Raw genomic sequence first — 56292 nt, forward strand, 5'->3', positions numbered from 1 at the left:
AACCTCGGCATGGAAACGCGCTACGCGCTCGAAACGCCACTGATGTGGCTCGATAAGGCCGACACCTGGCGACTCGCCGAGCACCTCGGCGGCGAAACGCTCGTCGAATTGATTCGCGTCGAAACGCATACGTGCTACGTCGGCGAGCGCGCCGAACTGCACGAATGGGGCTTTGGCTGCGGCCAGTGCCCGGCGTGCAAGCTGCGCAAGCGCGGCTTCGAGGCGTATCGCGCGGGCGAGCAGGTCACGACCGAACCGGTTTGAATTTTTTGGGAACGACAGACTAGTCATGACGTACGCGGTAAAGGAAATTTTCTACACGTTGCAAGGCGAGGGCGCCAACGCCGGACGCCCGGCCGTGTTTTGCCGGTTCGCCGGCTGCAACCTGTGGTCGGGTCGCGAGGACGATCGCGCGGACGCCGTCTGCCAGTTCTGCGATACCGATTTCGTCGGCATCGACGGCGAGAACGGCGGCAAATTCCGCACGCCGGCCGATCTCGTCGCGATGATCGCGTCGCTCTGGCCCGAGGGCGAGGCGCACAAGTTCGTCGTATGCACCGGCGGCGAACCGATGCTGCAGATCGACCAGCCGTTCGTCGATGCGCTGCACGAAGCCGGCTTCGAGATCGCGATCGAGACGAACGGCTCGCTGCCGGTGCTCGAGACGATCGACTGGATCTGCGTGAGTCCAAAAGCCGATGCGCCGCTCGTCGTGACGAAGGGCAACGAGCTGAAAGTGGTCGTGCCGCAGGACAACCAGCGTCTCGCCGACTACGCGCAACTCGACTTCGAGTATTTCCTCGTCCAGCCGATGGACGGCCCGTCGCGCGACATCAACACGAAGCTCGCGATCGACTGGTGCAAGCGCCATCCGAAGTGGCGCCTTTCGATGCAGACCCACAAGTACCTGAACATCCCCTGATACAGAACGATTGAGCCGACGTGCAGACGATTACCCGAAAACTCGAATTCGACGCGGGCCACCGCATCCCCGATCACCGCAGCCAGTGCCGTAACCTGCACGGGCATCGCTACGTGCTCGAAATCACGCTGCAAGGCGATCTCGTCGATACGGAAGGCGCGCCGGATCGCGGCATGGTGATGGATTTCGCCGACGTCAAATCGCTCGCGATGGAACATCTGGTGAACAAGTGGGACCACGCGTTCCTCGTCTACGAAGGCGACACGCAGGTGCGCGAATTCCTCGATTCGATGGCGGGCCACAAGACCGTCGTGCTCGACCGCATTCCGACGGTGGAAAACATGGCGGCCGTCGCTTTCGGGATCCTCGCCGACGTCTACGACGCCCACTACGGCGTGAACCTCAAGCTGAAGCGCGTGCGCCTGTACGAAACGCCGAATTGCTGGGCCGACGTCGAACGTGCCTGAGCCTCCGGGCACGGTCGGACGCTCCATTATTCTCACGGTATGATCGCTCGATAAGCCGCTTCTGATCCGAGCGGCGCACACGGAGCGAGACCATGCCGTCATCCTTCTTCTGCCCGCCACGCATCGCGGCTCCCCGGGGAGCCGCGCGATGAGCACCTTCACCAATCCCCTGAAACAAAGGCTTGCCGAATCCGGCACGCTGTACGGCCTGTGGCTGTCGCTCGGCAGCGCCGATGCCGCCGAAGCGCTCGCGCACGCTGGTTTCGATTGGCTCTGCATCGACATGGAGCATTCGGCGAACGACAGCCGCGATGTCACCGACCAGTTGCGCGCGATCGCCGCCGCGCATCTGCCGAGCGAGCCGATCGTGCGCGTGCCCGCCGCCGAGGGCTGGCTCGTCAAGCGTGTGCTCGATGCCGGCGCGCGCACGCTGATGTTTCCGAACGTCGAATCGGCAAAGGAGGCGGCACGCATCGTGCAACTCACGCAATATCCGACAACGGAAGCGCGCGACGGTCTGCGCGGCGCTGCCGGCGCGGTGCGCGCGGCGGCCTACGGCATGCGCCGTGACTACATGACGAGCGCCAACGCCCAGATCGCGACGATCGTGCAGATCGAATCGGCGGCGGCGCTCGACGCGGTCGATGAGATCGCCGCGACGCCGGGCATCGATTGCCTCTTCATCGGCCCGGCCGATCTTGCGGCGAGCCTCGGCCACCTCGGCGACGCGAAGCATCCCGACGTGCAATCGGCGATCGACAAAATCGTCGATGCCGCGAAGCGCGCGGGCATTGCGAGCGGCATCTTCGCGCTCGATACCGCGAGCGCGCGGCAGTACGCGCAGGCGGGTGTCCGGGTGATCGCGCTGGCATCGGATGCGATGTGGCTGTTGAAGGCGACGCGTCAGGCGTTGCAGGAGGCTCGAACATGACTACGGGATTCCGGTCGAGCGCCGTGGCGGCGTCGATGGCGCTCTTCGTCGCGTTCAGCGGCGAGCCGCACGCGCAGACTCAACTCAAATCCACCGATCTCACGACGCAAAACGCGGTCGCCAACTACAACGCGGGCAATCTGAATGCGGCGCGCTCGGAGTTCAAGCGCGCGGCGCAGAAGGGCAGTCGTCTCGCCGAATTCAACTACGCGATGATGCTGCTCAACGGTGAAGGCGGCCCCGCCGACGTAGACGAGGGCAAGGTATGGCTACGCCGCGCCGCCGATGCCGACATGACGCACGCGCAGTACGTCTACGGAAAGATGTACGACGACGGGCAGTTCGTCGACAAGGACCCGGCGGAGGCGCATCGCTGGTTCCTGCGCGCGGCGAACCAGGGGCACGTCCAGGCGGAATTGGCGCTAGCAAACCAGTTCCTCGACGGCCGCGGCACCGCGCGCGACAACACGCAGGCGTTCGCCTGGTACAAGAAAGCGGCGCAGGGCGGCGACATGACTGCGCAATACGTCGCGGGCTCGTTCTACGAGCGGGGCGGCGATGGCGTCGAGCGCAATCTGAATGTCGCGCGCGCTTATTACGCGGCGGCCGCGGCGCAGGGCGATCCGGCCGCGAAGCTGAAATATCTGCAGCTCAGCGCGGAACTGGAGCGCAGCAAGCCGCAATAGCAAAAGGCCGTTCGGAGCGATCCGGACGGCCTTTTGTCATCGAGAGCAGAGCGCGGTCAGCTCTGCATCAACCGCTTCTGTCGCGCGACGCTCATGATCAGCCCCGTCGCGACCCCGAGCGTCGTCAGCGCCGTTCCGCCGTAGCTCATGAACGGCAGCGGCACGCCGACCACCGGCAATATCCCGCTCACCATCCCGATATTGACGAACGCGTAGGTGAAGAACGCGAGCGTCAGCGATCCCGCGAGCAGCCGCCCGAACATCGTCGCGCCGTTCGCGGCGATGTACAGCCCACGCGCGATCAGCGCCATGTAGAGAAAGAGCAGGACGAGCCCGCCCGCGAGCCCGAATTCCTCCGAAAACACCGCGAAAATGAAGTCGGTATGCTTTTCCGGGATGAATTCGAGGTGAGCCTGCGTGCCTTTCAGCCAGCCTTTCCCGAGCGTGCCGCCGGAACCGATCGCGATGACCGCCTGAATCGTGTGGAAGCCCTTGCCGAGCGGATCGGAGGTCGGATCAAGCAGCGTGCAGATGCGGTGCTTCTGATAGTCGTGCATCAGCGGCCAGTTCACGTCGGGCTGGCAGATGCGGTTCTGGAACACGGCGACGCACGCGATCACGACGACACCCGCCGCCAGCACCGGCACCAGCAGCTTGAAACTCAGTCCCGCGAAGTAGATGACGAAAAAGCCCGCCGCGAACACCAGCACCGCGGTGCCGAGATCGGGCTGCTTCGCGATAAGGCCGACCGGCACCATCAGGATCGCGAAGCCGGCGATGTAATCCCACCAGCGAATCTGCCCTTCGCGCCGCTGGTAGTACCACGCGAGCATCAGCGGCATTGCGATCTTCATCAGCTCGGACGGCTGGATCACGACGCCGACGTTCAGCCACCGCTTCGCGCCCTTGCGCGTAAGCCCGAACATCGCGACCGCGATCAGCAACGCGACGCCGAACGTGTAGAGCGGCACGGCGAAGCGCATCAGCGTCGGTGGCGGAATGTTGGCGAGGATCCACATCAGGCCGAACGTCAGCATGATGTTGCGCAGTTGGTCTTCCACGCGGCCGGGCATGTCGAGGCTCGCGCTGTAGAGCGTCACGATCCCGACGCACAGCAGCAAGAACACGATCAGCGCGAGCGGGCGGTCGAAGCCCGCGAACATGCGTTTTGCCCGGTCGATCCAGGCGCGCTTGTCGAGTTGCATCCTGTCTCCCTTATTCGTCGATGCCGCCCGTAGGCGTCAAGGTTTGGACGGTGTCGCGGCTGTCGTTGCGCGGGATGGCGGGCGTCGATGCCGCCGCCGGGCCTTTCGGCGCGCGCTTCCTATTCGGCGCACCGGCGTTCGCCGGGGTGGCAGGCGCAGCCGATGCCGACGCTGCGGCCGGAGCGGAGGCACCGCGCGCGGCGCCTGTGGCGGCACGCGAAGCCGCCTGTGCGGGCGCCGCCGCTGGCGCCCCGCCCGCGACGACCCGCGAAGCCGCCTTCGCAACCGCAGGATTCGACGCCGCCGCCGGCGAAAACGCCGCCGACTTGTTCGCCACCGATGCCGGCAGTGCCGCATCGACCGCCGTTTGCGGGCCGCCGATCACGGGCATGCCGGTATCTTCCGTCGCCGATGCCGCCGCTGCCACGGCCGCTGCCTGCGCGCCGGGCTTCAACCGATCGACGAGGTAATAGTCGAGCACCTTGCGCGCGATCGGGCCGGCCGATTCCGCTCCCCAGCCGCCGTTCTCGACGATCAACGCCACCGCGATCTTCGGCTGTTCGGCCGGCGCGAACGCGATGAAGAGCGCATGATCGCGCAAATGCTCGGCGACCGCGTGGCCCTTGTAGTTCGCGCCCTGCAGCGAATAGACCTGCGCCGTGCCGGTCTTGCCAGCCGCGAGATACGGCGCGCCGATGAACACCTTCGACGCCGTGCCGTTCGTCACCACGCCTTCCATTGCGCGCTTGATCACGTCGATGTCCTGCTGGCGGACGGCGATCTTGTCGGTCGGGCCGCGGACCGTCGCGCGCATTGCCTTCGTAATCGGATTTTCGATGTCGCGCACGAGGTGCGGCTTCATCACGACGCCGTTGTTCGCGAGCGTCGCGGTCGCGTGCGCGAGTTGGAGGATCGTGAACGAGTTGTAACCCTGCCCGATGCCGAGACTGATCGTCTCGCCTTCGTACCAGCGCTGCTGCTCGGGCTTGCGATACGCCTTCTTCTTCCATTCCGTCGACGGAAGAATGCCGCGCGCCTCACCCGAAATATCGATGCCGGTAATCTGGCCGAAACCCCACGGTTTCATGAAGCCGGCCATCGCGTTCACGCCGAGATCACGGGCAAGTATGTAGAAATACGTGTCATTCGAGACGACGATCGCGCGGTTCATGTCGACCCAGCCCTGGCCCGAACGCACGTCGTTGCGGAACGTGTGGCCGCCGAACGTGAAGTAGCCAGGGTCCTGGAAGCCCCAGCCGGGCGTGCGCTTCTTGAGCGTGAGCGCGGCCAGCGCCATGAACGGCTTGTACGTCGAGCCCGGTGGATACGTGCCGTGCAGCGGACGATTGAGCAGCGGATGATCGGGCGAGTTGTTGAGCGTGTCCCAGGTCTGTTGGTCGATGCCGTCGACGAACGAATTCGGATCAAAGCTCGGCGCGGAGACGAACGCGAGGATGTCGCCGGTGGAAGGCTCGATCGCGACGAGCGCGCCTTTTTTGCCCGCGAACGTCTGCTCGGCGACCTGCTGCAAGCCGATATCCAGCGACAGCACGAGGTTGTTGCCGGGCGTCGCCTGCGTGCGAGACATCGTGCGCACTGGCCGGCCGCCCGCCGTCACTTCCACCTCCTCGAAACCCGTCAGGCCGTGCAGTTCCGTCTCGTAACTCTGCTCGACGCCGATCTTGCCGGTGTAATCCGTGCCCTTGTAGTTGTTCGCGTCCAGACGGGCATCGTAGTGTTCCTGATCGGCGTCGTTCTGGTCGCTGGCGTTGTCGATGCGTTCCTGGTCGCGCTGCGAAATCCGCCCGATATAGCCGATCACGTGCGCCGCCGTCGGCCCGAGCGGATATTGGCGGAAGAGGCGCGCGCGCACTTCGACGCCCGGAAAGCGATAGCGCTGCGCCGTGAAGCGCGCGACTTCCTCGTCGGTCAAGCGGGTGCGGATCGGCAGGCTTTCGAAATTCTTCGAGTCTTCGAGCAGCTTCTTGAAGCGGCGGCGGTCGCGGGAGTCAATCGGGATGACTTGCGCGAGCGCGTCGATTTCTTCGTCGAGCGTTCCGCCGATCTTCGATGGCGTGATTTCGAGCGTGTAAGCCGAATAATTCTTCGCGAGCACGATGCCGTTGCGGTCGGTGATGATGCCGCGGTTCGGCACGATCGGCGCGACGGAGATGCGGTTTTCGTTCGCTTGCAGCGAGTATTTGCTGAAATGCCAGACTTGCAGATACAAAAAGCGCAGCCCGATCAGGCCGAAGCAGACGAACACGAACAGCCCCGCCGCCGCGACGCGCAGGCGGAATTTCGACAACAGTTGTTCGGCGTTCTTGATTTCGGTCATGCAAATTTCGCGCTAGTACGCGATTTATTTCAGTGTAGCCACGCCGCGCAAAACCGCCATGAGCGGCGCGCGGCCGTGTTCAGATCGGACGGGTGTCGTCGGGATCGGCTGCGCGCCGTTGCGGCATCAGCAGCAGGAAGCTCGCGACCGGCCAAAGCAGCGCTTCGACGAAACCGTCGATCAGATAGCCCCAGCCGGGGAACGCGGCGCCCGTCAGCAGACGGATCACGAACGGCACGATCTGCGCGCCGACCAGCAACGGCGCGACGACGAACGTCTGCACGGGCAGCGACATCCACAGCACGCGCCGGTGAATCGTGATCGCGCCGTACGACAGCAGCGTATACGCGAGCGCGTGTTCGCCGAGGAGGCTGGCATTGTGCACGTCCATCAGGAGGCCGAGCATGAACGCGATGCCCATCCCGACCTTGCGCGGCTGGTGGACGTTCCAGAACAGCAGCACGACCGCGACGAAATCGGGGACGCCGACCAGCCGGCCCCACGGCATCAGGTTCAGCAGGAAGGCCGCGGCCAGGCTGAACGTGATGAAGTACGGATTGACCGGTTGCAGGATGTATTGCGGACGATTCATTGCGCGGCTCCGGACGCGGCTCTCGGGAGATGCGCCTTCCTGCTCTTGTGCGGCGTCGTCGCTGAGGCGGGCTTGGGTGCGGCGGCCGCTCCGGACGCTGGCGCTGCCGGTTTTGCGGCGACGGGTGCCGCAGGCTTGGCGGCGGCGGCGCTGCTGGCCGGCCCTGCAGGCGCTGCGGCCGATGCCGCGCTGCCCACGGCCGGAATCGCCGCCTTCGATCCTTTACCCTTCTTGCCCTTGTTTTCCTTCGCCTCTTTCGCGGCGGCGGCGGCTTCGACTTCGATCGGATTCGGCGGCACGTTCACGTTGTAATGCAGCACGAGCAACTGGCGCGCGCCGCGCACCGGTGCGACCGGCAGGCAAACGACGCGCGCGAACGCAGTATCCGCCTGTTTGTCGACGCGCACGACCTTCGCCACGGCGAGCCCCGGCGGATAGATGCCGTCGAGACCGCTCGTCACGAGTTCGTCGCCGGCCTGGACGTCGGCGCTGATCGGCACGAAGCGCAGATCGAGCGTGTCACCCTTCGGCGTGCCGTAGATCACGCTGCGCAAACCCGTCCGCACGATCTGCACGGGCACGGCCTGGTCCTTGTCGGACAGCAGCGTGACTTCGGATTGCAGCGGAAAGACGCGCGTGACCTGACCGATCACGCCGTCCTCGTTGACGACCGGCGCGCCGTCCTGGATGCCCTGCTGCGCGCCCTTGCCGATCACGACCTTCTGCGTGAACGGATCGCGGGTGTCGTACTGCACTTCGGCGGGCGTGGTTTGCGTCGTTGCGCGCGATTGCAAGTTCAACAAGGCGCGTAAATGCGTGTTTTCGATGCTCAGTTGCGAGGCATCACCGGCCTTGATCGAAAGCTGGAGGTTTTTGTCGGCAAGTGCCTGGTTTTCGTTGCGCAGTGCGGCGCTGGTTATGGCCAGATCGGTCGCGCCCATGAAGATGTCGCGCGGCACGAGCGCGGCGCGCTGCAAAGGATAAAGGCCCGCGCCAAGCACGCCGCGAACGATTTCGAGCGTGTTGAAGCGGGCATCGGAGATGAGCAGCGCGATTGCGAGCACCACGAAGAAGATCAGCCGCGCGAGCGCAGACGGGCCTTGCTTGAAAAGTGGCGGCGGACTGTATTCCATGGTCGGCGCCGAGGGCGTGAGCGGTTGGACGAAGCTGCAGGCACGAGGCTCGTGGCCCGACCTGCCCTACGCTGTTTCGACAACGGCCCGGGATGAGCCGGGCCGTGCGGGCGTCGCGTGACGCGGGGTGCTGTTTCAGTGCGTCGGGGCCATCTGGAAAACGCGCCCCGGCGACTTTACTCGTAGGAGAAGATGCTGCCGAGCTTGTCCATGCGCTCGAGCGCCATGCCCGAACCGCGCACGACGCATGTCAGCGGATCTTCCGCGACGAGCACCGGCAGGCCGGTTTCTTCGGCAAGCAGGCGGTCGAGGTCGCGCAGCAGCGCGCCGCCGCCGGTCAACATCATGCCGCGTTCGGCGATGTCGGCGCCGAGTTCCGGCGGCGTCTGTTCCAGCGCGATCTTCACCGACGACACGATCTGGTTCAGAGGATCGGTCAAAGCTTCGAGAATTTCGTTGCTCGAAATGGTGAAGCTGCGCGGAATGCCTTCGGAGAGATTGCGGCCCTTCACTTCCATCTCCTTGACTTCGGAGCCCGGGAAAGCCGAACCGATTTCCTTCTTGATGGCTTCGGCGGTTTGCTCGCCGATCAGCATGCCGTAGTTGCGGCGGATGTAATTGACGATGGCTTCGTCGAATTTATCACCGCCGACGCGCACCGATCCCTTGTACACGATGCCGCCAAGCGAGATCACGCCGACTTCCGTCGTGCCGCCGCCGATGTCGACGACCATCGAGCCCGTGGCTTCCGATACCGGCAGGCCCGCACCGATCGCTGCGGCCATCGGCTCTTCGATCAGGTAGACCTGCGAGGCGCCGGCGCCGTGCGCGGCTTCCTTGATCGCGCGGCGTTCGACTTGCGTGGAACCGCACGGCACGCAGATGATGATGCGCGGCGAAGGCGAGAACATCCGCGATTCGTGCGCAGTCTTGATGAACTGCTTGATCATCTGCTCGGTGACGGTGAAGTCGGCGATCACGCCGTCCTTCATCGGGCGGATCGCCTCGATGTTGCCCGGCACCTTGCCGAGCATCTGTTTGGCTTCCTTGCCGACAGCCTGAATGGTCTTCTTGCCGTTCGGGCCGCCTTCCTGGCGGATGGAAACCACTGACGGCTCGTCGAGGACGATGCCCTTGCCGCGCATGTAGATCAGCGTGTTGGCGGTACCGAGATCAATCGCCAGGTCGTTGGAAAAGTAGCTGCGCAAAAAACCGAACATTCAAAAATCCTGTCTCGCTGGGAGCCGTGCCTCGCTTCGAGCGCCTGGGACGGCAGCGGAAAAAATAACAGTTTGCAGGAGGCGAGAGGTGTCGCCGCGGGATGCAAAACTGCGAAGAAATCTACCGGAGGATGCGAATCAACAAGCCAAACGTTTCTCGCAAAAAGTGAATCAGGGAGAAGGTCGCTGTTCAGTCGATCCGGATTTGGGTCGAACGCGTAATGATACCTTATAATTTTGGATGATCTATAGGAAATGGACGGTACTTTTTGCCGTCATCCGGCCCGTTTTCAAGACCGCCTTCCAGTGACGTAACTCTCTGTCGCAACGAATGTTTTCGCTTTCGTGACAGTTCCAGCTTTCTCCGGTGATCGAATGTCTTTGACTCTGACCGATGTAAAACGCATTGCGCACCTCGCGCGGCTCGAATTGCCCGAACAGGAGGCCGAACCGACGCTCGCGCGCCTGAACGATTTCTTCGGCCTCGTTGAACAGATGCAGGCCGTCGATACGACCGGCATCGAGCCGCTCGCGCATCCGATCGAGCAGATCGAAGAGGTGGCGCTGCGTCTGCGAAACGACGCAGTTACAGAGCAGGTAAATCGCGAAGAGTTCCAGCGATCGGCGCCCGCCGTGCAGGATGGCCTCTTTCTCGTGCCGAAGGTGATCGAATAAGCGGCGCAACGCCCGCGGCATCGCTTACCGGACTCAAAGCCCGGCGCGCGTCCCGATTGACGCCGCGCCCATCAGGAAACACGCAATGCATCAGAAAAGTCTGACCGAACTGCGCGCGGCGCTCGACGGGAAGGAAATCTCCGCAGTCGAACTCGCGCAGATCTACCTGCAGCGCATCGAAGCCGCGAGGGATTTGAACGCCTTCATCAGCGTCGATCGCGATCTCACGCTCGCGCAGGCGAAAGCCGCCGACGCGCTCATCGCGCAAGGGCACGCCGGTCCGCTCACCGGCCTGCCGATCGCGCACAAGGACGTGTTCGTCACGCGCGGCTGGGCATCGACGGCGGGGTCGAAAATGCTCGAAAACTACGCGAGCCCATTCGATGCGACCGTCGTCGAGCGTCTTGGCCGCGCCGGCATGGTGACGCTCGGCAAGACCAACATGGACGAATTCGCGATGGGTTCGTCGAACGAGAACTCGCATTTCGGCGCCGTGAAGAACCCGTGGGATCTGAAAGCCGTGCCGGGCGGGTCGTCGGGCGGCTCGGCGGCGGCCGTCGCCGCGCGCCTCGCGCCCGCCGCGACCGGCACCGACACCGGTGGCTCGATCCGTCAGCCGGCGTCGTTCACCGGCATCACCGGCATCAAGCCGACGTACGGCCGCGTGTCGCGCTACGGAATGATCGCGTTCGCGTCGTCGCTGGATCAGGGCGGGCCGATGGCGCAAACCGCCGCAGATTGCGCGACGCTCCTCAACGCGATGGCCTCGTTCGACGAACGCGATTCCACGAGCCTCCAGCGCGATGACGAAGACTACACGCGCTATCTCGGCCAGCGCTGGTCGGGCGACGATGCTGAGAAGCCGCTTGCCGGCCTGCGCATCGGCATGCCGAAGGAGTACTTCGGCCCGGGCCTCGCCGACGACGTGCGCGCCGCCATCGATGCTGCGCTCAAGCAATACGAAGCGCTCGGCGCAACGCTCGTCGAAGTGTCGCTGCCGAAAACGGAGCTCTCGATTCCCGTGTACTACATCATCGCGCCGGCGGAGGCGTCGTCGAATTTGTCGCGCTTCGATGGCGTTCGCTACGGCCATCGCGCGGCTAGTTACACCGACCTGCTCGACATGTACAAGAAGTCGCGCGCCGAAGGCTTCGGCCCGGAAGTGAAGCGCCGCATCCTGGTCGGGACGTACGTTTTGTCGCATGGCTACTACGACGCGTATTACCTTCAGGCGCAGAAAATCCGCCGCATCATCGCGCGCGATTTCCAGGAAGCGTTCAGCCACTGCGACGTCATCATGGGACCGGTCGCGCCGACCGTCGCGTGGAATCTCGGCGAAAAGGCCGACGATCCGGTCCAGATGTACCTCGCCGACATCTACACGCTCTCGACGAGCCTCGCGGGCCTGCCCGGCATGAGCGTGCCGTGCGGCTTCGGCGCGGGTGCCAATGCGAAGCGGCCGGTCGGCCTGCAGATCGTCGGCAACTATTTCAACGAAGCCCGGATGCTCCAGGTCGCCGACGCGTTCCAGCGCGCGACCGACTGGCATCAGAAATCACCATCGGCACCGGCGGGAGTATGAGCATGGAGTGGGAAGTCGTAATCGGTCTCGAGACGCACGCGCAGTTGTCGACGGTCTCCAAGATTTTCTCGGGCGCATCGACGCAATTCGGCGCGCCGGCGAACACCCAGGCGTGTCCCGTCGATCTCGCGTTGCCGGGCGTGCTGCCGGTGATGAACCGCGGCGCCGTCGAGCGGGCGATCCGCTTCGGTCTCGCGATCGGCGCGCATATCGCGCCGCGCAGCGTTTTCGCGCGCAAGAACTACTTTTATCCTGATCTGCCGAAGGGTTACCAGATCAGCCAGTACGAGATTCCGGTCGTGCAGGGCGGCACGCTGACGATTCAGGTCCCGGCCAATGAGAAAACCGGCAAGGACGCGTACGAGAAGATCGTCAACCTGACGCGCGCGCATCTCGAAGAGGACGCCGGCAAGTCGCTGCACGAAGACTTCGCAGGCATGACCGGCATCGACCTGAACCGCGCCGGCACGCCGCTGCTCGAAATCGTCACCGAGCCGGAAATGCGCAGCGCCGCCGAAGCCGTCGCCTATGCGAAGGCGTTGCACACGCTCGTCGTGTGGCTCGGCATCTGCGACGGCAACATGCAGGAAGGCTCGTTCCGCTGCGACGCGAACGTGTCGGTGCGGCCGGTCGGACAGGTGGAATTCGGCACGCGCGCCGAGATCAAGAACCTGAACTCGTTCCGCTTCCTCGAAGAAGCGATCCAGTACGAAGTGCGCCGCCAGGTCGAACTGATCGAGGACGGCGGCACCGTCGTGCAGGAAACGCGTCTCTACGATCCCGACAAGCGCGAAACGCGGTCGATGCGCAGCAAGGAAGACGCGCACGATTACCGCTATTTTCCCGATCCGGACCTGATGCCGCTCGTGATCGATCACGATTGGGTCGCGCGGGTGCGCGAAGGACTGTCGGAACTGCCCGAAGCGATGCAGACGCGCTTAGTCGAGCAATACGGCCTGACGCGTTACGACGCAGCGGGTCTGACCTCGTCGAAGGCGATGGCGGCGTATTACGAAGCGCTCGTCGGCAAGGCGGGCGCGGCGCAGGCGAAGGCCGCGGCAAACTGGCTGATGGGCGACGTCTCCGCGCAGTTGAACCGCGAATCGCTGGATATCGCGGCGTCGCCAGTGTCGAGCGAGCAGCTTGCGCTGATCCTCCAGCGCATCGGCGACGGCACGATTTCCAACAAGATCGCGAAGGACATCTTCCAGGCGATCTGGGACGAAAAAGCCACCGACGAAGCCGCCGCCGACCGCATCATCGAAGCGAAGGGGTTGAAACAGATATCGGACACCGGCGCGCTCGAAGCGATCATCGACGAAGTGCTCGCGGCGAACCAGAAATCGGTCGACGAATTCCGCGCGGGCAAGGAAAAGGCGTTCAACGCGCTGATCGGCCAGGCGATGAAGGCGACCAAGGGCCGTGCGAATCCGCAGCAGGTCAACGAGCTTTTGAAGAAGAAATTATCCTGATAGCCTTCAAGTCAGGAATCAACGGGCTGTTGCCGGTCTAGCTTGGCAGCGGCCCGTTTTCATTTGGAGCGCGACGTGGCAAAAAAACTCGAACTCGACGATTTTCGCGTGCCGTTCTTCGATGGCGGAAAGAAGCTCAAGACGTTCGATCTCACCTTGGTCGATTGCGCCGCGAAGCCGTTTTCACTGGGATCGAAGGAAGCGGACCGGGCGCGCGTGTCGGAGATCGGCGCGCAGCTCGACGAGTTGCAGGAGAAGCTGCACGCGCAGCGCAGCCAGCGCGTTTTGCTCGTGCTGCAAGGCATGGACACGAGCGGCAAGGACGGAACGATCCGCGCCGTGTTCCACGAAGTCGATCCGCTCGGCCTGCGCATCGTGCCGTTCAAGGCGCCGACCGAAACCGAGCTGGCGCACGACTTTCTGTGGCGCATCCATTCGCAGGCGCCGAAGGTGGGCGAATTGTGCGTGTTCAACCGCAGCCACTACGAGGACGTGCTCGTGCCGCGCGTGCTGAACGCCATCGACGATGACGAATGTGAGCGGCGTTATCGGCATATTCGCGAATTCGAGGCGCTGCAGGCCGACAGCGGAACGACGGTCATCAAATGCTTTTTGCACATTTCGAAGGACGAGCAGCGCCAGCGCCTGCAGGCGCGCATCGACGATCCGACCAAGCACTGGAAATTCGATACGTCCGATCTCGAAGCGCGCAAGCAATGGGACGATTATCAGAAGGCGTACGCGACGGCGCTCGGCGCGACATCGACGGAATTTGCGCCGTGGTACGTCGTTCCCGCCGATTCGAAGTCGCATCGCAATGTCATGATCGCGGAATTGCTGCTGCGCACGCTTCAGGGAATGAAGCTCGCGTTTCCGCCACCGAAGGAATCGCTGAAGGGCGTCGTCGTCGAGTAATTGCAAACCAAACACAACACGGAAGGAAAAGAACCATGTTTCGCGTCATCACCGCCAATCTGAACGGCATCCGCTCGGCGGCCAGGAAAGGCTTCTTCGACTGGTTCGGCGAGCAGAACGCCGACGTCGTCTGCGTGCAGGAAATCAAGTGCTCGCAGGACGATCTCACGCCGGAATTCCTCGCGCCGCACGGCTTCCAGGGCTATTTCCAGCACGCGGTGAAAAAAGGCTACAGCGGCGCCGGACTCTATACGCGGCATGAACCGGATGAAGTCGTCATCGGCTTCGGCAGCGAAGAGTTCGACCCCGAAGGACGCTACGTGGAAGCGCGCTTCGGGAAGCTTTCCGTGGTGTCGGTGTACGTGCCGTCGGGTTCGAGCGGCGACGAACGCCAGCAGGCCAAGTACCGCTTCATGGACGAATTCATGCCGCATCTGGCGGAGTTGTCGAAGGAACGCGAGGTGATTCTTTGCGGCGACGTGAACATCGTCCACAAGGAAATCGACATCAAGAACTGGAAGAGCAATCAGAAGAATTCAGGTTGCCTGCCGGAAGAGCGCGAATGGCTGACGAAACTGTTCGATGACGTCGGTTACGTCGATGTTTTCCGCACGCTCGATACGCGCCCCGAGCAGTACACGTGGTGGAGCAATCGCGGGCAGGCTTACGCGAAGAACGTCGGGTGGCGGATCGATTACCAGATCGCGACCGCGGAAGTCGCGGCGACTGCGAAAGGGACGTCGGTGTATCGCGAGGTGAAGTTCAGCGACCACGCGCCGCTGACGGTCGATTACGACTGGAAAGTGAAAAAGTGAGCTAGCGGCCGTTCTTCTTGAAGCGGCCCATTCCTGCATACACGGGCAACTGGTCGATCGTCTTGCCGATCGCCTTCGCGTAGAGCGGCATCATGTCCGGCATGCGCTTGAGCAGATCCTGCTTCCGCTCCGAGCCGTACGGATGCATCCAGATGAAGCCGTTGTCCGAGCGGCGCGTCGCCGTATCGATCTTGTTCCACAGCGTGATCGCCGCGCGCGGATCGTATCCCGCGCGCGAGGCGATCTCGCTGCCGATGACGTCGGCTTCGGTTTCGTCGGCGGGCGAGTAGCGCATCGCCAGCAATTGCTCGCCGATGCCCAGTTGCGTCGAACCCATGTCCACGTAGCCGAAAAGCTGCGGCACCGTGCCCGAGAACAGCTGCGCCGCCTGCTGCCGGCCGAGCCGCTCGCGCGCATGCTCGCGCAGCGCGTGCGCGATCTCATGGCCGGCCATCATGCCGATTTCGTTGTCGTTCAAATGCAGCTTGTCGATCAGCCCGCTGTAGATCACGATCTTGCCGCCCGGCAGGCAATACATGCGGATCTCGTTCGATTTGACGACGTTGATCTCCCACTTCCATTGCTTCGAGCGGTCGTTCCACTTCAGCGCGAACGGAATCTCGCGATTCACGATGTCGCGAGCACGTTTGACGAGCGCGTTGTCGTCGTTCAGCAGGGTCTTGTTGTGCTCGGCCTCGCGCAGGATTTGCGCGTATTCCTGCGCGGCCTGCGTTTCGAGCGTCGCCGAGGGAATCAGGTTGCGAAAGAGCGCAGCATTGCCGAAGCGGATCTGGTTGTTCGGCGCGGAATAAGGACGCTGAGGATCCTGCGCGCGGGACGGTGCGATCGGCGCCAACGCCAGCGCGGACAAGGCGAAAACGTTTAGGAAGGCGGCGCGGAACGGGACATACACCGTCATCGTTGGGCTCTCCAGGGCGCGATTTTCGGCAACAGTAACATGCCCGGAATGGAGAGCGCCGTGCAGATCATGAAGTACTCGAACCAGCCCGTCTGCGCGACGATGAACCCGCTCGACGCCGACGCCAGCGTCCGCGGCACCGAAGCCAGGCTCGTAAAAAGCGCGAACTGCGTCGCGGTGTAGCGCGGGTCCGTCGTGCTCGCGATGTAGGCGATGAACGCCGCCGTCGTCAGGCCGGTCGCGAAGGTCTCGAAGCCGTACAGCACGCCGAGCGCGAGCGGCGACGGCCCGATTTTCGCGAGCCACGCGAAGCCGAGCGTCGAGACGATTTGCAGAACGCCGAAAATCCACAGCCCGCGTGCCGTGCCGATCTTGACCAGCCACACCCCGCCGATGATCCCGCCCGCGATGCTCGCCCAGAACGCGACCGTCTTCGCGATCACGCCGATTTGCGTCATGTTGAAGCCGACATCGAGGAAGAACGAGGTCGATAGCGTGGTCGCCATGACGTCGCCGAGCTTGTACAGAAAGATGAAGCCGAGCACGAGCAGCGCCGTGCGCCAGCCGCCGCGCGTGATGAACTCGTGAAATGGCTCGACGATCGCTTCGCGCAGGTTCTTCGGCGGCTCGCCGTGCACTTCCGGTTCCTTGACGACGAGCGTTAGCACGATTCCCGGCAACATGAACGCCGCGGTGATGATGAACACGGTGGTCCACGGAAGATGGTCGGCGAGGATCAGCGCGAGCGAACCCGGAATCAGCGCCGCGATCTTGTACGCGTTCACGTGGACAGCATTGCCGAGGCCCTGTTCGGCGTCGTGCAGCAGTTCGCGGCGATAGGCGTCGATCGAGATATCTTGACTCGCGCCGAAGAACGCGACGAGCGCGGTGAGCGCGGCGACCGTCCAGATTTCCTTGGCCGGCGAGACGAAGCCGAGCGTGCCGATCGCGACCGCAACCAGCAATTGCGTGACGATCATCCAGCCGCGCCGGCGCCCTGGTCGCCAGCCGGGCAGGCGCGGTACATAGCGGTCCATCAGAGGCGCCCAGACGAATTTCCACGTATAGGGAAACTGGATCAGCGCAAAGAGACCGATTTCCTTGAGGTTGACGCCCTCGGTGCGCAACCATGCCTGCACGAGGTAGACGAGCGTGAAGAGCGGCAGGCCCGAAGTGAAGCCGAGAAAGACGCAAATCAGGATGCGCGTGTTGAGAAACGCGCGCCAGCCGGGATGTTCTTCGTGAGCAGTAAGAGCGGGCGCCTCGTGTGGCGAGTTGGACATATCGTTGGGGGCAATGCGGTTGTCGATGCGCCAAGCACTGCGGCAGCTAGCCGCGCTTCACGCGATAGACCGCAAGACTACCACGCCAGTTTGCGCCCCAACGGATCGACTGCCCGCCGTGCAGCACCACGCGATCGAGTATTTCGATGCCGACTTCAGGCGCCAGCGCCTCGAAATCCTTGATCGTCAAAACGCGCACGTTCGGCGTGTTGTGCCATTGATAAGGCAGCGATTTCGACACCGGCATGCGCCCTTGAATCACCGCCAGCCGATGCGGCCAGTATCCGAAATTCGGGAACGACACGATGCACTCGCGCCCCACACGCACCGTCTCGCGCAGGATCGCGGCGGTCTGGTGGATCGTCTGCAGCGTCTGCGAGAGGATCGCGAAGTCGAAGCTGTCGTCTTCGAAGAGGCGCAGGCCGTCTTCCAGGTTCTGCTGGATCACGTTCACGCCTTTTTGCGCGCAGGCGAGCACGCCGGCATCGTTGATTTCGATGCCGTAGCCGTTCACATCGAGTTCCTCGCCGAGCAGCGACAGGAGAGAACCGTCGCCGCAGCCGAGATCGAGGACGGTCGAGCGCGGTTCCACCCAGCGCGCGATCGCGCGGAAATCGGAGCGCAGCGAGAGGGAGTCGAGCGTGTTCTGGTTCATGCGCCCACCTCGGCGGCAATGCGTTCGTAATAGGCGCGCATCAGGTTGTGATAGCGCGCGTCGTCGAGCAGGAAGGCGTCGTGGCCGTGCGGCGCGTCGATTTCGGCGTAGCTCACGGTGCGCTTGTGGTCGAGCAGCGCCTTCACCAGTTCCCGCGAGCGCGCGGGGGCGAAACGCCAGTCGGTCGAGAAGCTCGCGATCAGGTATTTCGCGGTCGTGTGGGCGAGCGCTTTCGTCAGGTCGCCTTCGAACGCCTTCGCCGGGTCGAAGTAATCGAGCGCGCGCGTGATCAGCAGATACGTGTTGGCGTCGAAGTATTCGGCGAATTTGTCGGCCTGATAGCGCAGATACGACTCCACTTCGAACTCGACGTCGAAGTTGAAGTTGTACGCGTCGAGCGCGCCTTCCGCGCGGCGCAGCGCCCGGCCGAACTTGACGGCCATGTCGTCGTCGGACAGGTACGTGATGTGGCCGATCATCCGCGCGACGCGCAAGCCGCGGCGCGGCTTCACGTTGTGCGCGTAGTAATCGCCGCCGTGGAAATCGGGATCGGAGAGGATCGCCGAGCGCGCCGTCTCGTTGAACGCGATGTTCTGCGCGGAGAGCTTCGGCGTCGACGCGATCACGATGCAGTGGCCGAGCCGCTCCGGGTACATCATGCTCCACGCGAGCGCCTGCATGCCGCCGAGGCTCCCGCCCATGACGGCGGCGAAGCGCTCGATGCCGAAGGTATCCGCGACGCGCGCCTGCGCGTGCACCCAGTCCTCGACCGTCACGACGGGAAAGCTCGCGCCGTAAGGCTTGCCGGTCGATTGATCGACGCTCATCGGCCCGGTCGAACCGAAGCACGAGCCGAGATTGTTCACGCCGATCACGAAGAAGCGGTTGGTGTCGAGCGGCTTGCCGGGGCCGACCATGTTGTCCCACCAGCCGACGTCCTTCGGGTTATCGGCGTAGACGCCCGCGACGTGATGCGACGCGTTCAGCGCATGGCAGACGAGCACGGCGTTCGAGCGCGCGGCGTTCAGTTCGCCATAGGTCTCGACGACGAGATCGTAGTCGGCGAACAGGCTGCCGTTCTGCATACGCAACGGCTCGGAAAAATGCAGGGTTTGGGGCGTGACGATACCGATCGATTCCATTCATTCCGCCTTGAGTGACTTAGGCGGCTAAACGGTGTCGGCGATGCGCGAGGAGATGGGATGCGCGGCTGACGACCTCTTTAGCCGCATTTATAGTGAACCCGGCGAAGGGTTCGCGCGCCCGCAATCGAGTCAGCAAATCGGCGCGTCAGTGCAATTCGAGATAGCGAAGGAGTATAGCGGAAAATGCGAAAACGTCAGATGCGCGGCAGGAGCGAACGCAGCGACCTCACGCGCTGATCGACGTAGTGCGGCTTTCCTGTGCCGGGGCGTCGCAGTGAGACCTGACCGCTGGCGTCGCGCCGATTCGGCAGATGGCCGACGATCCACACCGTGCGGATGCCGAGCCGCTTGTAGCGCTTCAGATGCCCGTGCGTATCCTCGACGAGAATCGCATCGGACAGCCGCACGCCTGCGCTGCGCATCGCGCGGCGGAGCATCCCGGCGTCGGGTTTCGCGCGCCAGGTGCCGCGATGCTGCATGTCCTCGATCGCGATCACCCGCTCGAACAGCTTGCCGATGCCCAGTTCCGCGAGCACAGCGCGCGCGTAGAGCGTCGGGGCGTTAGTCAGCACGATCTTGCGTCCGGGCAGCGCGCGCACCATCCGAGCGAGGCCGCGCTCGGCGCGCAGCATCGATTTCAGGTCCGCGAAGGTGTGGACGACGCGCAGGAAATCGGCGGGATCGACGCCGTGATGGCGCACGAGACCCAGCAGCGTCGCGCCGTAGCGCACCGTGTAGCCGACCCGCAGCCGGTTCGCTTCATCGATATCGACGTTCAGCGTATCGATGATGTATCGCGTCATCGCCTTGTTGATCGCCGGAAAAATCTCGTGCGACGCGTGATGCAGCGTGTTGTCGAGGTCGAAGAGCCAGACGGGACCGCGCTCTTTGACGCGACGCCGCCGTTGAGTGCGGGTGGTTCTCATGCGCGGGGATAAAGGACGGCGCAGCGTGGGCCGCGCCGGTTATGCGAAGGAGGCTCAGTGCGAGCGGATCATCGTGCCGAACGGCTGCTCGGTCAGGATTTCGAGTAGCACCGAATGCTCGATCCGCCCGTCGATGATGTGCACCGAGCGCACGCCGCTCTTCGCGGCATCGAGCGCCGACGAGATTTTCGGCAACATGCCGCCGGAAATCGTGCCGTCGGCGAAAAGGGCGTCGATCTCGCGCGCCGAGAGATCGGTGAGCAGGTTGCCTTCCTTGTCCATCACGCCGGGGATGTTCGTCATCATGACGAGCTTCTCGGCGTTCAGCACGACCGCCAGCTTGCCCGCGACCAGATCGGCATTGATGTTGTACGAGAGGCCGTCCTCGCCGAAGCCGATCGGCGAGATCACCGGGATGAACGCGTCGTCCTGCAGCGCCTTCACGACGGCCGGATTGATCGAATCGACTTCGCCGACCTGGCCGATGTCGATGAACTGGCCCGGATTATCGCGATCCGGCATCTGCAGCTTGCGTGCGTGGATGAGGCCGCCGTCCTTGCCGGTCAGCCCGACCGCCTGTCCGCCGAAATGATTGATTAGCGTGACGATGTCCTGCTGTACTTCGCCGCCGAGCACCCATTCGACGACTTCCATCGTCTCTTCGTCGGTGACGCGCATGCCCTGGATGAACGTGCCCTGCTTGCCGATCTTCTTGAGCGCCTGGTCGATCTGCGGGCCGCCGCCGTGGACGATTACCGGATTGATGCCGACCAGTTTCAAAAGAATGACGTCGCGCGCGAAGCCCTGTTTCAAGCGCTCTTCGGTCATTGCGTTGCCGCCGTACTTGATCACGATCGTCTTGCCGTGGTACTGGCGGATATAGGGCAGCGCCTCGGCCAGGATTTCGGCTTTCAGGGTCGGCGCGATCTGCGTAAGGTCGGGAAGCTCGGACATGGCGGCAAATGAGGCGAGGGCGGTTTAAACACGCCGAATTGTACAGGACTGACGCAGCGCAGCAGGGCGTTTTGCCGCGCGGCTTGCATGGCGCCCCCAGCGTGGGATCATCGACTTATTTTCAGCGGGAAAGACGATGGCGACGGAACTGGAGCTCAAGGTCGATGCCGGCGCAGAAGCGTGTTCGCGATGCGGCGCGGCGTTTCACTGCGGGTCGCTCGCGGGCGATGCGCGGTGCTGGTGCGCGTCGCTGCCCGAATTGCCGATCGAGCGGCTGAAGGGCAGGATCGGTTGCCTGTGTCCGCCTTGTCTCGCCGAGGAAATCGAAAGCATGCGGCGCGGCGAATGAAACACGGCGACCGTTTTCGAAGTCGCCGTTTGTCGCTTATTCCGCGAGCTTCTTCGCCGTGCGCCGCTTCGGTGCTGCGGCGCTCGCGTGCTTCGCGGCAAGAGCGCTCAGATCGCGGGTGAGGTCGTCGAACACCGGCTCCCAATGCGCAAACTGCTTCTGCCGATAAAGCGTCGCGGTCGGATACCACGGGCTGTCGGTGCGCTCCAGTTGCCAGACCCAGTGCGGATTGGCGTCGAGCAGGATCCATGTCGGCTTGCCGAGCGCCGCCGCGAGATGCGCGACGCTCGTGCACACGGTGATCACGAGATCGAGCGAATCGATGAAGGCGGCCGTGTCGTCGAAGGTTTCGAACTCGCCAGTGTGGTCGGCGATCGTAAAGCCGTTTTGCAGCGCGGCCGCCAAGTCGTCCTGCGCGCCCTTTTGCAACGAGAAGAACGCGACGTTTTCGAGCGCGCCGAACGCCTTGGCATACCGGCCGATCCCCACGCTACGGAACATGTTGCGCTGATGCGTGGCGCTGCCGCTCCACACGAGGCCCACGCGCAACTGCTTCACCGCCGGCGCCTGAGCGCCCCAGTGTGCGGCGCGGTCGGCGTCAGCGGCGAGATACGAGCGCTTCGCCGGAATCGTTTCGTCGTCGATGTTGAAAAAGAGCGGCAGGCTCAGCAGCGGGAAGTGGAAATCGTGCGGCGGCAGTTCGGCGTCGTGCGCAATGCATTCGACGTTTTTCGGCGCCATCCGCGCCATCAGCGGATGCAGCGCCTTGAACGCCACCCACACCAGCTTGCCGCCTTGCGCGTGAACCTGCTTCGCGAGCATCGGCACGAAGCGGCAGAACTGGAGCGCATCGCCGAAACCCTGTTCGCCCCACAGCAACAGCGTTTTGCCGCGCAACGCCTCGCCATTCCAGCGCGGTACGGCGAACGCAGGATGCGAACCGCCGAGCTCGTTCGAACCGTCCCAGTGCGTTTCGAAATTCTTCCAGCCGCGTGGATAGTTGCGCTGAAGCAGATCAAGCAACGACAGGTTGAACGGAAAGCGCGCCATCTGCGGCGCGGTTTCGGCGGCGACGAGGGCTGCGGCGGTCGCGTCGCTCCAGCGTTGCGCTTCTTTCAGCGTGAGACTGTAGTTCGATTGCGCGAGCGCATTCGACGGATCGATCTGGATCGCGCGCTTGCCCGCCGCGAGCGCATGCTCGAGCTCGCAGCGCTGCGGATAGATGCGCGTGAGGTTCGTCCACGCCTCGATGTCGTTGTTGTTCCCGGCGACGGCTTCTTCCAGCAGCCTGAGCGCTTCGTCCGGGTGGCCCGTCACTTCGAACGCGACCGCGAAGTTGTTGCGCAGCGTCGGCACGGAGCTATCGATGTCGTATGCACGCTGTTAAAACGGCACCGCTTCCGCGTGATGGCCGGCGAGCTGCAGCGCATAGCCCAGATGCCACAGCGCGAGCGCGTGCTGCGGCTCGCGCTCGACGAGATTCGCCGCGACTGTGATCGCTTCGCCGATCGCGCCGCGCTTGAGCAGGACGTCGATGAGTTGCAGCCGCGCTTCGATGTGCTCTGGCTGAAGAATCAGCGCGGCCTGGAGCCAGACGACCTGCTCGGCCGTCTGCGAACGCTGCGCGGCGGCTTGCGCGTTCGCGAAGTAGACAGGCAGCACGCGCGAGATAATGTCGTCCTGAACGACGGCGCGGATGGTATGGGTGGCGGGAGTAGGATTGCGGCGAATTTTAGGGCTGCGTGTCATTTTTTGAGCGGACGGCCGGTCCACGTTGTCAGAAAGTAACTTTCGATGGTGTGGCAAACGGCCGATCGCTAACCATTAGACTATTCCGAATTACGGGCGCGGAAACACATCGATGCATCGCATAACGAACACGGGGCGGGTCAACCTCGGCCATCTTTTCTGGCTGCGCAGTCTCGCGATCATCGGCCAACTGGTGACGATCGCCGTCGTGCAGATCTTTTACGGCGCCCATCTGCCGATTCCCGCAATGCTCCTCGTGATCAGCATGGAGATCGTTTTCAACGGGCTCACGTGGCTGCGCGTCTCGCGCGCGCGGCCCGAGACGAATCTCGAACTATTCGGGCAGTTGTTCGTCGATCTTGGCGCGCTCTCGGCGTTGCTGTTTCTTTCCGGCGGCGCGACCAATCCGTTCGTCACGCTCTATATTCCGTCGCTCGCGATCGCCGCCGCCGTCTTGCCGTGGACGATGATGGCCGTCCTCGCGCTCTTCGCCGTGATCTGCTACGCGCTCCTGAGCTACAACTACGTGCCGCTCAACATCGAGAATCCGGCGAATCTGTTCGAATATTTCCGCATGGGGCTGTGGGTGAACTTCATGGTGAGCGTCGGGCTGATCGGCTGGTTCGTGGCGCGCATGTCGCGGGCGCTGCGCCAGCGCGACACCGCGCTCGGCGACGCCCAGCAGCGCCTCCTGCGCGACGAGCGCGCCGTCGCGCTGGGCGTGCAGGCGGCGACCGTCGCGCACGAAATCGGCACGCCGCTCTCGACGATCGCTATGCTCGCCGAAGAGTTGCGCGATGCCGCGTCGAGCGACCGCAACCTCGCGCCCTACGCCACCGACTTCGACCTGCTCGAACAGCAGATGACGCTCTGCACGTCCGCGCTCGCGCGCCTGCGCAGCCGCGCGAGCGTGCCGTCGAGCAGGCAGCCGCTCGGTGGGTGGCTCGAGAGTTTCGTCGCGCAGTGGCGGCTGCGGCATCCGCACGTGCGCTTCGAGCGCGTGGGCACGACGCCCGACGACGTATCGATCGACGACACCGTCGCCGTCGGGCAGATCCTCACGATTCTGCTGGATAATGCGGCGCGGGCGAGCAGCGAGTCGGTGACGCTCGCCACGTCGGTCAGGCGCGACGCGGATGAATCGGTGATCGAATTCGACGTCTGCGACCGTGGCCCCGGCATTCCGCCGTCCTTGCGCGGCTCGCTCGGCGCGATGCCCGTCGATAGCACGCAGGGCGGCCACGGCGTCGGGCTGTATCTGGCGTTCGCGTCGGCGGCGCGGCTCGGCGGATCGATCGAGCTCACGGCGGCGAGCCCGCGCGGCACGTGCGCCGTACTGCGCTTGCCGGAAACGAGCGCGGCGGCACCCGATTCACGCGCGGGGAAGATGCAACAGAGCGGCCACGCGTCCGCCACCACGGAGAAAAAAGCATGAGCGACATGAACTTCCTGATCATCGACGACGACGAGGTGTTCTCGGGCATCCTTGCGCGCGGTCTTTCGCGGCGCGGCTATACGCCGCACCAGGCGCATAACGCCGACGAGGCGCTGAAGCTCGCGAACACGCAAAAGTTCAGCCAGATCACGGTGGATCTGCATCTCGGCAACGATTCGGGTCTCGCGCTCGTCGCGCCGCTGCGCGACTTGCAGCCCGACGCACGCATTCTCGTGCTGACGGGTTACGCGAGCATCGCGACCGCGGTGCAGGCGGTGAAGGATGGCGCGGACAACTATCTCGCAAAGCCGGCGAACGTCGAAACGATTCTCTCGGCGCTGCAGGAACAGGCGAGCGAGCAGACGGCGGAAGAAGCGATCGAGCATCCGGCGCTGCTTTCCGTCGCGCGACTCGAGTGGGAGCACATTCAGCGCGTGCTGGCCGAGAACCAGGGCAACATTTCCGCGACGGCTCGTGCGCTCAACATGCATCGGCGGACGTTGCAGCGAAAGCTGGCCAAGAAGCCGGTTCGGCAATGAAAAAGGGCGGCTCGCAAGAGCCGCCCTTTTTTTTGCGCATACGCTATTTACAGCACGTAGCGCGACAAATCTTCATCGTCGGCCACTTCGTTCAACGCGCGATCGACGTAGGCCGCATCGATCTTCACCGGCTGGCCCGTATGGTTGCCCGCCGAGAACGACACCTCTTCCAGCAGCTTCTCGATCACCGTATACAGGCGCCGCGCCCCGATGTTCTCGGTCTTCTCGTTCACCGAGTACGCAATCTCCGCGAGCCGGCGAATGCCGTCGTCGGCGAAATCGAGATGGACGTCTTCGGTCGCGAGCAGCGCCTTGTACTGCTTCACGAGGCTTGCGTCAGTCGTGTTGAGGATCGATTCGAAGTCGCCGACCGACAGCGAATCCAGCTCGACGCGAATTGGGAAGCGCCCCTGCAACTCGGGGATCAGGTCGCTCGGTCTGGCAAGATGGAATGCACCGCTTGCGATGAACAGGATGTGATCGGTCTTGATCATCCCGTATTTGGTGTTGATCGTGGTGCCTTCCACGAGCGGCAGCAGATCGCGCTGCACGCCCGCGCGCGACACTTCCGCACCGCCCGTTTCACTGCGTGACGCGATCTTGTCGATTTCGTCAAGGAACACGATGCCGTTCTGCTCGACATTCTGCACCGCCTTCGCCTTGACCTCCTCATCGTTCAGGAGTTTGCCGGCTTCCTCGTCGGTCAGGAGCTTCAGCGCCTCCTTCACCTTCACCTTGCGGCGCGTCTTCTTGCCGCCGCCGATGTTCGCGAACATCGAACGGATCTGCTCGGTCATGTCTTCCATGCCCGGCGGCCCCATGATGTCCATGCCGACCTGCGGCTGTTCGACATCGAGCTCGACTTCCTTCTCGTCGAGGGCGCCTTCACGCAGGCGCTTGCGGAACGTCTGACGGGTCGTATTGTTCGAATCGTCCGTGGCTTCAGCGGCCGTCGATGCGCCGAAACCGACCTGGCGCGCCGTCGGCAGCAGGATGTCGAGGATGCGGTCTTCGGCGCGTTCCTCGGCCTTCGAGCGCACCTTCTTCATCTCCGATTCGCGCGTCTGCTTGACGGAGATCTCGATCAGGTCGCGCACGATGCTGTCCACGTCGCGGCCCACGTAGCCGACTTCGGTAAATTTTGTGGCTTCGATCTTGATGAACGGCGCGTCCGCGAGTTTAGCCAGACGCCGCGCGATTTCGGTCTTGCCGACGCCGGTCGGTCCGATCATCAGAATGTTCTTCGGCGTGATTTCCTGGCGCAGCGGCTCGGCGACTTGCTGACGGCGCCAGCGGTTGCGCAGCGCGACGGCGACGGCCTTCTTGGCGCGGCCCTGGCCGATGATGTGTTTGTCGAGTTCCGAGACGATCTCGGCGGGAGTCATGGTGGTCATCGCTTGGTCCTTTGGCTGTTCCGGCCTTACTCGATCGTCTCGATGACGCGATTGTGATTCGTGTAGATGCACATGTCGCCGGCGATCGCGAGCGACTTCTCGACGATGTCGCGTGGCGAGAGTTCAGTGTTTTCCGTCAGCGCCTGCGCCGCGGCCTGCGCATATGCGCCGCCCGAGCCGATCGCGCAGATGCCGTTTTCCGGGTCGAGCACGTCGCCATTGCCGGTGATCACGAGCGTGGCCTGCGCGTCGGCGGCGATCAGCATCGCTTCCAGGCGGCGCAGCATGCGGTCGGTGCGCCAGTCCTTCGCCAGTTCGACGGCGGCGCGCGTCAGGTTGCCCTGATGCTTTTCCAGCTTGGCTTCGAAGCGGTCGAGGAGGGAGAACGCGTCGGCGGTGCCGCCCGCGAAGCCGACCAGCACCTTGCCGCCATAGATGCGGCGCACTTTTTTCGCGCCGCCCTTCATGACGATGTTGCCGAGCGTCACCTGGCCGTCGCCGCCCAGCGCGACCTGGCCGCCGCGTCGCACGGAGACGATCGTCGTGCCGTGAAATTGTTCCATGTGCGTTCCTTTTGAAAACGAAGGACGCGGGCGGCTCGAGAGCCACCGCGCTGTCGAGAATTCGATGGAGTGCGCGGCGCGGGTTCCGCGCGGATTCGACTTCCGGGAGTCGCGCCGCGCCCACGCCCGTACTGGGCGCGTCCAGTCCATTTTAGGGCGCGCTCCGAATTATCAAGTCGCGTTTTGGAGGCGGCGGAAGAAATCGCGCTTTTTAGCGAAGGACGAACCGGACGCTCGAAAAGCAAAAAGGCACACGGTTGACGTGTGCCTTTTCAAGGTCGCGGCGTGGCCAAGAGGCGGCGGGTCTCCCGCGGCGGGCAAGACCCGCAACGAAGCCCGGCCGAAGCGCCCGTCAGTCGCCGAACAGCTTCTGGCGCAATTCGCGGCGTTCCTGCGCTTCGAGCGACAGCGTGGCGGTCGGGCGCGCGATAAGGCGCGGGATGCCGATCGGCTCGCCCGTTTCCTCGCACCAGCCGTAATCGCCGGAATCGATGCGCGCGAGCGATTGCTGCACCTTCTTCAGCAGCTTGCGCTCGCGGTCACGCGTGCGCAGTTCGAGGGCATGTTCTTCCTCGATCGTCGCTCGGTCCGCCGGATCCGGCACGATCACCGTTTCCCGCAGATTTTCGGTCGTCTGGCCGGCATTTTTAAGGATGTCGGCCTGCAACTGTTCGAGCCGGCTCTTGAAGAAAGCGAGCTGATCCTCGTTCATGTAATCCTTCTCGCCCATCTTCAGGATTTCGGCTTCGGTCAAGAGTCGTTTCGTCGTCATCTGGCTTGCTTCTTCAATGTGGGGCGATGTCTTACGCACAGCCCGCACTTCTGCGTTGCCCGCTGACAGCGTCGATGCGAAAGTGCTCGCATGGATGGCTGCCGTGACGCGCTTTTTTATGATCTACGCGTCGACGCGGGGCCGAACTCCTCTGGTAACCGATTGCGGGTGTCCGGGACGACGCCCAAATAAACGTCCTTCCCGCACCTCCGACCCTCGAACGCTTTGTCTCAAATTGTCTTAAATCGTCTTATACCCCGGACAATTCGACTCGCCGCATTCGCGAGGCCCATTCAGTTTTGCTGCCGTCCGATCGGCGGCTCTAACCCGCCACACGGACCGCTGCCCTTCTTCAGTGGGGCTGTATTGTAACTGAATCGCAATTTCAGACGATAACCATGGAAAACCCTGTCGATTAGCGCCCGAATCTCAAAAATATAACGCCTGAGCGTTCAAAAAGCGACCAGCGTTCGTGTGAGTGGTAACAGTTTTGAATCGAAAGCCACCAGAAAAAACGCCGCGCTCAATTGAGCGCGGCGTCGGGTGCGGGTTATCGCGAGGAGTTTACTTCACGAGGCAGGCGTCGAGGCCGTCGGTGATCAGGTCCTGCGGCAGTTCGATGCCGATGAACACCATCTTGCTGTTCTTCTTTTCGATCGGTTGCCACTTGCCGGCGAGGTCGCTGCCCATCATCTGGTGCACGCCCTGGAAGACGACCTTGCGATCGACGCCCTTCATATAGAGCACGCCCTTGTAGCGCAACAGGCGCTCGCCATAAATCTGCAGAATGCCGCCGAGGAAGTCTTCGAGGCGGTTCGCGTCGAACGGCTTGTCGCTGCGGTAGACGAACGACTTGATCTTGTCGTCGTGGTGCGCGTGATGGTGATTGTGATGCTCGTGATCGTGGCTGTGGTCGTGGCCGCAGGTCGCGTGATCGTGGTCGTCGTCGTGCGCGTGGTCATGCGCATGCGCGTGATCGTGATCGTCTTCCACGAGGAAATCAGGGTCGATTTCCAGCTTCGAGTTCAGGTTGAAGCCGCGCAGGTCGAAGATTTCCTTGATGTCGGCGTCGCCGAAATTCACCACGCGGATCGCCGCACGCGGATTCATGTGCACGAGGCGATGTTTCAAATCGTCCAGCGCCGCCGCATCGACCAGATCCGATTTCGTGATGAACAGGCGATCGGCGAAACCGACTTGCCGCTGCACCACTTCGTGCTCGTCGAGTTGATGGTTGCCGTGCTTCGCATCGACGAGCGTGATGATCGCGTCGAGCAGGAATTCGTCGGCGATGGTGTTGTCCATGAAGAACGTCTGCGCGACGGGGCCCGGGTTCGCGAGGCCGGTCGTTTCGATCACGACGCGGTCGAAATCGAGCGTACCCGCCTTCTTGCGGTCGGCCAGGTCTTCCAGCGCGCGGGCCAGATCGCCGCGAATGGTGCAGCAGATGCAGCCGTTGCTCATCTGGATGATCTGCTCGTTCGAGTCCTGCACGAGAATTTCGTTGTCGATGTTCTCTTCGCCGAATTCGTTCTCGATCACGGCGATCTTCATGCCGTGCTTCTCGTTCAGGATGCGCTTGAGCAGCGTGGTTTTGCCGCTGCCCAGAAAGCCGGTCAGGATGGTTACGGGAATCATGTGGTCGCCTGTGCTTTGAAGTCGATGAAGGTGTTTCGCGCCGCTTTCACTGTGCCAGTTGTTCACCAGAAAGCAGCGATTAGCCAATTATTGAAACATATTTGTCAAGCTGGCGCTCTGCGGACCGCGCCTCGTGGCTAATCAGTTATGGCCGGTCAGGCGATTTGCAATAACAGGCCTTTCAGGTATTCGCCTTCCGGAAACGCCGTCAGGAGCGGGTGATCGACGCCCGCGCCGAGCCGCTTGAGGATGCGCGCGTCGACCTTCGCATCCGCCGCCGCGCCCGCGACGATCTTCTGGAACAAATCGGCGTCGATCGCGCCGGAGCACGAGTACGTGAAAAGCAGCCCGCCCGGGCGCAGCAGCCTGAAGCCGGTGAGGTTGATGTCCTTGTAGGCGCGCGCCGCCCGATCCACATGCTCCCGCGACGGCGCGAACTTTGGCGGATCGAGCACGATCAGGCCGAAGCGCTCGCCTTCGTCGTAGAGACGCCGGAGCGTTTTGAAGGCGTCGGCGTCGAGCCATTGGGCGCGTTCCGGGTCGAAGCCGTTTGCGAGCACGTTCTGCTGAGCCAAAGCCAGCGCCTCGCCCGACGAATCGATCGACACTACGCGCTTCGCCCCGCCTTTCAACGCTGCAAGCGAAAAACCGCCCGTGTAGCAGAAGCAGTTCAGTACGTCGCGCTCGTGGGCGTATTCGGCGACGAGCACGCGGTTGTCACGCTGATCGACGTAGAAGCCCGTCTTGTGACCGTTTTTCACATCGACGTGATAGCGCACGCCGCATTCATTTGTGATCAGCGTTTCGGGCGGCGGGTCGCCGGCGAGCACGCCCGTGATCTGTTCGAGCCCCTCTTTCTGGCGAATCGATACGTCCGAGCGCTCGTACACGTTCGGGCAGCCGGTCGCGCCGGTGAGCGCGTCGACGATCGCGGTCTTCCACGCTTCGACCCCTGTCGCCATGAACTGGCAGACGAGCTGGCCGCGCTTCGACTCATCGTCGGCGACGTAGTAGTCGACGATCAGGCCTGGCAAGCCGTCCGCCTCGCCGAAGATCAGACGCGTCGCGCCCGTGTCGCGGATCATCGCCGCGCGATGGGCGATCGCCCGCTGGACGCGGCGTTTGAAGAACGCGTGATCGATCGGCTCGGTTTCGTCGAAACTCCAGACGCGCGCGCGGATCTGCGACTGCGGGCTGTACGACGCGCGCGCGAGAAAGCGCCCGTCGTGCGAGCGGACGATAACGGTCGCGCCCGGCGCCGGCTTGCCGTCGATGTGTTCGATCGCGTTCGCGTAAATCCACGGATGGCGGCGCGCGAGCGACCTTTCCTTCGCCGGTTTGAGCGTGATGGTGTTCATGGGTCTGCAGGTTTTGGCGCTTATAAAGTGCGCCAGGGAGAATCAGTCGCGCTTCTTGGCGCGCGGATGCGCCGAATCGTAGACGCGTGCGAGATGCTGGAAATCGAGCGACGTATAGACCTGCGTCGCGGTGATACTCGCGTGGCCGAGCAGTTCCTGCACCGCGCGCAGATCGCCGCTCGACTGCAGAACGTGCGTGGCGAACGAATGCCGCAGCACGTGCGGATGCACGTTCGACGGGATGCCAGCGCGCAGCGCCATGAGCTTTACGCGGTCGCGCACGACGTTCGGCGACATCCGGTTGCCGCGCACCGACAGGAAAAGCGCATACGGATCGAGCTTGACGAACTCGCCGCGCACGTCCATCCAGGCGCGCAGGGCGTCGATCGCTTTGCGGCCGACCGGCACCTTGCGCCGCTTTCCGCCCTTGCCGAACACGTTGACTTCCGTGTTCGGCAGATCGAGCCAGCCGACGGATTCGTGATCATTCGTCTTGATCTCGAAAATATCGAGATTCACGAGCTCTGAGAGCCGCAAGCCCGACGAATAAAACAGTTCCAGGATGGCGTGGTCGCGCAGCGCTTCGGTCGTGTCGGCGTGGGGCGCTTCCATCAGCGTGTTGGCGTCGTCGACGGAGAGCACCTTCGGCAGCGTCTTCGCGCCCTTCGGCGCGCGCACGGTCGCGACCGGGTTCGCCGCCATCTCCACGCGCTCCGCCAGCCAGCGATAAAACGCCCGCCACGCCGAAAGCCGATGCGCGATCGAACGCGCCGTCAGCCCGCCCGCATGCGCGCGCGACACGGCGCCGCGCATGTCGCTAGCGGTGAGCGTTTCGAGCGCGCGGCCGTTTGCCAGCTTTTTCAATTCTTCAAGCTCGTGCGTGTAGCCGCGCAGCGTATGCGCCGACAGGCGCCGCTCGTGCTCGAGCATCGACAGATAGGCGGCGACGGGATCGGCGGCGTTCATCGCTTGGTCGCTTGGCTTTTAGTGCGGCAGCAGGCGGCTCAGCGCCGCGCTGGCGAGTGCCGCGATCTGCGTGAGGAAATCGGTCGCCATGCCTTCGTGGAAGCGGCGCGGGTCGGGAGACCCCATCACCAGCAGCCCGAAGGCCGGCGCTTCGGGGCCGGCGAGCGGATCGCGCAGCGCGAGCAGCGCAATGGATTCGGTGGTGTTCGCGGAATCGACGACGCCATCCGTCGTCGCCGATGCCACCGACACCGAACTCGCCGACGTCAGCCACTGCGCGGCCTCGAAGCCGGTATTCGCGCCGCAGTAAGGCGTCGCGAGGCTGTTCGCGAAAATCCGCACTTCCTCGCCGGCGCTGCGGGCGAAATCAGCCTGCGAATGCGGCTCGGCGACGTCCCACACGCGCAGCGCGGCCTGCGGCACATCGAAGGTTTCGCAGAGGCCCGCGCTGATGGTTTTCGGCAGCGCGTGCGGATCGCGCTCGCCCATCACGCGAATCGTCCAGCGATTGAATTTCGATGCGATGCTGTCGTTTTCGTGGCCGTAGCGCAGCAATTCGGCGAGGCGCCGTTCGAGTTGCTTGTTCTTGTCGCGCAGCATTTCCATCTGGCGTTCCTGCAGCGACACCGCCGACTTGCCGTGCGGATTCGACAGGCGGATGGTGCCGAGCAACTCCGCGTGCTCGGCGAAGAAATCGGGGTTGTCCAGCAGGTAATCGGCGACTTCGCGTTCGTTCATGGTCTCGGCTGGTTATCCATATTGATGCGTGATGCGCGCGGCATCAGTCGGCGAGTTCAATTTCGCCTTCGAAGACGGTCTTGGCGGGGCCGGCCATGAGGAGCGGCGCGGATTCGTCGGCGGCGCCGGCCCAGGTGATGGTCAGCGTGCCGCCGTGCGTCGCGACGCGCACCGGCGAATCGAGCAGGCCGCGCCGGATGCCCGCCGCGACCGCCGCGCACGCGCCCGTGCCGCATGCGAGCGTTTCGCCCGCGCCGCGCTCGAAGACGCGCAGCTTCACCGCGTTTCTATCGACGATCTGCATGAATCCCGCGTTCACCCTGTTCGGAAAGCGCGCGTGCTTTTCGACAAGCGGCCCTTCTTCCAGCACGGGATACGCCTCCACATCGCCGACGATCTGCATCGCGTGCGGATTGCCCATCGATACCGCCGAAATCCAGCGCGTTTCGCCGTTCACGTCGAGCGGCCAGAGCGTGTCGGCGCCTTCCTGACGGCCTTCGAGGCCCTTCGCGTCGAACGGCACTCGCGGCGGATCGAACACCGGACTGCCCATATCGACGACGACTTCGCCGTTTTCCAGCATCGTCAGCGTGATGACGCCTTGCTGGACCTGCACGCGCACGCTCGCCGCGCCCGTCAGGCCGCGATCGCGCACGAATTTCACGAAGCAGCGCGCACCGTTGCCGCAATGTTCGACTTCGCCGCCGTCGCAATTGAAGATTCGGTACTTGAAATCGACGCCGTCGATGGTCGGCTTCTCGACGAGCAGCAACTGGTCCGCGCCGACGCCGAAGTGCCGGTTCGCGAGCGCGCGGACCTGCGCCGCGCTCAAGGTGAGCGGTTTCGTGTAGCCGTCGAGCACGACGAAGTCGTTGCCCGCGCCGTGCATCTTGGTGAATTTGAGTTTCATGCCCGCTATTGTATGTGAGCGGAGCGGGCCGGACCTTCGGCCGAATGGCTAACGCCGGACGCTTTCAGGCATTGGGTCAATAAAACTCCGCCTCCCCTGGCGGACGCGTCTTGAAACGCTTGTGGACCCAATAATATTGCTCGGGAAGCCGCGGAATCTGCTCTTCGAGAAATTCGTTCATGCGGCGCGCGTCGGCTTCGTCATTGCCGGTCGGATAATTTTCCCAAGGTTTGAAGATTTTCAGCCGATAACCCTTGTACCCCGGCAGCACTTCGCCGATGAACGGCACCAGTTGCGCGTGTCCCGCCTTCGCGAGCCGTCCTACGGCGGTCAGCGTGCAGGTCGGGATGCCGAAGAAGGGCACGAACGCCGAATTGCGCATGCCGTAGTCCATGTCGGCGCCGAGCATCACGGGTTTGCGGTCGCGCAGCCAGCGCAGCACGATGCGCGCGCTGTCGGCGCGGCTCGCCATGTCGGCGCCGAAGCGGGCGCGCTGCCGTTTCGCGATTTCCTCGATCTGCGGATTCGAAAACGGCTGGTAGAGCGACCCGCACTGCCGGTGCAGCGTGTAATTGAGGAAGATCGACCCCGCCTCGATGCCGACGAAATGCAGCCCGAGGAAGAGTGTGGGCGGCAGGTCGGGATCGGAGAGATCGACGGCGCTATCGACTTCGATCAGCTTTTCGAGTTTTTTCGCCGAGCCGAACCATTGCACGCTGCGCTCGACGTAGCTGCGGATGGCGTGCCGGAAGTGCATCTGCGCGACTTCTTCGCGGCGCTCAGGCGTCCATTCGGGGAAGCACAGGCGCAAATTCGTGTGAACGATGCGTTTTCTGCTGCTCGGGATCTGGTAGAGCAGCCAGCCCAGGCCATCGCCGAAACGGGCGGTGATGCCGTACGGGATGATCGCGAGGAATTTGAGGAAACCGACTGCGAGTGCGATGCCGAACCGCCCTAGCATGGCTCGCTCCGGCAATTGGACGGCCGCTCGGAGCGGGTTGAAAATAGAGGCGGGACGAATAGCGGCAAGCGTTCGGCTCTGTGACAAAGGTAGGAAAACGCTATAATAAAACCTTCGCCGAGTTAATGGACAACTTGCGGGGCGAAGCCGGAGGCGCCAAAAGGGGCCGCCGGAAAGAGTAATCCGCTAAAGCGTCGCCGCTTCAGACTCCAAACGAAGTCGGCTACGTGAGCAAATCAACCGTACTTAATGGAGTCTGAAGCGTGTCAAACGACTATCTGTTTACATCCGAATCTGTATCCGAAGGCCACCCGGACAAGGTCGCCGATCAAATCTCCGACGCCATCCTCGACGCCATCCTGGCACAGGACAAGTATTCGCGCGTCGCGGCTGAAACCCTTTGCAACACCGGTCTCGTCGTCCTCGCGGGCGAAATCACGACCACCGCCAACGTTGACTACATCCAGGTCGCGCGTGAAACCATCAAGCGCATCGGCTACGACAACACCGATTACGGCATCGACTATCGCGGCTGCGCGGTGCTCGTCGCGTACGACAAGCAATCGCCGGACATCGCGCAGGGCGTGAACACGGCCCACGACGACAACCTCGACCAGGGCGCCGGCGACCAGGGCCTGATGTTTGGCTACGCCTGCGACGAAACGCCCGAACTGATGCCGCTGCCGATCCACTTGTCGCATCGTCTGGTCGAGCGTCAGGCGAATTTGCGCCGCGACGGCCGTCTGCCGTGGCTGCGTCCGGACGCGAAGTCGCAAGTGACCGTGCGCTACGTCGACGGAAAGGCCCATTCGATCGATACCGTCGTGCTCTCCACGCAGCACGCGCCGGACATCGACCTCACGGACCTGCGCGAAGCCGTGATCGAAGAGATCATCAAGCCGACGCTGCCCGCCGATCTCATCAAGGGCGACATCAAGTTCCTCGTGAACCCGACCGGGCGTTTCGTGATCGGCGGTCCGCAAGGCGATTGCGGTCTGACGGGCCGCAAGATCATCGTCGATACGTACGGCGGCGCGGCGCCCCACGGCGGCGGCGCGTTCTCGGGCAAGGACCCGTCGAAGGTCGATCGCTCGGCGGCTTACGCCGGACGGTATGTCGCGAAGAACGTCGTCGCGGCGGGGCTGGCTTCGCGCTGCCTGATCCAGGTGTCGTACGCCATCGGCGTGGCGCGCCCGACTTCGGTGATGGTCAACACGTTCGGCACCGGCCGCGTGTCGGATGCGGAAATCACGAAGCTCGTGCTCGATCACTTCGATCTGCGTCCGAAGGGCATCATCCAGATGCTCGATCTGCTGCGTCCGATCTACGAAAAATCTGCGGCATATGGTCACTTCGGTCGCGAAGAGCCGGAATTCTCCTGGGAATTCACCGATAAGGCGCTCACGCTTGCAGAAGCTGCCGGCACGGAGCCGGTCGTTCAGGTCGCTTGAACGCGGTCCTGTATCGCTTCACGAAAAACCCGGCTCGCCGGGTTTTTTTTCGTCCGCTCGAAGGGCACGGTGCTGTATCGGACGATTTTCGCGACTCGCTGCGACGGCTGCGGGGAATGAGCGGTGGGAAAGCAGGGCGCGCAGATGCCGTGGCATTTGGCCGCGCGCTTGTGGTAATTCGCTTCGAGAAAAGCCCGGTTCGCTACAACGGCTTCGGGGTGGTGGAGAAATCAGGGTGCGCGGATGCCGTGGCATTTGGCCGTGCGCTTGTGGCGAATTCGCTTCGAGAAAAGCCCGGTTCGCTACAACGGCTGCGATATGGTGGAGAAAGCAGGGCGCGCGGCTGCCGTGGCCATTAACCGCGCGTTTCCTGCGAAATCGTTTCCAGAAAAGGCCGGTTCACCTACACGGCTGCGGGAAAAACCCGGCGGGGAAAGCGAAGCGCAGAGACGCTATAGCCTTAGACCTCGCGGCACCCGCACTTCCAGATAGCACTCGTGTTGGAAAAAATTAAGGTGGCGCAGCCGCTGTTTCTCACGAATCCCGATCTGGACGAGGGCATAAGGCTCTCGCGCGCGGCTCAGCGAACGCGGCGACGGTGAGGAGGCTATACGGTCTGTCCGACGCTCGACGAAATGAAAGTCGACACCTAAAAATCAGCGCGCCGCGAAGGCGAACCAGCCGGCGCTGCTTGTCGAGAGGCGTCGCGGACGGCGGCTCGTGAGCGCGGCGGCGCGCGGCTTCGGCACCGGCGCGCGCAGTTGCGCCGGACGCCGCAGCAGCGCCTTCAGCGACACGCGCCGCGACGCTGCACGCACGCGCAGCGTCAGGAAAAATCCGCGAAACCACGAACGGATGCCGTCGACGGGATGCACATACTTCAGTTGCTCCGCGATGGCCTTCGTGCGCGCGGAGTGATGTCGCAGCGCGCGAACGACGCCGCGACGGGCAGGACGCGCCGCACGAGCGGCGACGCGGGTAAGGCTCAAGGCAAATCGGTTGGTCATGGCTTGGTTGTGCGCCGGTTGCATTCGCGAGGATCGCGCTTCAACTCGGCGACAGTCGTCTCAAAAAAGTCGTTCAATGCGTGTTTTTCAGTTCGATCCGATTGCGACGGCGAAGTTGCACCGAATTGATGCGCGAAGGTTACAAGACAAAGATGACCATCGTAAGTCCGCGTTTTCCCGCAATTAACGTAGGAAGCGCTTCAAACAGATAGCTTGGAGGTCTCAAGAGTGGGCCCGAAAACCGCGGCAATGCGCGTGGATTTACAATTGTGTATTCGCCCTAATTTGCTTTCGCGCCTTACACGCGAGGGAAGCAAAAGCGCCTTACATGTGAGCTGGAAATGTCTGATCAAAAGTCGTTGCTGTCGAAGAAGGATCAGGTTCGCGAACTGCGCGAAACGGGTTATGTGATCGTGACGGGGCTCGTGCCGCCCGATCGCTGCGCGGCGCTGCTCGAAGTCGCGGGACGTCAGTTGAAGGAAGCGGCGGCGCCCATCGAGTTCGAAGCCGATCTCAAATACCCGGGTGCGCCGGATTCGAAGGATGCGCCCGGCGGCCACACCGCGCGGCGTCTGCTCGACGCCTACGTGCGCGATCCGCTCTTCGCCGAATGGGCGACGGCGCCCGAAGTGCGTAGCTGGATGGAGCTGTATTTCGGCGAGACGCCGGTTCTCTCGCGCGCGCATCACAACTGCGTAATGACGAAGCACCCGGCGTACGGCAGCCTGACGGGCTGGCATCGCGACGTGCGCTACTGGGCGTTCGAGCGCGACGATCTCGTTTCCGCGTGGATCGCGCTCGGTTCGGAGAAAGTGGAAAACGGCGCGCTCTGGTTCGTGCCGATGTCGCACAAGCTGCCGTTCACGTCCGAACGTTTCGACGACGCCAAGTTCTTCCGCTCCGACATCCCGGAGAACGAGGCGCTGATCCGCACGGCCGTTTCGCCTGAACTGAAGGCGGGCGACGTCGTGTTCTTCCACTGCAACACGCTGCATTCCGCCGGCAAAAACCTCACCGATCAGGTGAAGTTCTCGCTCGTCTACACATATCACGGCGCGAGCAATGCGCCGCTGCCCGGGACGCGCTCGGCGGCGAAGCCGGAAGTCGAACTGCTTTGAGGTCTAGCGGCGTCGCGAGGGAATCGTCAGGCCGATGAGCCCGACGAGCGTCGCGACGACGCCGCCCGCGATCAGCCAGATCGTCTTGTCGGTCGGAGAGCCGGTGAAAAAGCGCGAGACGTCGTTAGACAGTGAATGAAACGACGTGCCGCCGAAATACAGCAGCACGATGCCGCCGACCAGTAGCGCCGCGGAAATCGCCTTGAGCATGAATTCCTCTTTTTCGGGATACGAGGCGCGCAAGGTTACAAGGCGACTTGCGGCTCGTCCAGTTTTGGCGCCGGCTCGGGCTTCGTCAGCGGCTGGATGCGGCGCAGCATGTCCGCCTGCAGGGCCGCATGGTCGCCGGCGCGCGTCCACACGCCGACGTTCAGCTTCACGCCCGTGTCCGTGTAGTCCGTGACGGCGATCCACGGCTTGGCCGGCACGTCGATCACGCGCGGATCGTTTGCCACCAGTTTTTGCAGTTCACCGAGCGCATGATCGACGCTCTGCGCGTGCGGGACGTGAAACGTCAGCACGACGCGCCGGCGCTCGTTCGCGCTGTAATTGGTCACCGGATTCGCCCAGATCGTGCTGTTTGGGACGAACATGATGACGCCGTCGTTTTTCGTGAGCCGCGTCGTGAAGAGGCCGATTTCGTTCACCGTGCCCGCCGTCGTGCCGATTCCTTCGATGTAATCGCCTACGCGGAACGGCCGCAGCAGCAACAGCATCAAGCCAGCCGCGATATTCTGCAGCGTGCCCTGCAGCGCCAGGCCGATTGCGAGGCCGGCCGCGCCGAGCACGGTCAGGATGCTCGCCGCCGCGATGCCGAATTTGCCGAGCGCCGCGACGATCGCGATGACGCGGATCGACCAGAGCGCAAGGCTCGCGAGCACGGGCGTGAGCGTGGCGTCGGCGTTGGTCCGGCCGAGCGCGCGCCGCAGCATGTTCGCGACGCGATTCGACAGCCACCAGCCGACCGCGACGATCAACAGCGCGATCAGGATATTCAGGCCGGCGGCGATCATCAGGTCGTAGGCGGGGCGTAGTCGTTCGATGGGTTCCATGCGGAGGCTCCTTGCTAAAGATCAGCGTTGGGCTTTTGTCGGACGCGATCGTTCCCTGCGTTGGCCAAACGGCTAGTCCCGAATAGCGAGACGCCGTTGTCGCAGCCTGCGCGGCGTTGCGCGATTGGCTACCATGACAGGCTTGGCGCGCAATTTTTGAAACGCCTGTGCGCTTCTTGTGCCACTTTTCACATCGACCGAGGAAATCCGTCATGCCTTATGAAGCAGCCTCCGAACGCTATTCGCAAATGGCCTACCGCACCTGCGGCAAGAGCGGCCTGAAGTTGCCGGCGTTGTCGCTGGGGCTCTGGCACAACTTCGGCGATACCACGCCGATTTCCACGCAGCGCGACATCCTGCGCACCGCTTTTGATCTCGGCATCACGCATTTCGACCTCGCGAACAACTACGGGCCGCCGTACGGCAGCGCGGAAACGAACTTCGGCCGTCTCTTCAAGGACGATTTCAAGCCGTATCGCGATGAACTGCTGATTTCGTCGAAAGCGGGCTGGGACATGTGGCCGGGCCCGTACGGCCAGGGCGGCGGCTCGCGTAAGTACGTGCTCGCGAGCCTCGACCAGAGCCTGAAGCGGATGGGCCTCGATTACGTCGATATCTTCTACTCGCACCGTTTCGATGCCGATACGCCGCTCGAGGAAACCGCCGGCGCGCTCGCCACGGCGGTGCATTCGGGCAAGGCGCTGTATGTGGGGATTTCGTCGTATTCGCCGGGTAAAACGCGCGAAATGGCGCGCCTGCTCGCCGAGCACAAGGTGCCGCTTTTGATCCACCAGCCGTCGTACAACATGCTCAATCGCTGGATCGAGGATGAACTGCTCGATACGCTCGACGACGTCGGCGCGGGCAGCATCGCGTTCACGCCGCTCGCGCAGGGGCTTTTGACCAGCAAATATCTGAACGGCATTCCGCAGGACGCGCGCGTCAACAAGCCGGGCGGCGGGTCACTGAAGCAGGAGCATCTGAGCGCGGCGAACATCGCGCATGTGAAAAAGCTGCACGAACTCGCGGAACGGCGCGGCCAGAGCCTCGCGCAGATGGCACTCGCGTGGGCGCTGCGCGGCGGGCGCGTGACGTCCGTGCTGATCGGCGCGAGCCGGGCGGAGCAGGTCGTGGAGAATGTCGGCGCGTTGAAGAATCTCGAGTTTTCGAAAGAGGAACTTGCCGAAATCGACCAGTACGCGCAGGAAGGCGGCGTCAACCTGTGGGAAAAACCGTCGACGGACCAACGTATCTGACGCTTTCCGCGACCTGACGCCAGCAGGGACATTCGACGGCGCGGCGCTCGCCGGTTGCTATCATGCGGGCTCAGCGCATTCTTAATCGGGCGGAGGCGACTTTCCGCTCCGCCCGAGTCCAAAAGCCACAAAGCGCCAACGCCGCCGACGACGCGGCCCCGCGCCCAGCTTGCCGCGCCGGCAAATCGACAATTTGCCGCGCCGCAACGTAAAAATGCGTGTCGCGTTAAAATGCCGGATTGCGCCGGGCTGCGCAGTCGCCGCACGAGCTTCGCGAGAAGCGCGGAAATCGCACTGTTTTTGCACTGAAGTTGCGCGGGTCAGCCCACTCGTCAGTCTTTTCGCGCAGCGCCCCGTTCCTAGCCGGCCCGGCCGCGTGCCGTTGGCGCCACCCGTTTTCGCACTATCCAAGAAGCCATGAGCAACCTTAATCCGCAAACCGTCCTGAGCGTCCATCACTGGACCGATACGCTTTTCAGTTTCACCTGCACGCGCGATGCCGCGTTCCGCTTCGAAAACGGCCAGTTCACGATGGTCGGCCTCGAAGTCGAAGGCAAGCCGCTTCTGCGCGCCTACAGCCTCGCGAGCGCGAACTACGAAGAGCATCTCGAATTCCTGAGCATCAAGGTCCAGGACGGCCCGCTGACGTCGCGCCTCCAGCATTTGAAGGTGGGCGACCCGGTGCTGATCGGCAAGAAGCCGACAGGCACGCTCGTCGCCGACAACCTGTTGCCCGGCAAGACGCTGTGGCTGCTCTCGACCGGCACGGGGCTCGCGCCGTTCATGTCGATCATCAAGGACCCGGACGTCTACGACCGTTTCGACAAGATCGTGCTCACGCACACCTGCCGTTTCGTCGACGAACTCGCGTACAAGGATTTCATCACCGAGCACTTGCCGGAGCACGAGCATCTCGGCGACCTGATCCAGGAAAAGCTGGTGTACTACCCGACCGTCACGCGCGAAGAGTTCGCAAATCGCGGCCGGATCACTGATCTCATCGAGACGAAGAAGCTGTTCGCCGACCTCGACGTGGCGCCGTTCTCAAAGGAAAACGACCGCGTGATGCTCTGCGGCAGCCCGCACATGCTGCGCGACACGCGCCAGTTGCTCGATGAAATGGGCTTCGAGGAAGGCAGCAACAATCATCCGGGCCATTACGTCGTGGAAAAGGCGTTCGTCGGCTGATTTTTTGCGACGAAAACGGCAGGAATGAAGACCGGAGCCATGTGCTCCGGTTTTTTTTCGCTTGTCGAAAGAGACGCTGGTTACAACTTCACGTGAGCCACCAACGCGCTGTAGGCATTTTTCTGACACGCGGAAATGTCGCAAACTTGTTAAAACACATGAGGTTCTCCTTCCCAAGCCTTGTCAGGCATAGTTTTTTTATATTTTTGAGATATGATCCGCGAACATTGAGACTCTGGCGGAACGTGACTCGTCAGCCCCTCGCGCTGTTACCGAATGTAAATTTAGTTACTTGCGACGTCGGACTGCGACGCCGCCCCGAATGCGCTCCTATCGAGGAGGATCAGATGAAGACATCGACTGTTGCGTTCTCGGAACCGAGCCTGCCGCGCCGCGTGGTGCAGTCGACGGCACCCGGCTCTGCGTTCGACCGCGAGAAGTTGTCCGCGCTGATCGACGCGACTATCGCCGCCGATCGCGAAATCCAGCGGCTTTCCGCGCGCGTCGCGCAGTTGTCGGCGGAGCTTGCTGCCGTCGAAGAACGCGTGCGCCGCTCGCTCGCCCAGGACCTCCACGACGATGCCGGCGCGGCTCTGACCGCCGCGCGCTTCGCGATCGCGCGCATCGGAACCTGGCTTCCCGCCGACGCCCCCGTGCCCTGCGTCGAAGCACTCGACACCGCCCGGCAATCGATCGCTGCAGCCTGCGAGGCGAATCACCGCATCGTGAGCGGGTTGAGCGCCCCGCGCTTCGACGACGGCGTGAGCCGCGCGCTCGCCGACTGGGCGGCGCGCTTCGCGGCGAGTACGTCATTGCGCGTGAGCGTCGAATCGTCCGGCGATGAACACCTCGCGCAGCTTTCCGACGCCGCCGCGCTCGCCGTCTTTCGCGTCGCGCAGGAGGCGCTGAACAACGTCGCGCGTCACGCACGGGCGAATGAAGCATTAATACGCATCGATGCCGGCGCGCGTTTCGTTACGCTCTTCGTGTCCGACGACGGCATCGGCATGAGCGCCGCCGCGCGTCGCAAGCGCGGGCGTTTCGGCCTTGCTGGCATGCGTGCACGCTGCGCGGCGCTCAGCGGCAGCTTGCGGATCGAAACGCCGCGAGCGGGCGGCACTACGGTGCGCGCGCGAATCCCGCTGACGGCTTCCTCAAGCGCTGTGCCGACGCCGATCCGCCGCACGCTGCGTGCGCTCAACTCATGAGGGCTTCGTCTTGACACTCAGGATCCTGCTCGCCGACGACCACGCGATCGTGCGTCGCGGCGTCGCGCAGTTGCTGCTGGAGCGCGGCATCGCATCCGAGGTGCTGGAGGCCGAAACCGGCGCGCAGGCGATCAGCATCGCCGGCCAGTGCCCGGTCGATGTGACGCTGCTCGACATCTCGCTGCCCGACATCAATGGCGTCGATGTGTTGAAGCGCCTGAAGCGCCAGACGCCGCGTATGCCGGTGCTGATGTTTTCGATGTATCGCGAGGATCAATACGCCGTGCGCGCGTTGAAGGCGGGCGCGGCGGGCTATCTCTCGAAAACGGCCGATCCCGCGCTCATGATCGGCGCGATCCAGCAGGTCGCGGCCGGACGCAAATACGTGAGCCCGGCGATGGCGGAGGCGCTCGCGACCTACGTCGCGCTGGATTCGGAGCAGTTGCCGCACGAAAAGCTCTCGGATCGCGAATACCAGACGCTGTGTATGCTCGCGTCGGGCAAGCGCCTGACGGATATCGCGACGGCGCTGTCGCTTTCGGTGAAGACGGTGAGCGTGTATCGCTCGCGGCTGCTCGACAAGATGAAACTTGCGAACAACGCGGAGCTGACGTTCTACGTGATGAGCAATCGCCTGGTCGATATGAATCCGGCGATGGCGGGTTGATAAAGCCTTCGGGTTTTCGTGACTCACGAAGCGCCGCTCTTCGAAGCGGCGCTTTGCTTTTGGGGGGCACCTCTATAAAAAGAACATTGCTGCAAAGCAGCGGAGCGCCGTGCACTCCGGCCCGATGGCGAGCCCTGCGGATTTGTGTTTTACTCACTGCGATAACAACGAACACGAATTCCCAGCCGGACGCTCACGAGCGGCAGCAAGGCATATTCAGGACGTAGTGATCGTGAGTGCGCGCTTTGGGTTGGCCGGCTGGTCCATCCCCAAGGAGACACAGCAATGACGCTCAGCATCAGTCTGACGGTCAACGGCAAAGCCGTGACCGCCGACGTCGAACCTCACATCCTGCTCGTCCAGTTTCTACGCGATCAACTGAGGCTTACCGGCACGCACATCGGCTGCGATACCGCGCAATGCGGCGCGTGCACCGTCCATCTCGACGGCCGCGCCATCAAGTCGTGCAACATCCTCGCGGCGCAGGCGGACGGCGCCGAAGTCACGACGATCGAAGGCATCGCGAAGGATGGCCAACTTCATCCGATGCAGGCGGCGTTCAAGGAGTGTCACGGCTTGCAGTGCGGTTTCTGCACGCCGGGCATGGTGATGAGCGCGACCGCGCTCGCATCGCAAAGCGCTGATCTCACCGAAGAGGAAGTGCGCGAGCAACTCGACGGCAATCTGTGCCGCTGTACCGGCTATCACAACATCGTCAAAGCGGTCCTGCTGGGCGCGCAGGCCATGAAGGCGGGTTGAAACACGACCACGCTCATGCCTTACCGAAAGATCCTTTCGATGAAAAGCGCCCAGACTGGAGACCGTAATGAATGCCCCTGAACAGCAGCACCTGATTGGCGCCGGCGTCAAACGCAAGGAAGACTATCGCTTCCTGACGGGCGCGGGCCAGTACACCGACGACGTCGTTTTCCCTCAACAGAGCTTCGGGGTCTTCCTGCGCTCGCCGCACGCGCACGCGAAAATCCGCAGCATCGATACAGCCGCCGCGAAGGCAGCGCCCGGCGTGATCGCCGTGTTCACCGGCGCCGATCTCGCCGCCGATAACGTCGGCGGATTGCCGTGCGGGTGGTTGATCCACAGCACCGACGGCAAGCCGATGAACGAGCCGCCGCATCCCGTGATCGCGCATGAGAAGGCGCGTCACGTCGGCGATCAGGTGGCGCTCGTGATCGCCGAGTCGATCAAGGAAGCAAAGGACGCGGTCGAACTGATCGATGTCGATTACGACGTGCTGCCCGCCGTCGTCGATACGGCGCACGCGGCGGACGCGGGCCGGCCGCTCGTGCACGATGGCGTCGCGGACAACATCTGCTACAACTGGGGCCACGGCGACAAGGCGAAGACCGACGCCGCGTTCGCGCAGGCCGCGCACGTCACGACACTCGACATCGTGAACCAGCGCCTGATCCCGAACGCGATCGAGCCGCGCGCGGTCAACGCCAGCTATTCGAAGCACGACGACAGCTACACCGTCTACGTCGCGAACCAGAATCCGCACGTCGAACGGCTTTTGATGGCGGCGTTCGTGCTGTCGCTGCCGGAATCGAAGCTGCGGATAATCGCGCCGGACGTGGGCGGCGGCTTCGGCTCGAAGATCTTTCTGTACGCGGAGGACGTGGCACTCACGTGGGCGTCGAAGAAGGTCGGGCGTCCCATCAAGTGGACGGCCGAGCGCTCCGAAGCGTTCCTCTCCGACGCCCACGGCCGCGACCACGTCACGAAAGCCGAGCTCGCGCTGGACAACGACGGCAAGTTCCTCGCGATGCGCGTGCACACGACGGCGAACATGGGCGCGTACCTCTCGACGTTCGCGTCCTCCGTGCCGACTATCCTCTACGCGACGCTCCTCGCCGGCCAGTACGCGACGCCCGCGATCTACGCCGAGGTGAAGGCGGTCTTCACGAACACGGTTCCCGTCGATGCCTATCGCGGCGCGGGCCGCCCCGAAGCGACCTTCGTGGTCGAGCGGCTGGTCGAGACGGCGGCGCGCGAGATGAACATCGATCCGGCAGAGATCCGGCGGCGCAACTTCATCCGCGAGTTTCCGTACGCGACGCCGGTCGGCCTGACCTACGACACCGGCGACTACGACGCGATCCTCGACCGCGCGCTCGAAATCGCCGACGTCAAAGGCTTCCCCGCCCGCCGCGACGCAGCGAAGCAAAAGGGCAAGCTGCGCGGCCTCGGCTACTCGTGCTACATCGAAGCGTGCGGACTCGCGCCGTCGAACATCGCGGGGGCGCTCGGCGCGCGCGCGGGGCTCTTCGAAGCGGGCGAAGTGCGTGTGCATCCGACCGGCTCGGTCACCGTATTCACTGGCTCGCACAGCCACGGCCAGGGCCACGAGACGACCTTCGCGCAAGTGGTCGCGGACCGGCTCGGCGTGTCGATCGACAACGTCGAGATCATCCACGGTGACACCGGCCGCATTCCGTTCGGCATGGGCACATATGGCTCGCGGTCGATCGCGGTCGGCGGCTCGGCGCTGATGAAGGCGCTCGACAAGATCGAAGCGAAGGCGAAGAAGATCGCGGCGCACTTGCTGGAGGCGTCGGCGGAGGACATCGAGTTCAAGGACGGCATCTTCCGCGTCGCGGGCACGGATCGCACGAAGACGTTCGTCGACGTGTCGCTCGCCGCGTACGTGCCGCACAACTTCCCGCTGGAGACGCTCGAACCAGGCCTCAACGAAAACGCGTTCTACGATCCGACCAACTTCACGTATCCGTCGGGCGCGTATATCTGCGAAGTCGAAGTCGATCAGGACACGGGCGAGACGCGCATCCAGCAATTCACCGCCGTCGATGATTTCGGCAACGTGATCAATCCGATGATCGTCGAGGGGCAAGTGCACGGCGGGCTCGGGCAAGGCATCGGGCAGGCGATGCTGGAGCGCTGCGTGTACGACAACGAGAGCGGCCAGTTGCTGTCAGGCTCGTTCATGGACTACGCGATGCCGCACGCGATCGACCTGCCGAATTTCACGGTCGAGACCGCGAAGGGCACGCCGTGCACGCACAATCCGCTCGGCGTGAAGGGATGCGGCGAGGCGGGCGCGATCGGTTCGCCGCCGGCCGTCATCAACGCGATTCTCGACGCGCTCGCGCCGCTCGGCGTGAAGGACCTGCAAATGCCCGCGACGCCGCACCGCGTCTGGCAGGCAATGCACGCCGCGACTTCGACCCACGCCTGAGGAGCCCGACATGTATACATTCGACTACAAGCGGCTGGGCGAACCTAACGCCGCGGCCGCCCTGATGAACGCCGACGCCGACGCGAAATACCTTGCGGGCGGCCAAAGCCTTTTGCCGACGATGCGCCTGCGGCTCGCGCAGCCATCGGCGCTCGTGGACGTGATGCGCATCGCGTCGATGAAGGAGATCGCATTCAAAGGCGACACGCTGACGATCGGCGGCGCGGCTTGTCACGCGCAGGTCGCCGCGAACGCCGACGTCAAGAAAGCGCTTCCGGGCCTGGCCGATCTGGCCGGACGCATCGGCGACCGGCAGGTTCGCGAGCGCGGCACGATCGGCGGCTCGCTCGCCAACGACGATCCCGCCGCGTGCTATCCGTCCGCCGTGCTCGCGCTGAACGCGACGGTGATCACCGACCGCCGCCGCATCGCCGCCGACGATTTCTTCGTCGGCATGTACGAAACCGCGCTCGAACCGGGCGAGCTGATCACCGCCGTCGAGTTTCCGCTCGTCGAGCGCGCCGCGTACGAGAAGTTTCGCAATCCGGCGTCGCACTTTGCGCTGGTCGGCGTGTTCGTCGCAAAACGCGCGGACGGCGTGCGCGTCGCGGTGACGGGCGCGGCGCCGTCGGTATTTCGCGCGAAGGAGCTGGAGGCGGCGTTGTCGACGGATTTTTCGGTCGCTTCGGCGCGCAGCGTCACGATCCCGCCCGACAACCTCAACGACGACATGCACGCGAGCGCCATCTATCGCGCGCATCTGATCCCGGTGCTCGCCGGGCGGGCGATCGAGCGGGCCAACTCGTTCTAGCGGTTATCGGGAAGGTCATGGAGCCCGCGTCGATCGACGACACGCTCGCCCGCCTGGGCGAGCAAAAGTACTTCGCCAGCCGCGAACTCGCGACTGCGCTCTTTCTCGCCCTGAAAATGCAGCGACCGCTCTTTCTCGAAGGCGAGCCGGGCGTCGGAAAGACGGAGCTGGCGAAGGCGGCGGCGGGTTTGATCGGTACGTCGATGCTGCGGCTGCAATGCTATGAAGGGCTAGATACCGCGAGCGCGCTGTACGAATGGGACTACCCGCGGCAGATCATGGCGCTGCGGCTCGCCGAAGCATCGGGCGAAGCGCCGTCGAACGATTCGCTGTATCGCAGCGAGTTTTTGCTCAAGCGCCCGCTGTTGCAGGCGCTGCTGCCCGATCCGCTGAATCCGGACGCCCGCCGCGTCCTCCTGATCGACGAAATCGATCGCGCCGACGAGCCGTTCGAAGCGTTCCTGCTCGAACTGCTGTCGGATTTCCAGGTGTCGATTCCCGAGTACGGGACGGTGCGCGCCGAGCTGCCGCCGCTCGTCGTGATGACGTCGAACCGCACGCGCGAGGTCCACGATGCGCTCAAGCGGCGCTGTCTCTATCAGTGGATCGGCTATCCCGAGCGCGAAGTCGAGCTTGCGATCGTCGCGGCGCGCGCGCCTGAAGCCGGCGCCGAGTTGCAGGCGCGGGCCGTCGCGTTCGTGCATCGGCTGCGTACGCTCGATTTGTTCAAGGCGCCGGGCGTCGCGGAAACGATCGACTGGTGCCGCGCGCTCGCCGCGTTGAGCGTGAGTGAGCTCGATCCGCAATCGGTGCAGGACACGCTCGGCGTCCTGCTGAAGTATCAGGACGATCTCGCGCGCGTCGACGGCGGCGCGATCGCGCAGTGTCTCGCCGCGCCCGCGTAGATCACGATGGAATCGTTCGCGCGCAACGTCGTGCATTTCGTCCGGCTGCTACGCGGCGCGGGGCTCGGCATGTCGCCGTCGCATGCGGTCGATGCGCTCGACGCGCTCCGCTGGATCGACATCGCCCGACGCGACGACGTGCGCGCGACGCTCGCGTCGCTCGTCGTGCACGCGCCGGATGAGCGCGATATCTTCGATGCCGCGTTCGACCTCTTCTGGCGCGATCCCGACTGGGAAGGCAAGCTGCGCGCGATGCTGCTGCCGAAGGTGAAAGGCGGCGCACCGCCGCCAAAGCGAAACAACCGCCTTGCCGATGCGCTCGCGGCACGCGCGGCGGCGTCCCAGAAAGCGCCCGCGCACGACCGCGCGCCCGAACAACTGCACGCGCGCATGACGTTCAGCGCGGAAGAGCGCCTGAGCCATCGCGATTTCGACACACTCACCGCCGACGAATGGCGCACGCTACGCCATCAGATCCGCTCGCACCGGATGCCGCTCGCGACCGAGCGCACGCGCCGGCTGAAAGCGGCATCGCACGGCACGCACGCCGACTTGCGCGCCAGTGCCCGTCACGCCGTGCATTCCGGCGGCGACTGGACCGTGTGGAAATATCGCGCGCGCGTGGAACGCCGTCCGCCGCTCGTGCTGTTGCTCGACATCTCCGGCTCGATGAGCGCGTATTCGCGCGCTGTGCTCTACTTCTGCCATGCACTTTTACAATCGCGCGAACGACTGCAGGTGTTTCTCTTCGGTACGCGTCTGACGAATGCGACGCGCGCGCTGCGCGAGCGCGATCCCGATGTCGCGATTGCGGGGCTGGCGGATCAGGTCGTCGACTGGTCGGGCGGCACGCGGATCGGCGCGGCGCTCGCCGAGTTCAACCGGCGCTGGGCGCGCCGCGTGCTGGCAGGTCGGGCGACGGTGCTCTTCGTGACCGACGGCCTCGATCACGAAGCCATCGACGTGCTCGATCAGGAAATGGCGCGGCTCGCGCGTTTCGCGCATCGGCTCGTGTGGCTTAATCCGCTGTTGCGATACCCGGAATTCACGCCGCGCGCGCGAGGCGTGCGCGCGATCCTGCCGCACGTCGATGCGATGCTCGCGGCGCATAACCTCGACAGCCTGGCTGCTGTCGGGCGGGAACTGGCGGCGCTTCCCGGACGCACGGCGCCCCGCACAACCGGAGACATGCGATGGAACTGACCGAGACCTACACGCTGCCTGTGCCGCAGCAGCGCGCGTGGGAAGCGCTGAACGACACCGAGATCCTGCGCGCGTGCATTCCGGGCTGCGAGAGCATCGATGCCGATGGCGAGAACGCGTACGCGGTGGCGATGACGGCATCGGTCGGACCAGTGAAGGCGCGTTTCAAGGGGCGCATGAACCTCACTGAGATCGACGCCCCGCACACGTACACGATCGTTTTCGAAGGACAGGGCGGCGCGGCGGGTTTCAGCAAGGGCAGCGCGAAGGTAAATCTCGAACCCGGCGACGATGCCGAATCGACGGTGTTGTCGTACAGCGCGAACGCGCAGGTCGGCGGGAAGCTCGCGCAGATCGGCTCACGGCTCGTCGATGGGGCGGCGCGCAAGATTGCCGGGGAATTTTTCAAGCGCTTCAGCGCGCAGTTTCGGGACGCTGAAGCGCAGGGCAACGAGGCATCGGAGGAAGGTGAAAGCGCCGCCGATGACGACGTGGAAAGCAAGGGAAAGAAATCATGGACAGCGTGGATCTCGAAGTCCTGAAGAACAGCGCGCGATGGCTCGACGAGGGGCATCGCGTGCTCCTCGTCACGGTGGTGAAGACGTGGGGATCGTCGCCGAGGCCGGAGGGCGCGATGCTCGCCGTGCGCGATGACGGACACGTGGTGGGCTCGGTGTCGGGCGGGTGTATCGAGGACGATTTGATCGATCGCGTGCGGCAGCGTGGGATCGAGCAGACGTTGCCGGAAGCCGTGAAGTACGGGATCACGGCGGAGGAGGCGCATCGGTTCGGGCTGCCTTGCGGCGGGACGATCCAGCTCGTGCTGGAGCCGTTGACTGTATCGAGCGGGATCGCGGAACTGTGCGAGGCGGTGGAGGCGGGGCGGCTTGTCGCGCGCTCGCTGGATATGGCGACTGGGGCGGTGCGCATGGAGCCGGCGCAGGCTACCGATGGCGTTGTCTTCGATGAAGCGACGCTGCTGACGATTCACGGACCGCGGTATCGGATGCTGGTGATCGGGGCGGGGCAGTTATCGCGGTATCTGTGCAACATCGCGGTGGGGCTGGATTATCAGGTGACGGTGTGCGATCCGCGCGAAGAGTACACGGACGAGTGGGACGTGCCGGGGACGCACGTCGTGCGGACCATGCCCGACGATACCGTCATGGAGATGAATCTCGATGAACGGTGTGCTGTTATTGCGCTGACGCATGATCCGAAGCTCGATGATCTTGCGTTGATGGAGGCTTTGAAAACGCCCGCGTTTTATGTGGGGGCTTTGGGGTCTCGGAGGAATAATGCGGCTCGGCGGGAACGGTTGAAGGAGTTTGATCTTTCGGAACTTGAATTGGCGCGGCTGCATGGGCCGGTCGGGATTTATATCGGCAGTCGCACACCGCCGGAAATCGCGGTTTCGATTCTGGCCGAAGTGACGGCGGCCAAGAATGGGGTTTCGTTGCCGGAGTTGCTTAAGGTGGAAGGCGCTAAAGCGGCCAGAGAGGTGGCGGGAGCTAGCGGGGTTGTTTGTGATGCTTGAGTTCGGAGGTTGGGCGGATCGCGCGCGCGAATCGCGACCTTCCTTGAGCGCAACGTCGTAGAGCCAGTCTCCGTTTCAACTCACGCGCTCGTGTAAAGCGCGACTCCTGATGATTAAAAAAATAGTAGGGTGTGTTTTATAGTGCACCCCTCGCGCTCGTGTTGAGCGCGACGTCGAAAATCGCGAAGCGCTAATTTCAACGGGCGCGCTGGCGAAGAAACCGTTTCTGCCATGTCACGCATGGAAAATCAAAACGTGGACGGCGCGAGAGCGATCCTGCGCTTGCACTTCCGAAGTCATCTCGAATTCGTCTCACCCGCGCGCTCGCAATGAGCGCGAGGGGCCGCCAATCGCCTGTGCGGAAAGCGCGCGTCGAAGCGCGGAGATGGTTTCCAGTCTTTACCGCTCGACGCTGCATGACCCGATTCCAAAAGAAGCTGGCGTTCTCAAACCCCATCAAAGCGTCAACGATTGCAAACCTTAACGCCCCTTCAACGCTATCTCCCTCACTCCCATATAATAATCATTCTCATTTGGTCGACCGCAGCCCAAAGCAACGAACGAGGAAAAGGACCATCGAATGCGAGGCAACTTCCTGACCGGCGAACGCCCCGCCAAGCTGACGCCATCAGCGCAAGCCTCCTCGCAGCCCACCTCCGGCGACGATCACCGCAAGCGCGGCATGAGCCAGCGCTCTTTGCGCATCTGGTCGATCGTGCATCGCTGGACAAGCCTGATCTGCACCGCGTTCATGCTTTTGCTCTGCCTGACGGGCTTGCCGCTGGTCTTCGACCACGAGCTTGACGTCGTCCTCGGCGATGCGATCGAAGCGCCCGAACTGCCCGCCTCGCAGGCGAACGCGCGCGCGACCTACGACCAAATTCTGGCGGCAGCACTGAAGAAACACCCCGGCCACGTCCCGCAATACATGATCTGGGAGCCGGACGAGCCGTTGCTGCCGGTGATCGTCACCGCGCCGCGCGCCGATACCCCGCCCGACGACACGTTAAGCACCGTCGTCGACGGCCGCACCGCGCAGGCGCTCGGCCTGCCGCCCGGCAAGGGATCGCTCAAGTTCGTGCTTTTGAAACTGCACGTCGACATGTTCGCCGGCCTCGCCGGCAAGCTCTTTCTCGGCGCGATGGGTGTGATGTTCCTGGCGGCGGTCGTGTCGGGCGTCGTCGTGTATATGCCGTTCTGGCGCAAGGTCGGGCTCGGGCGCGTGCGGCTGAAGAAGAAGCGGCGCATCGTGTGGCTCGACTGGCACAACGCGCTCGGCATGCTGACGCTCGTGTGGGCGATCATCGTCGGCGGGACGGGGTCGATCAACACGCTCGCCGATCTGCTGCTCGAAGCCTGGCGCAACGATCAGCTCGCGCAGATGCTCGCGCCGTATCAGGGCAAGCCGCCGGTGATCGCGAGCGCCTCCGTCGATGATGCCGTGAAGGTCGCGCGCGGCGTCGCGCCGGACATGATCCCGTCGTTCGTCGCGTTTCCGGGCACGCGCTTCAGCAGCCCGCATCACTACACGGTGTTCATGCGTGGCGACGGAATTCTCACGACGCGGATGCTGCGGCCGGTGCTCATCGATGCATCGACGGGCACGCTGACTGATTCGCGCGAATTGCCGTGGTACTTGAAGCTGCTGTTGGGCTCGCAGCCGCTGCATTTCGGCGACTTCGGCGGGATGCCGCTCAAAATCTTCTGGGCCGCGTTCGATGTATTAACGATCGTTGTTTTGGGAAGCGGCCTGTATCTCTGGCTGACGCGCCATAACAAGCGCAAGCGCGGCGCATCGGCGTAAAAAAAGGACCGAATACGGTCCTGGTTCGGAGTCAAACGATCACATCATCCCGCAAACCACCATCGCCACGATCGACGCCCCGACGAGCACCGCGCCCACCGTCCGCCGTTTATTCAGCTCGGTCCAAAGCAGCACCCCCGTCAGCGAAAGCAAAATAATGCTGCCCGCAAGCGTATCGATGAGCAGAACCCACCCGACGCTCAGTCCCACGCCCTTGTGCAGATTGCTCATCGTCGCGAGGAAGCTGTTGTCCGTGCGCTTCACCGACACGAAGCCGTTCCCCACCCAATATTCCGCCGATACCCCGCCACTCGGCGAAGCCACCATCACGGTCCACTGTTCGGGTTGCATCGTCTTCTGATCGCCCCACGCGACGGCCCGCGCCGGTTCGCGCTTCACGCGTCCGAGATTGCCTTCGAGTTTCAGCTCATGCTTGAGCCAGCCGCCCAGTTCCTTCGGCGACTTCAATCCTTCTACAGGCAGCGGAAGCTGCATCTGCGAGACCTGCGGCTCGCCGGTCGAAATCCGCAGCGGCCCGCCGCGATGATTCAGCAAGAACCCCGTCGTGCCGAACAGCAGTCCGAGCACCGCGCCCCACAGGCCGACCCATCCGTGAATCTTGCGCAGCCACTTGATGAACGTCGCGCGACGCGAGCGGTTCTTGCGGACCGCCTCCTCGGCGTCGTCAATGAGGCGATGCGCGCCATGTTCCTTGTAATGCATCGGGGATGCGTTCGATGTCCGCGGGGGCTTGATGGTTTCGGGCGCGTTCACGCGTCTCTCCGTTGTTCGGCAGAAAAGAAAGGCCAACAGCGGTCGACGCATCGACCCACTTTGGCCACAAATGAGAATCGTTATCATTACATGGCCAAGGGGTTTAGACAACGCTTTGCAATAAAGCGTAAAAATTCAGACCGGCCAGAGCGGTCCTTCCTCCATCGCGCCGACTTGTTCGCGCAGTTCGAGGATGCGGTCTTCCCAATAACGTTGCGTATTGAACCAGGGGAAGGCGGCGGGGAACGCGGGGTCGTCCCAGCGGCGCGCGAGCCATGCCGCGTAATGAATCAGCCGCAGCGTGCGCAGCGCTTCGACGAGATGCAGTTCGCGCGGCTCGAAATCGCAAAAATCCTCGTAGCCGGCGAGCAGATCGCCCAGCGCGCGCGACGCCTCCGCGCGCTCGCCCGGCAGCAGTAGCCACAGGTCCTGGATCGCGGGGCCCATGCGGCTGTCGTCGAAATCGACGAAATGCGGGCCCGCGTCGGTCCAGAGCACGTTGCTCGGATGACAGTCGCCGTGAAGACGAATCGGCGCGACGTCGCCCGCGCGCTCGAAACAGCGCTCGACGCCCTCCAGCGCCATTTTCACGACCGTCTCATAAGCCTCGCGCACGTCGCGCGGAACGAAGCCGTGCGTCAGCAGGAATTCGCGCGGCTCGTAGCCGAAGCTCTGGATATCGAGCGTCGGCCGCTCGCGATACGGCTCGATGCCACCCACCGCGTGAATCCGCCCGATGAAGCGCCCGAGCCATTCGAGCGTGTCGGAACGATCGATATCGGGTGCGCGGCCGCCGCGACGTTCGAAGATCGAAAAGCGAAAGCCGTCGAAACGATGCAGCGACGTGCCGTCGAGCACGCGCGCGGGCACCGCCGGAATCTCGCGCCGATACAACTCGGCGACGAACGCGTGCTCTTCGAGAATCGCCTGATCCGACCAACGATGCGGCCGGTAAAACTTCGCGACGACCGGCGGACCGTCTTCCATGCCGACCTGATAGACGCGGTTTTCGTAGCTGTTGAGCGGGAGCATGCGCCCGTCGGTGCGTTCGCCGAGCGGGAGGAGGACGCTGTCGAGCGCATCGAGGACGCGCTCGGGCGTGAGATCGGCGAAAGGAGGAGCCGGATGCGCGTCGCCGGATGACGGCGTGCCGGGTGCTTCGGAATGGTCTGAGTTCATTCCGGCATTATCCGCGCATCGGCTTTGATCAGCCGGCGCCCAATCCGCGTTCAGTGAACGACGGAATTCGCCGGCCGGACGACGTCGCCGGTATCGATGAGATCTTCGAGGAAGAACGGTTCCGTGTTGAGCAGTTGCGACACACCGGGCTCGCCCGCGTACCACGCGACCATTGCCATGTCGCCAAGAATTCGCATCACGATGCCGCGCGCCCCTTGAGGCACGGCGATATGCACGGAGCGGACGATCGAGCCGATTTGCATGATGAATCCCCGTCAGAGTGCCGGCTGTACCGGTCAATTATGGTTACCAAGCACGGACTGTCCAGGGTTCGTGCACCAGACTGCAGGCCGCTCGAGCGTCGCCTGAGGCGGGCTCGCGCGGCTTTGTGACAAGACGTTGCGCTACTACTTTAGCGCATCGCGGTGCGCGCGGTCCAAGAGGGCGTGCGCGGAAACCCACGTAGCAATTTTTGGCGACTTGCAGGCTGCGACCGCCGCTGGTAAAGACGCCGTCGATGAAAGCCGCACGAAAGCGACTGGCGCGGCGACGGGCAGGGCGCGGCCATTCGGCGTAAGGTGATGAACTTTGCTTTTAAGGAGGCATTGTCGTGACTCCCTCGCCGGCGCCGGACCGGCCCGCTTCGTCTGCGTCGTCTTCTTCTAACGCCCGCCGTCCTTCCACCGATCCCACGCCGTATCTCGAACGCGGCTCGCGCGCTTACTGGCACGCGTCGCTCGCGCTGCTGTTCGCCGGTTACGCCACGTTCTCGCTGTTGTACTGTGTGCAGCCGCTGCTGCCGGAGTTCTCCGCGACGTTCGGCGTGAGTCCGGCGCAGAGCGCGCTGGCGGTGTCGGTATCGACGGCATCGCTCGCGATTGCGATTTTCGTCGCCGGATTCGTCTCCGAAGGATGGAGCCGCCATCGGCTGATGACGCTTTCGCTCTCGGCGTCGTCGGTGCTGACGATCATCGCCGCGTTCCTGCCGAGCTGGCACGGGCTGCTCGTCGTGCGCGCGCTCGAAGGGCTCGCGCTGGGCGGCGTGCCGGCGGTCGCGATGGCGTATCTCGCCGAGGAGGTCGAGCCCGAAGGCCTCGGTCTTGCGATGGGCCTGTACGTCGGCGGCACGGCGATCGGCGGAATGGCCGGGCGCGTGATCAGCGGCGTGCTCGCAGATTTCTTCTCGTGGCGCGTGGCGATCGGCGGGATCGGCGCGCTCGGGCTGCTTTCGACGCTCGCGTTCCGCGTGCTCCTGCCGCCCTCGCGACGCTTCGTCCCGCGCCGCGGCATGGGCTTTCGCCATCATCGACTAGCGCTGGCGACGCACCTTCGCAATCGCGACCTGCCCTTCCTCTTCCTGATGGGCTTCGTGCTGATGGGGAGCTTCGTCACGCTGTACAACTTCGTCGGCTACCGGCTGATCGACGAGCCGTTCAGGCTGAGCCAGACGCAGATCGGCGCGATTTTCACGGTGTATCTGACGGGCGTGGTGGCGTCGCCATGGTCCGGAAAAATGGCCGACGTTTTCGGTCGCGGGCGCGTGCTGATCGCGAGTCTTTTGCTGATGCTCAGCGGCGTGCTGCTGACGCTTTCGAATTCGCTGCCGATGATCATCGGCGGGATTGCCTGCGTCACGTTCGGGTTCTTCGCGGGGCATGCGGTGGCGAGTAGTTGGGTCGGACGACTGGCCACGCAGGCGAAAGGGCAGGCG

The 56292-nt window shown here is 63.6% G+C and carries 57 protein-coding genes (2 of these 57 running past the window's edge); 29 read left to right on the forward strand and 28 right to left on the reverse strand.

The features are described from left to right. The 5 genes from queC to AWB67_RS18605 all read left to right on the forward strand — a co-directional run. Window positions 1-264, forward strand: the final stretch of a protein-coding gene (queC, locus tag AWB67_RS18585; RefSeq protein ID WP_087657721.1) for a 7-cyano-7-deazaguanine synthase QueC. 471 nt of this gene lie to the left of the window's left edge; the window shows 264 of its 735 coding nt (coding positions 472-735); its start codon lies off the left edge, out of view; it ends in the stop codon at window positions 262-264. Window positions 265-289: 25 nt separating this feature from the next. Next, window positions 290-922, forward strand: a complete 633-nt coding sequence (queE, locus tag AWB67_RS18590; protein WP_087657722.1) for a 7-carboxy-7-deazaguanine synthase — start codon at window positions 290-292, stop codon at window positions 920-922. Between the two features lie 20 nt (window positions 923-942). Then, window positions 943-1389 (forward strand): 6-carboxytetrahydropterin synthase QueD, encoded by a 447-nt coding sequence (gene queD, locus AWB67_RS18595; protein ID WP_087657723.1) that lies wholly within the window; start codon window positions 943-945, stop codon window positions 1387-1389. A 148-nt stretch (window positions 1390-1537) separates the two neighbouring features. Continuing rightward, window positions 1538-2320, forward strand: a complete 783-nt coding sequence (locus AWB67_RS18600) for an HpcH/HpaI aldolase family protein (RefSeq protein WP_087657724.1) — start codon at window positions 1538-1540, stop codon at window positions 2318-2320. A gap of 35 nt (window positions 2321-2355) precedes the next feature. Then, on the forward strand, window positions 2356-3006 hold the full coding sequence (locus AWB67_RS18605) for a tetratricopeptide repeat protein (protein WP_087657777.1): 651 nt from the start codon (window positions 2356-2358) through the stop codon (window positions 3004-3006). Between the two features lie 56 nt (window positions 3007-3062). Here the strand turns inward: AWB67_RS18605 and rodA are convergent, their stop codons facing one another. The 5 genes from rodA to AWB67_RS18630 all read right to left on the reverse strand — a co-directional run bounded on the left by rodA (window position 3063) and on the right by AWB67_RS18630 (window position 9494). Then, window positions 3063-4211 carry a rod shape-determining protein RodA gene (gene rodA / locus AWB67_RS18610; protein ID WP_087657725.1) on the reverse strand — a complete coding sequence of 383 codons (1149 nt, stop codon included), beginning with the start codon at window positions 4209-4211 and terminating at the stop codon, window positions 3063-3065. Window positions 4212-4221: 10 nt separating this feature from the next. After that, window positions 4222-6549, reverse strand: a complete 2328-nt coding sequence (gene mrdA / locus AWB67_RS18615; RefSeq protein ID WP_087657726.1) for a penicillin-binding protein 2 — start codon at window positions 6547-6549, stop codon at window positions 4222-4224. Between the two features lie 79 nt (window positions 6550-6628). Continuing rightward, complete coding sequence (gene mreD / locus AWB67_RS18620; RefSeq protein WP_087657727.1) at window positions 6629-7141, reverse strand: rod shape-determining protein MreD; 513 nt, start codon at window positions 7139-7141, stop codon at window positions 6629-6631. Further along, entirely contained in the window at window positions 7138-8274 is a 1137-nt protein-coding gene (gene mreC, locus AWB67_RS18625; RefSeq protein ID WP_087657728.1) for a rod shape-determining protein MreC, read from the reverse strand. Before mreC ends, mreD begins: the two co-directional genes overlap by 4 nt. Before the next feature lie 176 nt (window positions 8275-8450). Beyond that, window positions 8451-9494 carry a rod shape-determining protein gene (locus AWB67_RS18630; RefSeq protein WP_004189550.1) on the reverse strand — a complete coding sequence of 348 codons (1044 nt, stop codon included), beginning with the start codon at window positions 9492-9494 and terminating at the stop codon, window positions 8451-8453. Window positions 9495-9869: 375 nt separating this feature from the next. On the opposite strand from AWB67_RS18630, the gene gatC reads away from it, so the two are divergent. The 5 genes from gatC (at window position 9870) to AWB67_RS18655 (ending at window position 14953) form a co-directional block, all read left to right on the forward strand. Beyond that, a complete protein-coding gene (gene gatC, locus AWB67_RS18635; RefSeq protein ID WP_087657729.1) occupies window positions 9870-10169 on the forward strand; it encodes an Asp-tRNA(Asn)/Glu-tRNA(Gln) amidotransferase subunit GatC in 300 nt (99 codons plus the stop codon). A gap of 85 nt (window positions 10170-10254) precedes the next feature. Further along, on the forward strand, window positions 10255-11751 hold the full coding sequence (gatA, locus tag AWB67_RS18640; RefSeq protein ID WP_087657730.1) for an Asp-tRNA(Asn)/Glu-tRNA(Gln) amidotransferase subunit GatA: 1497 nt from the start codon (window positions 10255-10257) through the stop codon (window positions 11749-11751). Then, complete coding sequence (gene gatB / locus AWB67_RS18645) at window positions 11748-13223, forward strand: Asp-tRNA(Asn)/Glu-tRNA(Gln) amidotransferase subunit GatB (RefSeq protein WP_087657731.1); 1476 nt, start codon at window positions 11748-11750, stop codon at window positions 13221-13223. Before gatA ends, gatB begins: the two co-directional genes overlap by 4 nt. A gap of 75 nt (window positions 13224-13298) precedes the next feature. Then, on the forward strand, window positions 13299-14138 hold the full coding sequence (locus AWB67_RS18650; protein ID WP_087657732.1) for a PPK2 family polyphosphate kinase: 840 nt from the start codon (window positions 13299-13301) through the stop codon (window positions 14136-14138). Between the two features lie 35 nt (window positions 14139-14173). Beyond that, window positions 14174-14953, forward strand: coding sequence for an exodeoxyribonuclease III (locus AWB67_RS18655; protein ID WP_087657733.1), 780 nt, complete (start codon window positions 14174-14176; stop codon window positions 14951-14953). A gap of 1 nt (window position 14954) precedes the next feature. Here the strand turns inward: AWB67_RS18655 and AWB67_RS18660 are convergent, their stop codons facing one another. From AWB67_RS18660 to argB, 6 genes are all read right to left on the reverse strand, one after another. Beyond that, window positions 14955-15872 carry a M48 family metallopeptidase gene (locus tag AWB67_RS18660; RefSeq protein WP_087657734.1) on the reverse strand — a complete coding sequence of 306 codons (918 nt, stop codon included), beginning with the start codon at window positions 15870-15872 and terminating at the stop codon, window positions 14955-14957. Then, on the reverse strand, window positions 15869-17155 hold the full coding sequence (locus AWB67_RS18665; protein ID WP_087657735.1) for an AmpG family muropeptide MFS transporter: 1287 nt from the start codon (window positions 17153-17155) through the stop codon (window positions 15869-15871). The genes AWB67_RS18660 and AWB67_RS18665 overlap by 4 nt, the downstream gene beginning before the upstream one ends. A gap of 46 nt (window positions 17156-17201) precedes the next feature. Then, window positions 17202-17810: a methionine biosynthesis protein MetW gene (metW, locus tag AWB67_RS18670; protein WP_087657736.1), complete on the reverse strand. Its 609-nt coding sequence runs from the start codon at window positions 17808-17810 to the stop codon at window positions 17202-17204. Continuing rightward, entirely contained in the window at window positions 17807-18952 is a 1146-nt protein-coding gene (gene metX, locus AWB67_RS18675) for a homoserine O-succinyltransferase MetX (protein ID WP_087657737.1), read from the reverse strand. The genes metW and metX overlap by 4 nt, the downstream gene beginning before the upstream one ends. Before the next feature lie 197 nt (window positions 18953-19149). Beyond that, entirely contained in the window at window positions 19150-19881 is a 732-nt protein-coding gene (locus AWB67_RS18680; RefSeq protein WP_087657738.1) for a pyrimidine 5'-nucleotidase, read from the reverse strand. Between the two features lie 54 nt (window positions 19882-19935). Next, window positions 19936-20835 carry an acetylglutamate kinase gene (argB, locus tag AWB67_RS18685; protein WP_087657739.1) on the reverse strand — a complete coding sequence of 300 codons (900 nt, stop codon included), beginning with the start codon at window positions 20833-20835 and terminating at the stop codon, window positions 19936-19938. Between the two features lie 136 nt (window positions 20836-20971). On the opposite strand from argB, the gene AWB67_RS18690 reads away from it, so the two are divergent. After that, window positions 20972-21184: a cysteine-rich CWC family protein gene (locus AWB67_RS18690; protein ID WP_087657740.1), complete on the forward strand. Its 213-nt coding sequence runs from the start codon at window positions 20972-20974 to the stop codon at window positions 21182-21184. 36 nt (window positions 21185-21220) lie between these two features. Here AWB67_RS18690 and AWB67_RS18695 read toward each other — a convergent pair whose 3' ends face one another. Further along, complete coding sequence (locus AWB67_RS18695; RefSeq protein ID WP_087657741.1) at window positions 21221-22540, reverse strand: hypothetical protein; 1320 nt, start codon at window positions 22538-22540, stop codon at window positions 21221-21223. A 27-nt stretch (window positions 22541-22567) separates the two neighbouring features. Beyond that, window positions 22568-22933: a hypothetical protein gene (locus AWB67_RS18700; RefSeq protein WP_125477620.1), complete on the reverse strand. Its 366-nt coding sequence runs from the start codon at window positions 22931-22933 to the stop codon at window positions 22568-22570. Window positions 22934-23045: 112 nt separating this feature from the next. On the opposite strand from AWB67_RS18700, the gene AWB67_RS18705 reads away from it, so the two are divergent. Next, window positions 23046-24368, forward strand: coding sequence for an ATP-binding protein (locus AWB67_RS18705; protein WP_087657743.1), 1323 nt, complete (start codon window positions 23046-23048; stop codon window positions 24366-24368). Further along, window positions 24365-24907, forward strand: a complete 543-nt coding sequence (locus AWB67_RS18710; protein WP_087657744.1) for a response regulator transcription factor — start codon at window positions 24365-24367, stop codon at window positions 24905-24907. Before AWB67_RS18705 ends, AWB67_RS18710 begins: the two co-directional genes overlap by 4 nt. Before the next feature lie 47 nt (window positions 24908-24954). Here AWB67_RS18710 and hslU read toward each other — a convergent pair whose 3' ends face one another. From hslU to AWB67_RS18755, 9 genes are all read right to left on the reverse strand, one after another. Further along, entirely contained in the window at window positions 24955-26301 is a 1347-nt protein-coding gene (gene hslU / locus AWB67_RS18715) for an ATP-dependent protease ATPase subunit HslU (RefSeq protein WP_087657745.1), read from the reverse strand. A gap of 26 nt (window positions 26302-26327) precedes the next feature. After that, window positions 26328-26864, reverse strand: a complete 537-nt coding sequence (gene hslV / locus AWB67_RS18720; protein WP_087657746.1) for an ATP-dependent protease subunit HslV — start codon at window positions 26862-26864, stop codon at window positions 26328-26330. Window positions 26865-27216: 352 nt separating this feature from the next. Further along, window positions 27217-27636 (reverse strand): RNA polymerase-binding protein DksA, encoded by a 420-nt coding sequence (gene dksA / locus AWB67_RS18725; RefSeq protein ID WP_087657747.1) that lies wholly within the window; start codon window positions 27634-27636, stop codon window positions 27217-27219. 564 nt (window positions 27637-28200) lie between these two features. Next, complete coding sequence (locus tag AWB67_RS18730) at window positions 28201-29274, reverse strand: CobW family GTP-binding protein (RefSeq protein ID WP_087657748.1); 1074 nt, start codon at window positions 29272-29274, stop codon at window positions 28201-28203. Window positions 29275-29429: 155 nt separating this feature from the next. Then, the gene (locus tag AWB67_RS18735) at window positions 29430-30632 is read right to left on the reverse strand and encodes a class I SAM-dependent rRNA methyltransferase (protein WP_087657749.1); all 1203 of its coding nucleotides are present in this window, start codon (window positions 30630-30632) and stop codon (window positions 29430-29432) included. 42 nt (window positions 30633-30674) lie between these two features. After that, window positions 30675-31598 carry a tyrosine recombinase XerC gene (gene xerC, locus AWB67_RS18740; protein ID WP_087657750.1) on the reverse strand — a complete coding sequence of 308 codons (924 nt, stop codon included), beginning with the start codon at window positions 31596-31598 and terminating at the stop codon, window positions 30675-30677. Window positions 31599-31616: 18 nt separating this feature from the next. Beyond that, entirely contained in the window at window positions 31617-32336 is a 720-nt protein-coding gene (locus tag AWB67_RS18745) for a DUF484 family protein (RefSeq protein WP_087657751.1), read from the reverse strand. A 43-nt stretch (window positions 32337-32379) separates the two neighbouring features. Continuing rightward, on the reverse strand, window positions 32380-33246 hold the full coding sequence (gene dapF, locus AWB67_RS18750) for a diaminopimelate epimerase (protein ID WP_087657752.1): 867 nt from the start codon (window positions 33244-33246) through the stop codon (window positions 32380-32382). 76 nt (window positions 33247-33322) lie between these two features. Beyond that, on the reverse strand, window positions 33323-34207 hold the full coding sequence (locus AWB67_RS18755) for a lipid A biosynthesis lauroyl acyltransferase (protein ID WP_087657753.1): 885 nt from the start codon (window positions 34205-34207) through the stop codon (window positions 33323-33325). Between the two features lie 263 nt (window positions 34208-34470). Here AWB67_RS18755 and metK point away from each other — a divergent pair, with 263 nt between their 5' ends. Together metK and AWB67_RS39585 are read left to right on the forward strand one after the other, a co-directional pair. Continuing rightward, window positions 34471-35658 carry a methionine adenosyltransferase gene (metK, locus tag AWB67_RS18760; protein ID WP_087657754.1) on the forward strand — a complete coding sequence of 396 codons (1188 nt, stop codon included), beginning with the start codon at window positions 34471-34473 and terminating at the stop codon, window positions 35656-35658. Then, complete coding sequence (locus tag AWB67_RS39585) at window positions 35655-36017, forward strand: hypothetical protein (protein ID WP_125477621.1); 363 nt, start codon at window positions 35655-35657, stop codon at window positions 36015-36017. The genes metK and AWB67_RS39585 overlap by 4 nt, the downstream gene beginning before the upstream one ends. A 297-nt stretch (window positions 36018-36314) precedes the next feature. On the opposite strand, the gene AWB67_RS18765 is transcribed toward AWB67_RS39585, so the two are convergent. Beyond that, on the reverse strand, window positions 36315-36665 hold the full coding sequence (locus tag AWB67_RS18765; protein WP_200821694.1) for a hypothetical protein: 351 nt from the start codon (window positions 36663-36665) through the stop codon (window positions 36315-36317). 341 nt (window positions 36666-37006) lie between these two features. Between AWB67_RS18765 and AWB67_RS18770 the strand changes: the two genes are divergently transcribed. Then, complete coding sequence (locus AWB67_RS18770; protein WP_087657755.1) at window positions 37007-37783, forward strand: phytanoyl-CoA dioxygenase family protein; 777 nt, start codon at window positions 37007-37009, stop codon at window positions 37781-37783. Between the two features lie 3 nt (window positions 37784-37786). Here the strand turns inward: AWB67_RS18770 and AWB67_RS18775 are convergent, their stop codons facing one another. Then, window positions 37787-37993 (reverse strand): DUF3185 family protein, encoded by a 207-nt coding sequence (locus AWB67_RS18775; RefSeq protein ID WP_087657779.1) that lies wholly within the window; start codon window positions 37991-37993, stop codon window positions 37787-37789. 35 nt (window positions 37994-38028) lie between these two features. Further along, complete coding sequence (locus AWB67_RS18780; RefSeq protein WP_087657756.1) at window positions 38029-38835, reverse strand: mechanosensitive ion channel family protein; 807 nt, start codon at window positions 38833-38835, stop codon at window positions 38029-38031. A gap of 212 nt (window positions 38836-39047) precedes the next feature. Here AWB67_RS18780 and mgrA point away from each other — a divergent pair, with 212 nt between their 5' ends. The 12 genes from mgrA (at window position 39048) to AWB67_RS18840 (ending at window position 52628) form a co-directional block, all read left to right on the forward strand. Then, window positions 39048-40091, forward strand: a complete 1044-nt coding sequence (mgrA, locus tag AWB67_RS18785; RefSeq protein WP_087657757.1) for an L-glyceraldehyde 3-phosphate reductase — start codon at window positions 39048-39050, stop codon at window positions 40089-40091. 417 nt (window positions 40092-40508) lie between these two features. After that, window positions 40509-41279, forward strand: coding sequence for a ferredoxin--NADP reductase (locus AWB67_RS18790; RefSeq protein WP_087657758.1), 771 nt, complete (start codon window positions 40509-40511; stop codon window positions 41277-41279). Window positions 41280-41626: 347 nt separating this feature from the next. After that, complete coding sequence (locus AWB67_RS18795) at window positions 41627-42487, forward strand: sensor histidine kinase (RefSeq protein WP_125477622.1); 861 nt, start codon at window positions 41627-41629, stop codon at window positions 42485-42487. Between the two features lie 10 nt (window positions 42488-42497). Continuing rightward, window positions 42498-43154, forward strand: coding sequence for a response regulator transcription factor RqpR (gene rqpR / locus AWB67_RS18800; protein ID WP_087657760.1), 657 nt, complete (start codon window positions 42498-42500; stop codon window positions 43152-43154). Between the two features lie 285 nt (window positions 43155-43439). After that, the gene (locus AWB67_RS18805; protein ID WP_087657761.1) at window positions 43440-43913 is read left to right on the forward strand and encodes a (2Fe-2S)-binding protein; all 474 of its coding nucleotides are present in this window, start codon (window positions 43440-43442) and stop codon (window positions 43911-43913) included. 67 nt (window positions 43914-43980) lie between these two features. Then, window positions 43981-46368, forward strand: a complete 2388-nt coding sequence (locus AWB67_RS18810) for a xanthine dehydrogenase family protein molybdopterin-binding subunit (protein WP_087657762.1) — start codon at window positions 43981-43983, stop codon at window positions 46366-46368. 10 nt (window positions 46369-46378) lie between these two features. Beyond that, window positions 46379-47179: an FAD binding domain-containing protein gene (locus AWB67_RS18815; RefSeq protein WP_087657763.1), complete on the forward strand. Its 801-nt coding sequence runs from the start codon at window positions 46379-46381 to the stop codon at window positions 47177-47179. 17 nt (window positions 47180-47196) lie between these two features. Further along, complete coding sequence (locus tag AWB67_RS18820; RefSeq protein ID WP_087657764.1) at window positions 47197-48084, forward strand: AAA family ATPase; 888 nt, start codon at window positions 47197-47199, stop codon at window positions 48082-48084. Between the two features lie 6 nt (window positions 48085-48090). Next, window positions 48091-49287, forward strand: a complete 1197-nt coding sequence (locus tag AWB67_RS18825; RefSeq protein ID WP_087657765.1) for a vWA domain-containing protein — start codon at window positions 48091-48093, stop codon at window positions 49285-49287. Beyond that, window positions 49278-49829, forward strand: a complete 552-nt coding sequence (locus tag AWB67_RS18830) for an SRPBCC family protein (protein WP_087657766.1) — start codon at window positions 49278-49280, stop codon at window positions 49827-49829. The genes AWB67_RS18825 and AWB67_RS18830 overlap by 10 nt, the downstream gene beginning before the upstream one ends. After that, a complete protein-coding gene (locus AWB67_RS18835; protein WP_087657767.1) occupies window positions 49802-50824 on the forward strand; it encodes an XdhC family protein in 1023 nt (340 codons plus the stop codon). The genes AWB67_RS18830 and AWB67_RS18835 overlap by 28 nt, the downstream gene beginning before the upstream one ends. 580 nt (window positions 50825-51404) lie before the next feature. Further along, window positions 51405-52628 carry a PepSY-associated TM helix domain-containing protein gene (locus AWB67_RS18840; RefSeq protein WP_235025216.1) on the forward strand — a complete coding sequence of 408 codons (1224 nt, stop codon included), beginning with the start codon at window positions 51405-51407 and terminating at the stop codon, window positions 52626-52628. 39 nt (window positions 52629-52667) lie between these two features. Here the strand turns inward: AWB67_RS18840 and AWB67_RS18845 are convergent, their stop codons facing one another. The 3 genes from AWB67_RS18845 to AWB67_RS18855 all read right to left on the reverse strand — a co-directional run bounded on the left by AWB67_RS18845 (window position 52668) and on the right by AWB67_RS18855 (window position 54844). Continuing rightward, window positions 52668-53402 (reverse strand): PepSY-associated TM helix domain-containing protein, encoded by a 735-nt coding sequence (locus tag AWB67_RS18845; RefSeq protein ID WP_235025217.1) that lies wholly within the window; start codon window positions 53400-53402, stop codon window positions 52668-52670. A 135-nt stretch (window positions 53403-53537) separates the two neighbouring features. Beyond that, on the reverse strand, window positions 53538-54581 hold the full coding sequence (locus tag AWB67_RS18850) for an SrkA family protein kinase (RefSeq protein ID WP_087657769.1): 1044 nt from the start codon (window positions 54579-54581) through the stop codon (window positions 53538-53540). Window positions 54582-54631: 50 nt separating this feature from the next. Continuing rightward, window positions 54632-54844 (reverse strand): hypothetical protein, encoded by a 213-nt coding sequence (locus AWB67_RS18855; protein ID WP_062638904.1) that lies wholly within the window; start codon window positions 54842-54844, stop codon window positions 54632-54634. Window positions 54845-55191: 347 nt separating this feature from the next. On the opposite strand from AWB67_RS18855, the gene AWB67_RS18860 reads away from it, so the two are divergent. Beyond that, window positions 55192-56292: the 5' portion of an MFS transporter gene (locus AWB67_RS18860; protein WP_087657770.1), read on the forward strand. 165 nt of this gene lie beyond the right edge of the window; the window shows 1101 of its 1266 coding nt (coding positions 1-1101); its start codon is at window positions 55192-55194; the stop codon falls past the right edge of the window.

Origin of the sequence: Caballeronia terrestris (assembly GCF_001544515.1) — a bacterium.
Classification (GTDB): domain Bacteria; phylum Pseudomonadota; class Gammaproteobacteria; order Burkholderiales; family Burkholderiaceae; genus Caballeronia; species Caballeronia terrestris.

Bases quoted from the DNA above. Each gene is read 5' to 3' on its own strand.
- queE (WP_087657722.1), top strand. From the start codon at position 290: ATGACGTACGCGGTAAAGGAAATTTTCTACACGTTGCAAGGCGAGGGC.
- AWB67_RS18600 (WP_087657724.1), top strand. From the start codon at position 1,538: ATGAGCACCTTCACCAATCCCCTGAAACAAAGGCTTGCCGAATCCGGC.
- AWB67_RS18605 (WP_087657777.1), top strand. From the start codon at position 2,356: ATGGCGCTCTTCGTCGCGTTCAGCGGCGAGCCGCACGCGCAGACTCAA.
- rodA (WP_087657725.1), bottom strand. From the start codon at position 4,211: ATGCAACTCGACAAGCGCGCCTGGATCGACCGGGCAAAACGCATGTTC.
- mrdA (WP_087657726.1), bottom strand. From the start codon at position 6,549: ATGACCGAAATCAAGAACGCCGAACAACTGTTGTCGAAATTCCGCCTG.
- mreD (WP_087657727.1), bottom strand. From the start codon at position 7,141: ATGAATCGTCCGCAATACATCCTGCAACCGGTCAATCCGTACTTCATC.
- mreC (WP_087657728.1), bottom strand. From the start codon at position 8,274: ATGGAATACAGTCCGCCGCCACTTTTCAAGCAAGGCCCGTCTGCGCTC.
- AWB67_RS18630 (WP_004189550.1), bottom strand. From the start codon at position 9,494: ATGTTCGGTTTTTTGCGCAGCTACTTTTCCAACGACCTGGCGATTGAT.
- gatC (WP_087657729.1), top strand. From the start codon at position 9,870: ATGTCTTTGACTCTGACCGATGTAAAACGCATTGCGCACCTCGCGCGG.
- gatA (WP_087657730.1), top strand. From the start codon at position 10,255: ATGCATCAGAAAAGTCTGACCGAACTGCGCGCGGCGCTCGACGGGAAG.
- gatB (WP_087657731.1), top strand. From the start codon at position 11,748: ATGAGCATGGAGTGGGAAGTCGTAATCGGTCTCGAGACGCACGCGCAG.
- AWB67_RS18655 (WP_087657733.1), top strand. From the start codon at position 14,174: ATGTTTCGCGTCATCACCGCCAATCTGAACGGCATCCGCTCGGCGGCC.
- AWB67_RS18660 (WP_087657734.1), bottom strand. From the start codon at position 15,872: ATGACGGTGTATGTCCCGTTCCGCGCCGCCTTCCTAAACGTTTTCGCC.
- AWB67_RS18665 (WP_087657735.1), bottom strand. From the start codon at position 17,155: ATGTCCAACTCGCCACACGAGGCGCCCGCTCTTACTGCTCACGAAGAA.
- metW (WP_087657736.1), bottom strand. From the start codon at position 17,810: ATGAACCAGAACACGCTCGACTCCCTCTCGCTGCGCTCCGATTTCCGC.
- metX (WP_087657737.1), bottom strand. From the start codon at position 18,952: ATGGAATCGATCGGTATCGTCACGCCCCAAACCCTGCATTTTTCCGAG.
- AWB67_RS18680 (WP_087657738.1), bottom strand. From the start codon at position 19,881: ATGAGAACCACCCGCACTCAACGGCGGCGTCGCGTCAAAGAGCGCGGT.
- argB (WP_087657739.1), bottom strand. From the start codon at position 20,835: ATGTCCGAGCTTCCCGACCTTACGCAGATCGCGCCGACCCTGAAAGCC.
- AWB67_RS18690 (WP_087657740.1), top strand. From the start codon at position 20,972: ATGGCGACGGAACTGGAGCTCAAGGTCGATGCCGGCGCAGAAGCGTGT.
- AWB67_RS18700 (WP_125477620.1), bottom strand. From the start codon at position 22,933: ATGACACGCAGCCCTAAAATTCGCCGCAATCCTACTCCCGCCACCCAT.
- AWB67_RS18705 (WP_087657743.1), top strand. From the start codon at position 23,046: ATGCATCGCATAACGAACACGGGGCGGGTCAACCTCGGCCATCTTTTC.
- AWB67_RS18710 (WP_087657744.1), top strand. From the start codon at position 24,365: ATGAGCGACATGAACTTCCTGATCATCGACGACGACGAGGTGTTCTCG.
- hslU (WP_087657745.1), bottom strand. From the start codon at position 26,301: ATGACCACCATGACTCCCGCCGAGATCGTCTCGGAACTCGACAAACAC.
- hslV (WP_087657746.1), bottom strand. From the start codon at position 26,864: ATGGAACAATTTCACGGCACGACGATCGTCTCCGTGCGACGCGGCGGC.
- dksA (WP_087657747.1), bottom strand. From the start codon at position 27,636: ATGACGACGAAACGACTCTTGACCGAAGCCGAAATCCTGAAGATGGGC.
- AWB67_RS18730 (WP_087657748.1), bottom strand. From the start codon at position 29,274: ATGATTCCCGTAACCATCCTGACCGGCTTTCTGGGCAGCGGCAAAACC.
- AWB67_RS18735 (WP_087657749.1), bottom strand. From the start codon at position 30,632: ATGAACACCATCACGCTCAAACCGGCGAAGGAAAGGTCGCTCGCGCGC.
- xerC (WP_087657750.1), bottom strand. From the start codon at position 31,598: ATGAACGCCGCCGATCCCGTCGCCGCCTATCTGTCGATGCTCGAGCAC.
- AWB67_RS18745 (WP_087657751.1), bottom strand. From the start codon at position 32,336: ATGAACGAACGCGAAGTCGCCGATTACCTGCTGGACAACCCCGATTTC.
- dapF (WP_087657752.1), bottom strand. From the start codon at position 33,246: ATGAAACTCAAATTCACCAAGATGCACGGCGCGGGCAACGACTTCGTC.
- AWB67_RS18755 (WP_087657753.1), bottom strand. From the start codon at position 34,207: ATGCTAGGGCGGTTCGGCATCGCACTCGCAGTCGGTTTCCTCAAATTC.
- AWB67_RS18765 (WP_200821694.1), bottom strand. From the start codon at position 36,665: ATGACCAACCGATTTGCCTTGAGCCTTACCCGCGTCGCCGCTCGTGCG.
- AWB67_RS18770 (WP_087657755.1), top strand. From the start codon at position 37,007: ATGTCTGATCAAAAGTCGTTGCTGTCGAAGAAGGATCAGGTTCGCGAA.
- AWB67_RS18775 (WP_087657779.1), bottom strand. From the start codon at position 37,993: ATGCTCAAGGCGATTTCCGCGGCGCTACTGGTCGGCGGCATCGTGCTG.
- AWB67_RS18780 (WP_087657756.1), bottom strand. From the start codon at position 38,835: ATGGAACCCATCGAACGACTACGCCCCGCCTACGACCTGATGATCGCC.
- mgrA (WP_087657757.1), top strand. From the start codon at position 39,048: ATGCCTTATGAAGCAGCCTCCGAACGCTATTCGCAAATGGCCTACCGC.
- AWB67_RS18790 (WP_087657758.1), top strand. From the start codon at position 40,509: ATGAGCAACCTTAATCCGCAAACCGTCCTGAGCGTCCATCACTGGACC.
- AWB67_RS18795 (WP_125477622.1), top strand. From the start codon at position 41,627: ATGAAGACATCGACTGTTGCGTTCTCGGAACCGAGCCTGCCGCGCCGC.
- AWB67_RS18805 (WP_087657761.1), top strand. From the start codon at position 43,440: ATGACGCTCAGCATCAGTCTGACGGTCAACGGCAAAGCCGTGACCGCC.
- AWB67_RS18810 (WP_087657762.1), top strand. From the start codon at position 43,981: ATGAATGCCCCTGAACAGCAGCACCTGATTGGCGCCGGCGTCAAACGC.
- AWB67_RS18815 (WP_087657763.1), top strand. From the start codon at position 46,379: ATGTATACATTCGACTACAAGCGGCTGGGCGAACCTAACGCCGCGGCC.
- AWB67_RS18820 (WP_087657764.1), top strand. From the start codon at position 47,197: ATGGAGCCCGCGTCGATCGACGACACGCTCGCCCGCCTGGGCGAGCAA.
- AWB67_RS18825 (WP_087657765.1), top strand. From the start codon at position 48,091: ATGGAATCGTTCGCGCGCAACGTCGTGCATTTCGTCCGGCTGCTACGC.
- AWB67_RS18830 (WP_087657766.1), top strand. From the start codon at position 49,278: ATGGAACTGACCGAGACCTACACGCTGCCTGTGCCGCAGCAGCGCGCG.
- AWB67_RS18835 (WP_087657767.1), top strand. From the start codon at position 49,802: ATGGACAGCGTGGATCTCGAAGTCCTGAAGAACAGCGCGCGATGGCTC.
- AWB67_RS18840 (WP_235025216.1), top strand. From the start codon at position 51,405: ATGCGAGGCAACTTCCTGACCGGCGAACGCCCCGCCAAGCTGACGCCA.
- AWB67_RS18850 (WP_087657769.1), bottom strand. From the start codon at position 54,581: ATGAACTCAGACCATTCCGAAGCACCCGGCACGCCGTCATCCGGCGAC.
- AWB67_RS18855 (WP_062638904.1), bottom strand. From the start codon at position 54,844: ATGCAAATCGGCTCGATCGTCCGCTCCGTGCATATCGCCGTGCCTCAA.